Origin of the sequence: Kitasatospora sp. NPDC051170 (genome assembly GCF_044455705.1) — a bacterium.
In the GTDB taxonomy this organism is placed as follows: domain Bacteria; phylum Actinomycetota; class Actinomycetes; order Streptomycetales; family Streptomycetaceae; genus Kitasatospora.
In genome coordinates this window covers 56512-110151 of the sequence record NZ_JBITFA010000015.1, presented here as the reverse complement: position 1 = coordinate 110151, position 53640 = coordinate 56512, and the positions used below count along the sequence as shown (strand labels likewise).

Sequence of the window (53640 nt, the reverse complement as noted above, 5' to 3'; positions counted from 1 at the left end):
TGGGAAGTCGGACGGGCCGACTTTTCGCGCAGCGGTCCATTGGGGGTGGGATTGGGCGCAGGGATGACATGCAGGGGCGGGCCGGGCAGCCGGAGCGTTCCAGCAGGGCCAGAGTGCCTGGGGGCCGGAAAGCGGTCGTGCAGCCGATGTGGCGGTCCGTAGGATCACGGGAGCGGGAGCGCGCAATCCCGCAGGATGCGGCCCGTGGCAGAGCGGCCAATTGCAATCGATGCACCGGAGGAACCCCGTGTATCGATCGGTGGGGAGGAGCGGTCCTGCTCCGAGCCTGCCCGTGGGTTCGAATCCCACCGGCCCCCGCATCCGTCCTCCTTGTTGTGGTCGGGGTGATGCCACCTCGTGAGGGCGTCGGCGCGGTCCTTGGCCGATGCTTTGCCGGGACCGGTCAGGCCATCCTGGGCCCTACGCGCTGGCCAGGGTGCTGTTGGAGTGCGAGGAGTGCATGTCCGGCCGCTGGGCGCCGCCGGGGGACGACAGTCAGGGGCCCGGCTTCCTCACGATCGACATGCTCACTCGGCCGGCGACCATGGCCGAGGTCGAGGCATGCGGCTGGGGGCACCTGATCAATCGCGCGACCACACGAATGTGACCTCCGGGAAGCGTGCCGACGCGGCATCCAGCAGTGGTGCCGGCCGGTCGCCGAGGAAGTGGTCGAAGAAGGCGCGGACGTAGGCGCGGGAGATCCCGGTGGTGCGCTCGGCGGCAATGCCGCCGAAGAGCTGTTGGTACAGCTCTGTCGAGGTGTTCTGGGCGAAGTGGCCCGGGCCTGCCACATGCGGCCAGTCGGTGAAGCTCAGGTGGCCGGAGTCGAGTTGCCGCAGTTGCCGTCCCCAGCCGTGTTGGTGTTCGCGCCAGTGCTGCCAGGTCTCGTGGTCGGCGAATGAGGTGAGCATCAGGAACGGCCGGTCCAGGCCCACCTCCGGGACGGGTGAACCGAAGAGGCCGCCGTCGAGGTGGAGCCCGGCCGCGAAGCGTTCGTCCTGGCGGACGGCTTCGGCGGCCGCCGCGCCGCCCATGGAGTGGCCGAGCACGCCGATCCGGTCCGGGTCGGCACGGCGGCGGCTGGTCAGCTCGTCCGCCACGAAGCGCAGGTCGGCGACACGTGCCCGAGTCCTGCGACAGCCAACAGCGAACGACGCCTGAGCGTCCTCATCCACCCTTGGGCTAAAAGGAATTGGCGATGATTCACCCTAGGTGCTTCGAGTGCGATCCGACCAGGGCGCGATCCCGCCACCCCCGCCGTCACAGGGGTGTGCCACAGTCTGCGCATGCTCGAGATCGTGGTGAAGACGGAGAACTGGGAGCGGCACGAGCGCGTGTCCGCCGAGGAGCTGGCCGGGCTGGTGCGGCGGATCGGCGAGGACGGGGACCGGTTCCTGATCCTCCAGCGGATTCCCGACCTGCCGGACGTCTTCGCGCAGGTCTGGCACAAGGCGGGCGGCGACTACGAGCTGGAGCACCGAGACGGTTCCGCCGACCGGCACTACCAGGTGATGGTGGACGGGCCCGAGGCCGTGATCGCGGCGCTGACCGGCTGGGCCCGTCGACAGGAGGGCTGGGAGGGCGGCCTGGACTGGTCGCTGCTGGACATGGGCCCCGCCCGCGAGGTGCCGCCGCTCGAGCTGGAGGCCGGTGAGCGCGAGGAGCTGGAGCGGCACGTGCGCGAGGTGCTGGCCGCCGGTTACGTCTCCCGCGAGCAGCTGGCCGAGACCGCCGAGGAGTACCTGGTCACCGAGGACCGCCGGCCCGTCTCGCCCGACCAGGCGCAGGCGCTGACCGACCGGCTGTGGCTGGAGCGGGTTGCGGAGCAGGCGTCCTGGCGGGGCGAGACCGACCCCGAGCGGCTGACCCGCGCGTTCGACGCACTCCAGGAGGCGGGCATCACGGCCCGCGAGAACTTCACCTGCTGCCGCAGCTGCGGTCAGGCCGAGATCGGTGCCGAGGCCGAGGACGAGGGTGGCACTCGCGGCTTCGTCTACTTCCACTCCCAGTGCACGGACTCCGCCGCGGCCGGGCACGGGCTGATGCTGCTCTACGGCGGCTTCGACGGCTCGTCCGAGACCACCGCCTCCGTCGGCCGCGAGGTCGTGGCGGCCATCGAGGCCGTGGGTCTGCGCACCGACTGGGACGGCGATCCCGGCAAGGCCGTCACCGTCGCACCCCTGGACTGGCGCCGCCGCTTGGTCGGCTAACACGTGACTACGGATGTAGTGCCACTACGTGAGTAGTGGCACTACATCCGTAGTCACGAGGCTCGCGCGCACAGGAAGTCGGCCCCGCCGACTTCCTGTGCGCGCACCCGCCGAGCGTCAGCGGAAGGCCGGGGCGTGTTCCCTCGCCCAGGCGCGGAAGTCCAGCGGCGCGCGCCCCAGCACCTGGCGCACGGTGTCCGTCACCTGTTCGGGCTCGCGGGTGAACGACTCCCACGCCCGCAGCCGGGCGTCGACGAACGCCGCGTTGCCCCAGGCCGTGGTCAGCTGCTCGCGGGCTACCTCCGGGTCCAGCTCCTCCCAGCGGACCTCGACGCCCGCCTCCTCGCCGATGATCCGCACCAGCTCGGCGTGCTCCAGCGACTCCGGGCCGGTGACGAGGTACTTCGCGCCGTCGTGCCCGTCCTCGACGAGCGCCCGCACCGCGACCTCGGCGATGTCGCGCTCGTGGACCAGCGAGCGGCGCGCCCGCCCGTACGGCGTGGCCTTCTTCGGCCAGCCCGGAGACCACATGTCGACCGACGCTGCCGGTCGCCCCCACCACAAGTATTCGTCGCATGGGCCACTCCAACACCGTGCGCCCGCGTTCTATTCTCCGCGGGGATCAGCGTCCGGTTCCGGCCGGGCGGCGGGGCGGCGGGGCGCGTTCGCCGACACCCTGTTGAAGGTTGAACGTCACGTCTGAATACCGCCGGAACCCCGAGCCGTTCCCGTCCAGGATCGAGTCATGTCCAAGACGGGAACGAGGAGTTCGGTGGAGATGGCGATGAACGGCGCGGCGGCGCTCGACGGCAAGGTGGCGCTGGTGACCGGCGGCAGCCGGGGGATCGGGGCGGCGGTCGCGCTGCGGCTGGCCGAGGACGGCGCGGACGTGGTGCTGACGTACCAGGGCTCGGCCGAGGCGGCCGGCGAGGTGGCCGCCAAGATCACGGCGATGGGCCGCACCGGCTGGGCCGTACGCGCCGACAGCGCGGACCCGGAGGCGGTGCGTGGGGTCGTGGCGGGGGTCGTCGAGAGGTTCGGACGGCTGGACGTCCTGGTGAACAACGCGGGGGTGGGCGCCGTCGGGCCGGTCGAGGAGGTGGAACCGGACGAGGTCGACCGGGTGCTGGAGGTGAACGTCCGCGCGCCCTACCTCTACGCCCAGGCGGCGGCGCAGCACCTGGCCGAGGGCGGGCGGATCGTGAGCATCGGCAGCTGCCTCGCCCAGCGCGTGCCGTTCCCCGGGGCCGTGCTCTACGCGACCAGCAAGGCCGCGCTGATCGGCTTCACCAAGGGCCTGGCCCGGGAGTTGGGGCCGCGCGGGGTCACCGTCAACCTGGTGCACCCGGGGCCGATCGACACCGACATGAACCCGGCCGACGGCGAGTCCGCCGACTTCCAGCGCTCGCTCACCGCGGTCGGCCGCTACGGCACGGCGGCGGAGGTCGCGGACGCCGTGTCGTACCTGGTCGGTGAGAGCGCCCGGTACGTCACGGGCGCGGAGCTGGCGGTCGACGGGGGTGTCGCGGCGTAGGCGTCAGAGAAGCCAGCGCCCCGGGCTGCTGCGCGCCCGCGGCCGCCGAGCCGTGCAGCAGGGCGGACAGCTCGTGGGGCGGCGCCTTCTCCCTGGTCGGGGTGGCCGCCGTGACGCGGTCGAGCCGGAAGCCCCGGCCGGCCCGGCGCGTGCGGCACCAGGCGATGAGGTACCACTTGCCGTCCGCCGTCAGCAGCCCGGCCGGTTCCACGGCGCGCTCGCTCTCCTGTCCGGACGCGTCGACGTAGGACAGCAGCAGCACCGTGCCCTCGGTGAGCGCCCGCTCCACGGCCGTCCGTACGGACTCCGCCGTCCGCGCGGGCAGGGCGACGATCCGGGTGGCGAGCTGCTGGGCGGCCGTGGAGGCGGGGCCGGTCATCGAGGCGGCGATCTTCTGGGACGCCGTACGGACCGCGCCCGCGTACGGCGCCGAGGCGTCGGCGGCGGCGAGCGCGGCGACCAGCGCCGACGCCTCCTCGGCGGTGAACCGGATCGGCGGGAGGGTCATCGCCGGGTCGATCGCCCAGCCCCCGCCCCGCCCGGTGACGGCGCGCACCGGCACGCCGGCCTCCATCAGCGCCTGGAGGTCGCGCTGGACGGTGCGCGTGCTCACCTCGAAGCGCGCGGCGAGCGCGGCGACCGTCAGCGGTCGCGGCGCCGCCGCGCGCAGCTCCTCCACCAGGGCGTAGAGGCGAGGCGTACGGATCATGCGGCCGAACCTACCGTCACACGCCGGGCCTACGCGGCGGCCAGGTACTCCCGTTCCCGCTGCTGCTCGCGGTCCGTGACCGTCAGTGGGAACAGGGTGAACCCGTGCATCGCCCCGGCGACGACGCCGAGTCGGACGTCCGCCCCCGCCGCCCGCCACCGCTGCGCGAGGAAGAGCGAGTCGTCCAGCAGCGGGTCCTCCGTGCCGACGACGATCCGCGCGGGCGGCAGCCCCGTCAGGTCGGCGTACAGCGGCGACAGCTCCGGGTCGCGCCGCTGCTCCGGGCCGGTCCCCGGCGTGAGCAGCTCGTAACTCCCGCGCAGCGTGTCGGTGTTGCTGAGCAGCGGCCGGGCTCCGAAGGAGCGCTGGCTGGGCGTCATCGACAGGTCGTAGGGGCCGAATAGCAGGTGGGCGGCCCGGAACGCGCTGGTGATGCCGTGCCGGTCCCGCAGGCGCAGCAGGGTCAGGACGCTCAGGTGGGCGCCGGCCGACTCGCCGCCGATCATGAGCCGCCGCGTGCCGAACTCGGCCTCGGCGTGCTCGACCAGCCAGCGGGCGGCGGCCTCGCAGTCGTCCGGTCCGGCGGGGAAGGGGTGTTCGGGCGCCAGGCGGTACTCCACGCTGACCACGGCCAGCCGCGCCTCGGCGGCGATCCGCCACAGCCGCTCGTCCTGCCCGTCGGCCGAGCCGAACGCCCACCCGCCCCCGTGGATGTGCAGGTACACGCCTTCGACCCGCCCGACCCCCTCCGGTGCGAACACCCGCACCTTCACCCCGCAGGGCAGCACCCGGTCCCGCCCCTGCGCCAGCCGCACCGGCGGCGCGTCCCCGGCCAGCCGGTTGCGCCGCAGGTGCGCCAGCGTCTCGGGGTCCAACGTCCGTCCGCGGGCGGGGCGTTCGGCGGCCGCGGACTCGAAGCGGGCGTTGAAGGCGAGGGTTTCGGCGAGGCAGTCCTCATCGGTGATCGTCATGAGTCGATGCTGACGGCCCCGCGCGACATCCCTATGTCACCCTTTTCCTGTGGCCTGCGTCACGCTGCGTCACGCGAGTCGCTCAACCGCCCACCCGGACCACGTACTTGCCGACGGCCCGGCGCTCCTGCATGGCGTCGTGGGCGGCGGGGACGGCGTCGAGGCCGGGCAGTTCGGTGACGGGGACGGTCAGGCCGCCCGTCGCGAGGAGGTCGAGGACGCGGCGGATGGCGCGGCCGAGGCGCTCGGGGGCGGTGGCGGCGAGGAAGCGGTGGCTGAAGCCGGTGACGGTGAGGTTGCCCGTCATCAGGCGGCCGAGCGGCGGGAGGGCGTCGAGGCTGCCGCCGCCCGCGTTGCCGAAGAGGACGATGCGGCCGCCGGGGGCGGAGACGTCGAGGTCGAGGTCCAGGGCCTCGGTGCCGAGCGGGTCGAGCACCAGGTCGACGCCCCGGCCGCCGGTCGCGGCGCGGACGGACTCGGCGAGGGCCTCGTCGCGGGCGAAGGCGTGCTGGTAGCCGGAGTCGGTGACGGCGGCGGCCTTCGAGGGGCGGCCGACCGTGCCGATCAGGGTGCCGCCGCCGAGCAGCGGCACCAGCTGGCCGATCGCCTGGCCGATGCCGCCGCCGGCGGAGTGCACCAGGACGGTGTCGCCGGGGGTGAAGCGGCCGGCGTCGCCGAGCAGCAGCATCGCGGTGGCGAGGCCGAGCGGGACGGCGGCGGCCTCGCGCAGCGAGAGCCCCTCCGGGGCGGGCACGGTGAGCGCCGCCTCGGCGAGGGCCGTCCCGGCGAGGCCGCCGCCGACCGGGGCGGCGACCACGCGGTCCCCGACGGCCAGGCCCGTGACGCCCTCGCCGAGCTCGCGGACCGTACCGGAGACCTCCTTGCCCGGCCGGTACGGCCATTCCTGGACGTAGCCGCCGTCGCCGCGCCGGGCCATCACGTCGACGAAGTTGAGCCCGGCGTAGGCCACGTCGATCGCGACCTCGCCGGGGCCCGGGCGCGGCGCCTCCACCTCCTGGATCTGCGAGTTCTCGCTCCCGCCGGGTGCGGTCATCACCAGTGCGCGCATGTCGGATCCCCCTCCGTTACGATGTTCTACGAACATCGAAGCTGATGTGCTGACATTGATAGCACCGCGCTTCGACGGTTGTCGAACATCGCAGATCAGAAGGGTCGTGACATGCCCCGAAGTACCCGCCGCCGACCAGCGCTCACCCACCCCGCGACGGAGGACATCGACCTCTTCGACGTCCTGCACGCCCTCTCCGACCCCACCCGGATGACCATCGTGAGCGTTCTGCGCGCCGAGGCCGAGCGCCCCTGCGGCACCTTCCCGGTGGACGTCGCGCCGTCCACCCTCAGCCACCACTTCAAGGTGCTGCGGGAGTCGGGGCTGATCATCCAGCGCGAGGAGGCCAACCGGCGGATCTCCGCGCTGCGCACCGTCGACCTGGAGCACCGCTTCCCCGGGCTGCTCGACAGCGTCCTCGCCGCGTACGTCCGAGGTGTGGAGGAGCGGGCGGTCACGGCGTAGGGAGCAGGCTCGCCAGCGGGTTGACGAACTCCCTGGACGGCATGCAGGCCGGCCCGGGGGACTTCATCAGCCCGGACTCCAGCTCGCGGAAGGAGTTCTCCGGGGAGCTCTTGGCCAGCGGCAGGTAGATGAACAGCTTCTCGCCGGTCGGGATCGCCTCCGGGCGGGCGGTGAGGATCATCCTGTCCTTCACCATCTCCATGTGCCAGCCGTCGTCGCTGTCGTGCGTGGCGATCTTCGGCCCCTTGGCCTTGCAGCCGGGCTCGCCGGCGTACACCCGGGCGCGGATGCCGAACTTGTCGAGGTCGCGCTGGAGTTGGTCGGTGTCCACCGGCTTGTCGTTCTCCAGGATGGTCAGACGGACGGTGTCCGTGGTGCTCTCCAGGGTGTACGCGACGGTGGTGACGCTGCCCAGGGTGCGGGGCCCGTCGTTCTGGCCGCCGGCCTCGCCGTTGCCGCCGTTGCCACCGTTGCCACCGTTGCCGCCCACGAGGATGACCCCGGCGACGGCCGCCGCCAGGGCGACGGGCAGGGCGATGCCCAGGGTGAAGCGACGGCGGGCGGGGCGGCGGGAGGGGGTCTCGGTGATGCTGTCCATCAGGTGTTCCTTGAGGAGGAGTCGGCGGCTTGCGGAGAGTTCCGGGGCGGCCGGGGCCGGCAGCAGCCGGGCCAGTTCCTCCCGTACGGCCAGGTCCTTTAGGGCGGTCGGGGCCTCGGACCGGCGGTCGGGGGTGGCGTTCATCGGATCGTCTCCTCGTTCGGCCGAACCGCGAGGGTGCGGTCACCTGTCACCTGTCCGCCGCCCCCGGCGCGTTGCACCGCCGCACCCAACGGCGGCCGCGACGCCCGTACGGACCGCACCCCGGCCAGCTCCTGCGCCGTCAGCTCCCGCAGCCGGGCGCGGGCGCGAGAGAGCCGCGAGCGGATCGTCCCCACCGGGCGGCCCAGCGCCTCGGCGACGGCCGCGTGGTCCAGGCCCTCCCACACGCACAGCGCGAACACCTCACGGTCGGCCGGGCGCAGCCGCTCCAACGCGGCCTTGGCGGCGGCCAGTTCCTCCGCGTCGGCGATCCGCGAGGCCAGCTCGCCGGCGAAGTCCGGCACCTCCTCGCGCGGCGGCAACGCGGCCATGGCCCGGTGGTGACGGCGCGCGGCCCGACGGGTGTTGCGGATGACGTTCCCGGCGATGCCCAGCAGCCACGGCAGCAGGCTCTCGCCCTCCGGGTCGACCCGGGAGCGCAGCCGCCACGCCTCCAGGAAGGTCAGCGAGACCACGTCCTCGGCGGCGCTCCGGTCCCCGGTCATCCGCAGGGCGTGCCGGTGCACCGCCCGGGCGTGATCCTCGAAGAGTGCCCCGAAGGCGGCGGCGTCCCCGGCGCGGATGCGCGCGCGTATCGATGTCTCCACACCCCGTCCTGTCCGCCCCCGCCCGGCCGTTGCCGTGACCTGCGTCACTGTACGGGGGTGGGCGCAGGGGGAGCGGACGGGCGGGCCCGGGTCAGGAGGGCCGGACGGCCGAGGCGGCGCGGTGGCGCCGGTGGTACGAGACGGTGACCGCGGCCAGCAGCGGCCCCCACAGCACCGAGGGCAGGTAGAGCAGCCCGACCAGCAGGTGCCCGGTCGGGGTCATGTACGGGTGCTCCACGCTCCACCAGGCGGCGAACGGCGTCCACATCACCACCAGCCCCGCGGCGCCCAGCGAGGCGGCCAGCACCACCGCCCGCGGGTTCACCGGGCGCCCGCCGAGGAACGGCACCCAGCGCGGCGGCACCGTGCCCCAGGGGCGGACCAGTCCGAGGGTGAGCAGCGCCAGCGCCTCCGTCAGCACGCTCAGGGTCAGCGGCCACACGGCGCCCCAGCCGGAGAAGCCCACCGCGTGGTAGCCGGCGTCGGAGTACCCGCCGTGCCAGCCCGCGACCAGCCCGAGCCGCCACAGGCCCGCCGGCAGCGCGGTGACGGCGGCCAGGTGCGCGGCGCGCACGGCCCACCGGGGCGCGGCCGGCACGGCGGCCGGGTCGAGCACCGGGGTGCGGGCCGGGGTGCGTGCCGGGGCGGTGGCGGTGAGGGGCCGGATCGTCGTCATGTCCCCACGTTCCCGCGCGGTCCGGGCCCGCCGCGTCCGCCCGTGGACGGGCTTCGGCGCGGGCCTTCCCCCGCGCGGGGGAGGGGCTCTCCGACCCCCGCGCACACCCGCCCGCTACGCACCGGCCGTACGCCCCGGTCGTACACCCCTGCCGTACGCCCCTGCCGTCAGCGCAGCCGCGAGGAGGACAGGATCGACGCCAGGTGCGCCACCACCATCCCCCAGGTGATCACCGTGATCCCGGCGAGCGTCCACCGGGTGGCGTCCAGGTTGTGCAGCCCGGCGTCCACCACGGCCGCCGCCAGCAGCACCAGCGAAGCCTCGATGCCGTTGGTCACCCGGTGGATCTTGAAGATCGAGGCGAGCCTGCGGGCCGTCGCGATGCCCTGCGAGCGCGGCTGCGTCGACTCCTCGTCCGCCGGGGCCTGCCCGCTGCGCGCCCGGGCCACGTCCACCAGGTCCGTCGACGCCTTGAGCAGCACCACGCCCAGCGCGGCCGCCAGGCCCGCCGACACCCACAGGTCCGAGCCGCCGCGCGCCGCCCGTACGCCCGCGCCGATCATCAGCGCGGCGTCCGCGAGGTAGGCGCCCAGCCGGTCCACGTACACCCCGGCCATGCTGAACTGGCGCTTCCAGCGCGCCACTTCGCCGTCCACGCAGTCGAACAGCAGGAACAGCTGGAACAGCACCGCCGCCAGCACCGCGCCCGTCAGGCCCGGGATCAGCAGCGCCGCGCCGCCGCCGACGCCGCACACCACCATCACCCAGGTCAGGGTGTTGGGCGACACCGAGGTGCGCACCAGCTGACGGGTGGTCCGCAGCGAGATCGCCCGCATGTACAGCCGGCCCGCCCAGTGCTCACCGTTGCGGCTCTGCAGCTTGGCCTGCGGCTGGCACACCTCGCGCAGCTCGGCGAGCGCCGGAGCAGCCACCATCACGAACTTCCCTCCACCTGTCCCCCGTACCGAAACGATCACCGCGATCACCGTGATCACCACAGAGGCTACGGCCTCCGGAAGCCCGCCCCGACCACCGCCCGACCACCGCCAGGCCGCCGTCCGGCCACCGGTCCGCGCCCCCCGTCCGCGCCGCCCGTACGTCCGGCATCCGGGTGAAAACCGCTGGGCCGCCGGTACGGCCCGAAGCTAGGCTGCGCGGGTTCGCCGGACCCCGACCATCCTGCCCGGTCGACGTGGCCGGCAGCGGAACGAGGAGCATCCCCATCGTGCAGAGCCCCCAGCTGGCCCGACTCCTGGACGACCACCGGCCGCAGGGCCCCGTCGAGACCGCCGACCACGCCAGGGCCCTGCCCCTGGTGGGCGCCCCCGACGCCTGGGACCGCGCCACCGCGCTCCACTTCACCGCCTCCGCGCTGATCCTCCACCCGCCGACCCGCCGCGTCCTGCTGCGCTGGCACGTGCGCCAGCAGGCGTGGCTGCAGGTCGGCGGCCACGGCGACCCGGGGGAGACCCTGCCGCTGGACATCGCCCTGCGCGAGGGCCGCGAGGAGACGGGCCTCACCGACCTCACCCCCTGGCCCGACGCCGCGCTCGCCCACCTCGTCGTGGTCCCGGTGCCCGCCAACGCCGTCGAACCCGCCCACGAGCACGTCGACCTGCGCTTCCTCCTCGCCACCGACACCCCCGAGCAGGCCCGCCCCGAGAACCCGGACGCCCCGCTGGAGTGGCTCACCCTCGACGAGGCGCGGCTGCGCACCACCGAGGAGAACCTCCGCGCGACCCTCGACCGGGCCGCCCGCACGCTCGCCTGACCCACCACGACGCCCAAGGACTCCGATGCACACCGACCAGATCCTCATCTTCGACGCCGACGACACCCTCTGGGAGAACAACGTCCTCTTCGAGCGCGTCACCGACGGCTTCCTGGACTGGGTCACCACCCCCGCCGAGCGCGAGCGCGTCACCGCCCTGCTCGACCGGATCGAGGCCGACAACTCCGCCGCCCACGGCTACGGCACCCCCGTCTTCCGCCAGAGCCTCGTCGACTGCCTGCGCCACCTGTACGGCGCCGACCGCGAGGTGACCGCCGCCGACGTGGCCCGCATCGACGACCTGCTCACCCCGCTCACCGCCCGCGGCGCGATCGAGCTGATGCCCGGCGTCGCCGACACCCTGGACGCGCTCGCCGGCCGGCACCACCTGCTGCTGCTCACCAAGGGCGACCAGGACGAGCAGCAGGCCAAGGTCGACGCCTCCACCATCGACCACCACTTCCGGGGCGTCCACATCGTCGCCGAGAAGTCCGTCGACACCTACCTGCAGCTCACCGCCGAGCTCGGCCTCGACCCCGACCGGACGTGGATGATCGGCAACTCGCCCAAGTCCGACATCGCCCCCGCCCGCAAGGCCGGGCTGCGCACCGTCTTCATCCCGCACGAGCGCACCTGGGTGCTCGAGCACGCCGAGCTCGGCCCGGAGGAGGTGACGCTGCAGCTCGGGGCGTTCCCCGAACTGCTGCGCCACTTCTGACCGTTACCCCCGTCGTGCGTCAGACGGCGAGAGCGGCCGCCGGCACCGGGACGCCCCGGTACAGCCACGCCCGCTCCGCCGTCGACCACACGCTCGTCGTCAGCAGGTACAGCGCCGCCGCCACCGGCACCAGCAGCGCGAACACCACCGACCCGAACGACAGGTACGGCAGCACCCGCGCCCCCGGCTGCGGCGTCTCCTGCGCCGCGGCCGCCCGTCGCGCCCGGCGGTAGTTGACGAACCCGACCGCCGCCAGCCCCACCTCCAGCGCCACGAACACCGCCACCTGCCCGGCACCGTGCGCACCCCCGACGTGCAGCCCCAGCGGAACGCCGAACAGGGTGTGGTCCAGCAGGTCGTTCGGCGTGGTGAACAGCCGGTACATCACCGAGAAGAACGGAATCTGCACCAGCATCGGCAGACACCCCGCCACCGGCGACACCTGCTCCTGCCGGTACAGCTCCGCCAGCGCCTCCCGCAGCCGCTCCGGGCGCTCCTTGTGCTCCTTCTGCAACTCCGCGACCTTCGGCGCCAGCCTCCCCCGCGCCTTCTCCCCGCGCGCCGCCGCCCGCGCCAGCGGATGCAGCGCCAGCCGTACGGCGACGGTGAACAGGACGATCGCGAGCGCGGTCGGCAGGACGTGGGCGAGCGCGGCGACGGCCGCATGCGCGACGGCGACGGCCGGGTCGAGAACAGCGAGAACGGACATGGTGAAGCGAGCCCTCCGGGGTCTCAGGACATGAGTGGTCGACGGAGGACGGCCGCGAAGCCGACGACAGGACTACACGGCCGCCGGGACCACACCCGGAGCCCTCGGACGCCGCCTGCCCCTGGCATCCGGATCACGCTGCGGAAGGAACGCCGTACGGAACGCCCGCCGCCGCAGCACCCCGCTGCGCACCGCCGCCGGCGCCCGCACCCCCAGCACCCGGGCCCCGGCCACCACCACCGCAGCCGTCCCGGCCAGCAGCACCACCGCCGCCGCCGCAGCCACCGACGCCAACGCCCCGCCGTCACCCACCACATCCCCGGTCAACACCCGCAGCAGCCCGAGCACCATCGCCACGATCGCCATGCCCTCGCCCCCTCCGGTGTGTCGTCCAGGACCCTGACGGTTCTATCGCCCAGCACGACGATCCTGCGGCGGCAGGAGTTCCCGCCCAGCGGTCCTACGGCGCATCCATCGCGTACACCCACACCCGCGAGCCCCCGTCCGGCTCCGCCGCCACCCACACCGTCGCCGCCAGCCGCTTACTGTGCCCGGGCAGCGGCTCCGCCACGAACCCGCCCGTCCGCAGCGCCCCCGCCTGCCGCGGATCGGGCGCCCCCGCCTTGCGGAACCCCTCCGCCGCGACCTCACCGAGGCTCCCGCCGTCCGTCGGCACCACTGGCACCGCCGTCACCCGCAGGCCGGCCAGGAACCCCGCCTCCGCGCCGGACGGCAGCCGGAACGACAGCCACGCCTGATCGTCCTGGAACCCCCTCCGGTACGCCTGGCGCACCTCACCCGCCCCCTCCGGCACCCGCACCCGCGCGAACTCCTCGACCTGCGCCACCCCCGCCGTCGCCCAAGCCCCCGCCCGCCCACCGTCCCCCGCCGGATCCCCCACACCCCGCACCCACCACAGACCCCCAGCCACCCCCGCCACCAGCACCACAGCCACCACCACCCACCACCACCGCCGACCCCTCACTGCCCCTGCCCCCTCGTCTCGACCCGCGAGTCGTGCCGCCCGCCCCCGGTCCCGGGGCCCGCGACCGGAGCCCCGCCCTCCTCCAGCGGCACGGTGACCGGCCCGGTCCGGCCGGTGATGTCGTACTCCTTGGCAAGGCCCGTCCGGTGCAGGCCCGCCATGTCGGCGTCCGTGACGCTGGTGCCCGCGATGGGGGTGCTCTTGCCCGGGTCCCAGTTGTAGCGGTCCCAGACGTTGACCTGGTACTGGAGGGAGACCTGCGGCCGTCCGTCCGGCCCCGGGACGGCCGTCACCACCCCGGAGGTGAGGTAGGCGTGGCTGCCGACGGCCAGGTACCAGTTGCGGTCCTGGAACGTCCGGTGGGCGACCGGGCTCTCCACGGGGATCGAGACCGGTGCGCCACCCGACTTCTCGAAGGCGTCCAGCGCGGCCTGCCGCCACTGGGCCTTGTTGGCGGCGAGTTGGACGTTCGCGGCCTGCCTGAACGTCGCGTCGTCGTTGAGCATGCGGTCGACGTCCACGGAGAGCGGCGTTCCACTGCCCGCCAGGTAGTGCGTCATGTTGGCGGCTGCGTCCGAATTGCCGACGAACTCGCCTCCGGCGATCAGGGCGAGGGCCATCAACCGGGTGTTCTGCTCCGCCTGCCCCGGTTCTCTGACCTTCCACGGCCCCGCTCCCGCGTCGGCCGCCGACCACTCGTAGTCGGTCGGACCGAGGACGCCCGCCTTGACCAGCTTCGACGGATCGGACGCCAGCAGCCCGGCCCGTACGGCGGGGTCGAGAGCGGCCCACCACGCCTTCAGCTCCTTGGGGTCGGTCGGCATCCCGGCGGCCGCCTCCAGGTCGCTCCGGGCGTTGCGGACACCGTCGGCGTGCTTCGTCGGGTCGACCTCGTCGGGGTCGAGGGCGCGAAGGGCCTTGGCCACGGCGGCGTCGGCCTCGGTGGCCGCGGCCACGGCTGCGGTCATCACCTTGACGTGCCCTTGGACCTCGTCCCACTTCCGCCGGTGGTAGGCCACCGCCTCGGGGTCGTTGCGGTCGGCCGGTGACAGGCCCGGCAGGGTGACCGTGCCATCCGAGGCCACGGTCGCGTCCAGGCCCTCGGCGTCGCCGATCGCGCGGGTCAGCTTCTGCTTGGCGTCGGCGAACGCCTTGCCGGCCCGGTGGAGGGCGGCCGAGACGGCCAGGGCCTCGTAGTGGAAAGCCTCCAACTCGTCTGACAGGAAGCCGATTTCCCGCACGGCCTCGTTGGCCGCCGCACCCGACCACGGACGGGCGCCGGTCGGCTGGGCGTAGGGACCGCCGGTGCGGCCCGTCAGCGGGTTCAGCATGCCGGACCGGACCTGGGTGGCGAGGTGCTCCAGGTGGCCGGAGAGCCCGGTCCAGGTGTCGCCCGCGTGGCCGAGGGAGTCGAAGGAGGCACCGCGGAGCTGGGCGAAGGTCACCATGGTCACGGCCCCTGGAAGGTGGTGGCGGCCGAGGCGTCGGCTCCGTGGTAGCTGCGGGCGGTGGAGTCCAGACGGTCGGCGGCGAGGCCGAGCCGGTTGTCCAGGCTGTTCCAGCGGGTCTTCCACCAGGTGAGCGCCTGGGACAGGGCGGGGCCGCTCGCCCACCCGTCCGTCAGTGCCTGGACGGCGGCCGCCGTGTCCGGCTCGACCCGGCCGACCGAGGACTTCAGCTCGCCGCGCAGGCGGCGGGACTCCTCGGCGGCCCGGTGCAGCACGTCCGGCTGGACCAGGACGGACGGGCCCGCGTTTCCCGTGCTCACCCAGGGGCCGGTGGCCCGGGGCGGCGTGAACGGGTCGCTCGCGGGTGGAGCGTCCTGGCCGTAGAGCCAGGGGTTCTGGTCCTTCTCGGTGGTTTCGGGCACGCCTGAGGCCCCCCTCTGTGCATGTGGTTAGCCCTCGAACGTAGCAGGGGACGTTGCTCAGCGAGGCTTGTTCGCGCGGATGTGCGGGGTTGCCGGGGGTGTAGCCGGTGGTGCTACGCGGGGCTACCTTGGGGGGATGAAGACGATTACCCAGCGGGAGTTCCGGAACAACTCCGCCGCGGTGATGGATCAGGTGGAGGCGGGGGAGACCTTCCACATCACCAGGAACGGGGTGGAGGTCGCGGAGTTGCGGCCGGTTTCGGGGCGGCGGCGGTTGACGGCGGAGGAACTGGTGGCGCGGCACGTGAGGTTGCCGCGGGTGGACTACCAGGAGATGCGCAAGGAGGCGGAGGAGTACTTCGGGCCCGAGGAACTGGTCGGGGACGAGGGCGACGATCCGTTCGAGCGGGCGCGTGGCTGAGCGCCGACGGGCCTCCCGGCGCAGGCCGGCCGGGGTGCTGGACACGTGTGTCTACATCGATCTGGCGCTGCTGCGGCCCTCGGACCTGCCGGCCGTTCCGGAGCTGACCGCGATCACGTTCGCGGAGCTGCAGCAGGGCGTGTCGATGGCGCGGGACCCGGTCAGCCGGGCGGCGCGGATGGAGGTGCTGGGGGCGGCGATGGCCGACTTCGAGCCGCTGCCCTTCGACGCGGCGGCGGCCGCCCGTTACGGGACGCTGGTCACGCTGACGATCGCCGCCGGGCGCCAGCCGCGGCCGCGGCGGATCGACCTGATGATCGCCGCCGTCGCCTCCGCGCACGGGCTGCCGCTGTACACCCGCAACGTGGGGGACTTCCGGGGGCTGGCCTCGGCGGTGGAGGTCATCGGGGTGTGAGGCGGGATGTGAGGCGGGGTGTGAGGGCGGCCCGCCCGCTGCGCTCCACCGCGTCGGCCAGGGCCGACGCCTGCCGCAGGGCGGTGTCCCGGTGCCGGGTGCGCAGGAGGACGAGGTTGTTGTCCCCGCCCCTGCCCCGGTCATCGCCCACCGCGGCGCCGACGGCCCAGCGGGGGCGGCCGAGCAGGGCCAGGACGGCCCAGCGCAGTGCGAAGTCGAGGCCGATGAGCGCCGCGATCGGGATGAGCAGCAGGACGCCCTCGCCGGTCGCGTTGGTGCTCCGCAGCGGGGAGTAGTCGTTCAGCGGCTTGCGGGTGGCCCGGAACCGGCCGAGCCACACCACCGCGATCCGCACCTGCTCGCCGTCCGGCGCGCTGACGTCGACGTGGCCGATGAGCCCGGCGCGCCTGCCCTGCGCCCAGGCGGTGCGTTCCTGGGCGGCGAACTCGACCCGCTGCTGCTCGCGCTGCTCGACCTCCAGGACGGCCTGGCGCTCCCGGTGCTCCTCGGTCCAGGCCCGTTCGCGTTCCTTCTGCTGTGCGGACCAGGCCCGTTCGCGTTCCCGCTGCTCGTCGCGGTTCAGCGGCCGCCCTCCGGGTGTGCTCATCCGGTCATCGTAGGGGCGGTGATCAAGGACGGGTAAGGGGCCGGTCGGTCAGGTCAGCCGCCCGGTCAGGTCAGCCGGACGGTCAGGTCAGGTCAGGTCAGCCGGACGGTCGTCCCCGTGGCCGCCGAGGCGCGGGCGGCCTCCAGGACGGTCAGGGCGGCCACCGCGTCGTACGGGTCCACCGGGGGCGGGGTGCCGGGGGAGGCCAGGGCGGCGGCGATGCCGGCGTAGAAGGCCGGGTAGTCGCCCGGGTCGGTGGGCAGGGAGATCGCGGACTCGTCCGTGCCCAGGGTGCCGTAGCGCTCCGGCAGGTCGGCGCCCCACGGGCGGCCGTCGCCGGGGCGCAGGCCCGCGCGCAGGTCGGCCTCCTGCGGGTCCATGCCCGCCTTGACGTAGCCGGCGGCGTCGCCGAGCACCCGCAGCCGGGGGCCGGTCAGCGGGGTGAGGGCGCTGGTCCACAGGTGGGAGCGGGTGCCGGAGGCGTGGGTGAGGGCGAGGAAGGCGTCGTCGTCGACCACCGCGCCGTCGCGGCGCACGTCCACCTCCGCGTACACCGTCTCGACCGGTCCGAACAGCGTGAGCGCCTGGTCGACCAGGTGGCTGCCCAGGTCGTACAGCGTGCCCCCGGCCTCGGCCGGATCGGCCAGCTCCCGCCAGCCCGGCTTCGGCTTCGGACGGAAGCGCTCGAACCGGGACTCGAACCGGTGCACCCGGCCCAGCGCTCCGCCGCGCACCAGCCGGCTCGCCGTGAGGAAGTCCCCGTCCCAGCGCCGGTTCTGGAACACGGAGAGCAGCACCCCGCGGGAGTCCGCCAGCCGGCACAGCTCCAGCGCCTCGGCGGCCGTCCCGGCCAGCGGCTTGTCCACCACCGTGGCCAGCCCCGCCCGCAGCGCCGCCCTCGCCAGCGGCGCGTGCGTCCGGTTAGGCGAGGCGATGACCACCAGGTCCAGCCCCTCCGGATCCGCCAGCAGCCGCTCGGGCGTGTCCACCGCCCGGGCCCCGGGATGCTCGCGCGCCAACTGCTCCCGCCGCTCCGGATTGGCCGTGACCACGGCCTCCAGCCGCATCCCGGGCGTCGCCGCGATCAACGGCGCGTGGAACGCCGCCCCGGCCAGCCCGTACCCGATCAGCCCGACCCGCACCGCACCCGCCGTCCCATCGCTCATGCCGCCCACCCAACCACACCCCGTCCCTTTCCTCCCGATCCGGCCGCCCGGTGTTGGGGCGGGCGTCCGGGGGGCGATACGTCCTGTCCTCGTCGGAGTGCGCGGATTAGGCTGGGGCGCGTCAGGGCCCCTCGCAAGACGCTGCAACACTTCGGGAGACACGCACGTGGCAGACCGCAAGCCCATCGAGTCCTGGCTGACCGACATGGACGGGGTCCTCATCCACGAGGGCACGCCGATTCCGGGGGCGGAGGAGTTCCTGCGCAGGCTGCGGGAGTCCGGCAAGCCGTTCCTGGTGCTGACCAACAACTCCATCTACACCCCGCGCGACCTCAGCGCCCGGCTGGCCGGGATGGGGCTGGAGGTGCCGGAGGAGTGCATCTGGACCTCGGCCCTGGCGACCGCGAAGTTCCTCAAGGGGCAGCGCCCCAACGGGACGGCGTACGTGATCGGGGAGGCGGGCCTGACCACCGCCCTGTACCAGGCCGGGTACGTGCTGACGGACAACAACCCGGACTACGTCGTGCTGGGCGAGACCCGCACGTACTCGTTCGAGGCGCTGACCAAGGCGATCCGGCTGATCAACCAGGGCGCGCGGTTCATCTGCACCAACCCGGACGAGACGGGCCCCTCCACCGAGGGCGTGCTGCCGGCCACCGGGTCGGTCGCGGCGCTGATCACCAAGGCGACGGGCGTGGAGCCGTACTTCGTCGGCAAGCCCAACCCGCTGATGATGCGCGAGGCGCTGAACACGGCCGGGGCGCACTCGGAGAGCGCCGTGATGATCGGCGACCGGATGGACACCGACATCGTCGCGGGCATGGAGGCCGGGATGGAGACCATCCTGGTGCTCACCGGTCTGACGGCCGCCGAGGACGTCGAGCGGTTCCCGTACCGGCCGGGCCGGGTGGTCAAGTCGATCGCGGACCTCGTCGAGTTGGTCTAGTTTCTGCGGTGCTGTCGTGGGCCCCGTTCCGGCGATCGCCGGAACGGGGCCTTCGTACGCCGGGCGTGGTGCCACTACAGAAGTAGTGGCACTACGGATGTAGTCATGGGGCGGGCGGGGAGGAACGGGCGGATGAGTACGACAGGTGTAGTCGAGGCGGGCGGTTCGGAGGAGAAGCGGGTCACCTGGGCCGAGCTGTACTTCGACCTGGTCTTCGTCTTCGCGATCACCCAGGTCTCGGGGCTGCTGCACCACGACCACGGCCCCCTCGGGCTGGTGCAGGCGCTGGTGGTCTTCGTCCCGGTGTACTGGTGCTGGGTCGGCACCACCGTGCAGGCCAACATCCGCGACGTGGACAACCTGCGGGACCGCCTCGGCATCCTGCTCGTCGCCCTCGCGGGCCTGTTCATGGCCCTGGCCGTCCCCGGCGCCTGGGGCGGGAGGGGGCTGCTGCTGGGCCTGGGGTACTGGCTGGCCCGGGTGGTGCTGCTGCTCATGCTGATCCACATCCCGGGCGTCTGGCGCGGGCCGTACGGAGCCGGGGTGCTGGTCAGCGGCCCGCTGCTGGTGCTGGGCGGGCTGCTGCCGGACGGTCCGCGGCTGGCGCTGTGGGCGACGGCCGCGCTGTGCGACCTCTCGGTGCCGGTGGTGTTCCGGCGCAGGCTGGCCGCGGTGGCCTACCATCCCGCCCACATGCCGGAGCGGTTCGCGCTGCTCCTGCTGGTGGCACTGGGGGAGTCGATCGTCGGCATCGGCGGCACGGCGGCCGGCGCCCGGCTGGACGCGGCCGAACTCGCCGCCGTGGCCGCCGCGTTCACCATCTCGGCCGGGCTGTGGTGGCAGTACTTCGTCTACGCGGCGGACGCGATGCGCCACGCCGTCGAGATCGCCGACTCGCGGCGGGACGTGATCCGGCGAGTCTTCCAGTACGGGCACCTCGCGCTGATCGCCGGGGTGATCGGGGTGGCCGTCGGCTTCGGGGAGACGGTCGCCGACCCCTGGCGGGTGCTCGGCCCCGGCGCGGTGACGCTGCTGTACGGGGGCTGCGCGCTCTACCTGGCGACCTTCGGGTACACGCGCTGGATGATGTTCCGCACCGTCGCCACGACCCGGGTGGTCGCGGCGGTGCTGGTGCTGGCCCTGGCACCCGCGATGGTGCGCCTGCCGGCGCTGGTGGTGCTGGTGGCGCTGGCCGTGCTGATGGTGGCGCTCAACGTCGTGGAGCACCTGAAGGTCGAGCGCGCGGCCGCAACCGCCGTGCCCCCGGAGGAGAGTCATGAGACCGCGGAGCGGGCTGTCGGTGGGCCTGTGTAGCGTTCGGGGTGTTAGAGGGTGCGCGGCGCGGGAGCCGCAGTGTGGGAGGTAGATGTCGTGACGGACACGGTCCAGGAGAGCGCGGTCGACGCCGGTACGGGCGGCGGGCTGGAGCTGCCCGAGTCCTGGCGCGAGGTGCTGGGCGCCGAGACGGAGAAGCCGTACTTCGCCCAGCTGGCGGCCTTCGTGGCGGCCGAGCGCGCGGAGCACCAGGTGTTCCCGCCCAGCGGCCAGGAGTTCAGCGCCCTGGAGGCCACGCCGTACGAGAAGGTCCGGGTGCTCGTCCTCGGCCAGGACCCGTACCACGACGACGGCCAGGCCCACGGCATGAGCTTCTCGGTGCTGCCCGGCACCAGGACGCCGCCCTCGCTGCGCAACATCTTCAAGGAGCTGGACGCCGACCTCGGCATCCCCGCCCCCGACAACGGCTACCTGATGCACTGGGCCGAGCAGGGCGTGCTGCTGCTCAACGCGGTGCTCACCGTCCGCGCCCACGAGGCCAACTCGCACAAGGCCAAGGGCTGGGAGAAGTTCACCGACGCGGTGATCAAGGCGGTGAGCGCGCGCGAGGAGCCGGTGGTCTTCGTGCTGTGGGGCAACTACGCCAAGAAGAAGCTGCCGCTGATCGACACCGAGCGGCACGTGGTCGTGCAGGGCGCGCACCCGTCGCCGCTGTCCGCGAAGCTGTTCTTCGGCAGCCGGCCGTTCTCGCAGATCAACACGGCGCTGGACGGTTTCGGCGCCGAGGCCATCGACTGGCGGGTGCCGGACCTCAAGAAGGACTGACGCCAGGGCTGCAGAAGGACAGTCGGCTGGGCTGACAGCCGGACAGGGGCCGTGGGGGGGGGGGGGGGTTCGCCCCCCCCCCGCCCCCCCCCCGCCCCCCCCCCCGCCGGGGGGGGGGGGCCCCCGGGGGGGGGCGGGTGGCCCGCCCGGGGGCCGCCCCCGGGGGGGGGGGGGCGGGGGGGGGGGGGGGGGGCGGCGGGGGGGGGGGGGGGGGGGGGGGGGGGGCCCGCCCCCCCCCCCCACGGCCACCCGGCGTTCACCACCCGGGCCGGTCGCGCGGCTCCGGATGTGCTTAGCTTGTGCCCGGCCGGTGGGCAGCACCGGTTGGGGAGGGGCATCACGTGCGCCGGGTGGGGACATTGCGGTGGTCGGCGGGAGCGGTTCTCGCCGGGCTGCTGGTGGGCTGCAGCGACTCCGGCGGGGCCACGGGCGGCTCGGCCGTCCAGGCCGCACCCCCGGCGACGGCGACACCGAACTCACCCCCCGGAACCCTGCCTCAACTGCCCGGCCAGACCTTCTACGTCTCCGACCGGACCAACGCCGCCCGCCAACTGGTCGAGCTGCGCGCCCAGGGCCGTACGGCCGAGGCCGACGCCCTGGCCAGGATCGCCGCCCAGCCCTCCTCGCAGTGGCTCGGCGAGCAGGGCGCCCGGCGGATCGCCGAGGAGGTCGGCCGTCGCGCCACCGAGGCGAACCGGACGGCCGTCTTCGTCGCCTACAACATCCCGCACCGTGACTGCGGCCTCTACTCCGCGGGCGGCGCCGCCGACGCGGCCGCCTACCGGGCCTGGATCACCGAGGTCGCTCAGGCCCTCGGCGACCGCCGCGCCTGGGTGGTGCTGGAGCCGGACGCCGTCGCCCACACCCTGGACGGCTGCGGGGTCAAGGGCGACGTGGCCGCCGAGCGCTACGGCCTCCTGGCCTTCGCCGTCCAGGAGTTGAAGAAGCGTCCCAACGTCCGGGTCTACCTGGACGCCGGCAACCCCGGCTGGGTGCAGGACCCGGCCGAGCTGGCCGGGGCCCTGCGCAAGTCCGGTGTCGCGGCGGCGGACGGCTTCGCCGTCAACGTCTCCAACTTCTACGACACCGAGCGCGACGCCGCCTACGGGGCCAGGCTCTCCGCCGCCCTGGACGGCAAGCACTTCGTCGTCGACACCAGCCGCAACGGCAACGGCTCGGCGGGGGCCGAGGCCTGGTGCAACCCGCCCGGACGCGCCCTGGGCACCGCGCCGACCGCCGACACCGGCCGCCCCGGGATCGACGCCTACCTGTGGATCAAGAACCCGGGCGAGTCGGACGGCGAGTGCGGCCGGGGCGAGCCCCGGGCGGGCGAGTTCTGGCTGCCGTACGCCCTGGGGCTCGCCCGCGCCGGGCAGTGAACCGCGCCGGGCGGTGAACCTCGCCAGGCAGTGAACCTCGCCGGGCAGTGAACCGGACTACGAACCGCCGACCTCGATCCAGCGCGCCACCGAAGGCGTCCCGGCGCCGTCCGTCAGGAACAGCATGTACCAGCCCGGCGGCAGCAGGTCGGGATTCTTCGGCAGCGCGAGCGAGACGCCGTCCGGCCCGCGCCCGGTGATGTCCAGCGCCACCGAGCGCTGCTCGACGTCGGTGACGTGGGTGACCGAACTCGGCCGGATCAGCTTGGCGGTGGCCACCGCCTCCGGCCGGGAGGTCCCGACCTTCACCGTGCCGCCGAGCTTCGCCGCCGCCGGCGCGGCGCTCACCTCGGGGCGCCCGCTCCGGTACAGGTACGGCGGGGTCCAGATCTCGATGCGCTGCTCGAAGCCGCCCGGCTGGGTCTCCGCCTTGTCCGCGAACAGCGGGTTGGAGCCGAGCACCGCGACCCGTCCGTCCGGCAGCAGCAGCGCCTCGGAGTGGTAGTCGCGGCCCACGGTCGGCTCGGCGGCCCCGGTGAAGGTGTTGGAATCCGGGTGGTACACCTGGGCCTTGAGCAGGTCGCTGTCGCCCCGGCCCCGGTAGCCGCTGGAGCCGCCGGTGGTGAACACGGTGTCGTCCGGCAGGATCACGCTGTTGAGGTAGCGGGTGCCGCCGGCCGGGAGGTCCGGGCCGGGGGTGAACGCGGGCTCGGGCCTGCTCAGGTCGACGATGTCGGTGCGGGCGGTGGACCGCGGGGACTCGCCGACGCCCCCGCCGCCGAGCACCATCACCTTCTGCGCCTGCGCGGGCGGCAGCAGCACCGAGGCGGAGGTCTCGGTCAGGCCGGGGTCGCGCAGGCCCGGGACGGGCTGGAAGGCGTTGGTGGCCAGGTCCCACACGCCGGGGACGCGGCCCTTGTCGGCGGGGCCGTAGCCCGCGTTGGAGCCGGAGTAGAAGAGCTTGCCGCTCGCCGTCAGGAAGATCGACGGGTAGGTCGGGAAGTAGCGGTCGGGGCCCTTGGACCAGGACTTGGTCCTCGGGTCGTACACCTCGTTGTCGTTGCCGTTGAGGATCTCGCCGGTGTCGTCCAGGCCCGAGACGGTGACCACCCGGCCGTCGCCGAGCCCGGTGAGCGTCGGGTACCAGCGGGCGTGCGCCATGTCGGTGACCTGCTCGTACAGCTCGGTGTCCGGGTTGAACTCGAAGGCGGCCCGGATGCCCTGGTACTCCTGCTTGTCGAGGGTGATCTTCGCACTCTGCCCGTACAGGTTGTGGGCGTCGGCGCCGGTCAGGCCCTTGACGCGGTACTGGGCGGGCGCGGCGGCGACCCAGTCCCGGCCCTCGCCGAGGGCCTCGACGTAGACGTGCTGCTCCCCGGCGGTGACGACGGTCTGCTTGCCGGCGCCGGCCTTGGTCGCGGCGGGGACGGTCACCGGGGCGGTGGAGACGTACTCGCGCCCGTTCGGGCCGACGAACACGGTGCCCTTGTCGAAGGTCCGGGCGCGGTCGGGGCTCTCGTTGCGCACCCGCATCACGCCGCCGGCCTTCTTCACCGCGCCGTCCAGCTTCTCGTACCGGGCGGTGCCGCCGGCCACCAGCACCCGGCCGTCCGGGAGGGAGGCGTGGCCGCCGCAGAACATGTCGGCGGGGGTGGGGATCAGCTTGTACGTGTTGTTCGCCGGGTCCCAGAGCAGGCTCTTGAAGGTGCCCGCGTTGAACTGCTTCTCGTCGTTGCCGGAGCCGGCGATGATCAGCACCTTGCCGGTGTGCAGCAGCGTGGCGTGCACGGCGTTGACCCGGAACCTCGCGGGCAGCGTGAGGGTCTGCCAGTGCCCGAACTCGGCCTTGTACTCGGGGCGGTTGATCACGTACTGGTGGTACCGGTCGCCGGCGAAGCCGAGGACGGCGGGCGCGTTCATGCCGGCGACGGTCAGCGCGACGGTGCTGCCGAGGGCGAAGCGCCTGGTCCGCCCGGCCTTGTGGATCTTCACGTGGTGGAGTCCCCTCGGGAGACGAGCTCAGCGGACTGGTGGACGAACGGGCCCTCGACGAGCGGCCCCACGAGTGGCCCCTCGATCGGCGCCTCGACGAGCGGCCCCCGGGCGAGCTGGAGCGGCACGGTCGGGCTGTCCCGCTTCTCCAGGACGACCCTCGGCGCCCCCGGCCCTCCGGTGAAGGCGAGGTTCGCGGTGGGCCGGGTGCGCCGCCGCCGCACGGCGTCGGCGGCCAGCAGCAGCACCGGCAGGACGGTGAGCGCGAGCGCGATGCAGGCCCAGGTGCGCATGGCGACGTGGTCGTGGCCGGTGAAGAAGGAGGCGGTGACAGCCCCGCCGAACACCAGCGCCCAGAACAGGTGGTACCGGAAGGTGCCCGGCCGGTCGGTGCTGGCCGAGCGGCCCTTGGGCGTCACCACGAAGCGGCCGCGCCTGCGCACCAGGGCCTGGAGCAGCGAGGCCGCGTAGATCGGGCCGCACAGCGCGGACATCACCATGCCCGCCACCCCGGAGGAGCCGGCCGGCTCGTGCGGGCTGACGTTGTGCTTGCGGTTCCAGGTGTAGAGCAGGAGCTGGAGCGCGGCGGCGTCGCTGTAGAGCATCATCCAGATCTCCGAGGAGACGTGGACGCCGGAGGCGCCGAAGCCCAGGTAGAGCACGCTGGAGACGCCGCCGAGCAGCCAGGTGAGCGCGGCCATCGGGTAGAAGCACAGCATCAGCGTGTAGTTGAGCAGCCGGCCGGGCGAGAGCCGCCACATCACCCGCCAGTAGCGGGTGAGCAGGGTTTCGTAGGTGCCGCGGCTCCAGCGCAGCTGCTGGGAGAAGAAGTCGGTCCAGGAGGACGGGCCTTCGCCGATGGCGAGGACGTCCGGGGTGTAGACGGACTTCCAGCGCTCGCCCGTGCCGGGGTTGCGGCTGCGGTGGATCTCCAGGCCGGTGGCCATGTCCTCGGTGATGGAGTCGGACAGTCCGCCGATCCCCCGGAGCGCGGTGATCCGGACGGCGTTGTTGGTGCCGACGAACATCGGTGCGCCGTAACGGTTTCCGGCGCGCTGGATGAGGGCGTGGAAGAGGTACTGCTGGCTCTCGGAGAACTTGGTGACGGCGGATCCGGAGCTGCGGTAGTTCCCGTAGACCTGGGGGCCGACCACGAAGGCCACGTCGGGGTCGCGGAAGTAGCCGAGCATGCGCTCGCAGAGGTCGGGCAGCGGCACGTGGTCGGTGTCCACGGAGACCCAGAACTCGTAGTCCTCGCCGTGCGCCTGGAGCCAGGCGTTGTAGTTGCCGTGCTTGGTCCGTTCCCGGAAGCGGCCCTTGGGCGCGTTCCAGTGCGGGCGGTCGGCGCGGCTGAAGTGGCGTACGCCCAGTTCGGCGCAGAGGGAGCGCATCGCAGGATCGTTTCCCTCGTCCAACAGCCAGACGTCGTACGGTCCTTCGTGCCGGACCGAGCGGGCCGCGAGGAGCGTGGCCCGGACCATCTCCGGCGGCTCCTTGCCGGGCACGCAGGTGGTGAGGAAGGCGACCCGGGTGCCGCGCTCGGGCGTCACCGGGATCGGGTCGCGGGCCGCGAGCGTGGCGTGGACGTTGGAGACGACGTTGACCAGGCGGAACAGCTCGACCAGCGCGATGATGCCGATCATCACCTTGTCGCCCAGCAGGACGAGGGAGTCGGTCTCGTCGACGCGCTCGGGCCAGTGCTCCGGCAGCAGCAGCCAGACCAGCAGGACGGCCTCCACCACGGGCGCGGCCACCAGTAACAGGGCGGCGCGCAGGCGGTGCGGCTCGTGGCGCAGCAGGCTGCGGTAGCGGACGCGGTAGGGCGCGGCGGGGTCGGCGGGCCCGTCCGGCCCGGATAAGCGGGGCTCCGACCGGTAGACGCCACCGCCGAGGTCGTCGTACGCGTCGTACGAGTCGTACGCGTCCTGCTCGTCCTGCTCGTCCGGATCGTGGGCAGGGCCGGCAAGGCGGCTGAAGTGGCCGTAGTCGTACGGGGCTTCGGGCTCCGGCTCGATGGCCAGGGCCTCGTCGTACCCCTTGTCGCTGGTCCCGCTGGTCCCCTCGTGGGCCGTTCCGACGTCCCCTCGTCGTGAGAACGGCAAGGTCATGGTTGCTCCCCCCGTTGGCGGCTTCAACTCTCATGGAACACAAGAGCGATCGCAAGAAGCAGGAGGAGTGATCACCACTCAAGCGTGAAGATACTATGGTTCTTGGCCATGGTGGCGGGCTCGGGTGATACCGGCGCGAATCTGCCGAATGGCATATCGCCGAGCCCCACATTCCCCTGGCCCGCTATGTGGTTCGGACACATGTCGCGGCTTCCACCGCACACCTACGGTTCCGGCATTCCCGCCGAAAGACCTACCGGAGGTACCCCGCGTGAGCCCGCACCCCGAGGAGTTCACCGTCCCCGTCCCCGGCGGTGGCCTCACCGTCCTGCGCTGGCCGGCCGCCGAGCCGGGGGCCCCGGTGGTCGTGGCGGTGCACGGCATCACCGCCAACGGCCTGTCCTGGTTCGAGGTCGCCCGCCGCCTCGAAGGCCGGGCCACCCTGCTCGCGCCCGACCTGCGCGGCCGCGGCGCCAGCCGTACCGTCTCCGGCCCGTACGGCCTGGCCCGGCACGCCGACGACGTGGCGGCCCTCATCACCGCCCTGGGCGTCGGGCCTGTCACCGTGGTCGGTCACTCGATGGGCGCCTGGGTCACCGCCCTGACGGCCGTGCGGCACCCCCGACTCGTGCGCAGGGCCCTGCTGGTGGACGGCGCGCTGACCTTCCCGCTGCCCGAGGGGGTCGACGCGGACGACGCCCTCGCCGCCGTGCTCGGCCCGGCCCTGGCCCGGCTGTCGACCACCTTCCCCGACCGCGCCGCCTACCGGGAGTTCTGGCTCCGCCACCCGGCCTTCGGCGGCGCGTGGACGCGGGAGCTCGACGCCTACACCCAGCGCGATCTGGTCGGCGAGGAACCGGAGTTGCGCTCCTCCTGCGTGCCCGAGGCCGTCCGCACCGACGGCGCCCAGGTGCTGCTCGACCCGGAGGCGGCCGCCGCCGTCCACCACCTGCCCTGCCCGGCCGAACTCCTGTGGGCGGAACGCGGACTGCTCGACGAGCCGCAGGGCCTGTACGACGCCGGGCGGATCGCCCTCGCCGGCCTGGACACCACCCGGGTGCCCGCCTCGCCCGTGCCCGGCAGCAACCACTACTCGATCCTCTGGGGCGAGGCCGGCGCCGACCGGATCGTGCGCGGCCTGCTCGCCGGGTGACGTGCCAGGGCCCCGAACGGCAACCACCGTCCGGGGCCCACGGGAAACAGGGTCAGCCCGTCGCGCCCGGCGTGCCCGGGGCGGCCGACGCGCCCGCCGAACCGAGGAACGCCTCCCAGCCGCCCGACGGCGCCTGCCCGACGTTGAGCGAGCGGAGCTTGCGCAGCGTGGACTGGTCCTGCACCTCGAGCCACTCGACGAGCTGCTTGAAGGAGACCAGCCGCACGTCCGGCTTGCCCGCGATCTGCTTGAGGGCCTCCTCGACGGCGTCCATGTAGATGCCGCCGTTCCACTGCTCGAAGTGGTTGCCGACGAAGAACGGCGCCCGGTTGCTGTTGTACGCCCGCTCGAAGCCCGCGACGTACGCGCCGGCGGCCTCGGTGCGCCAGGCGCCGTACATGTTCGGGTCGCCCTTGGTGCTGCCCTTGGACTGGTTGGCCAGGATGTTGTAGTCCATCGAGAGCACCTGGTAGGCGTGCCCGGGGAACGGGATGGACTGCAGCGGGAAGTCCCAGACCTTGCCGTCCTGCACCTTCTGCGGCCATATCTGGAGGCCGCCGGGGGAGCTGGCGTCGTACTTCCAGCCCAGCTTGGCGATGGTCGGCAGCAGCGCCTTCTGCCCCTCGAGGCAGGGGGTGCGGCCGCCGATCAGCTCCTTCTTGTAGTCGAAGGGCAGCGGGTCGACGTCGGTGAAGCCGGTGTTGGTCTTCCACTGGGTGACGAAGCCGATGGCCTGGTCGATCTCGCTCTGCCAGTCCTCCGGGGTCCACATGTTGACCCCGTTCTTGTCCGGACGGGAGGAGCAGAAGTGCCCGTTGAAGTGCGTGCCGATCTCGTGCCCGGCCAGCCACGCCTGGCTGATGAGCTTGAGGGTGCTCTTGACCGCGCCGTCCGAGAGGTACGGGATGTCGGAGGCGCCGACCGAGTGCTTCGGCGGGTGGTACAGGTCCGACTTGCCCTTCGGCAGCGCGTAGATGCCGGAGAGGAAGAAGGTCATCGACGCCTTGTACTGCTCCGCGAGCTTGAGGAAGCGGGGGAACTGGTTGTCGTCGGTGCCGCCGGCGCCGTCCCAGGAGAAGACCACGAACTGCGGCGGGCGCTCGCCCGGCTTGAGCTTCTCGGGCTTGGGCTGGTTCGGCTGCGGGCCGGTGTCCGCGGTGGAGCCGTCGCCGATCGGGGCGCCCTTGGGCACGACGGTCTTCGTCGGGTCGCCGCCGCTGTTCTGCGGGGTGCCGGCGTCGCCGCCGGAACCGGGGGTGGAGCCCGTCGAACCCGATCCGCCGCTGGAACAGGCCGTGACCGCGCCGAGGGCGGCGGTCGCGGCGGTCGCACTGAGCACCGTCCTGCGCGAGATGCTGGTCATGGTCTCCCCTGGACGCCGACGCCGGTGGTGAGGGCGGCCCGGAGGCCGTACCGGTCAAATCGGGCAATTGATGAATTATCCGCCGTAAGCATGTCATGCGGCCGCAGTCGCGACCAAGGCCACTGGACCCCGACAACAGTCACCACGCACGGTGGGCCGGCCCGGCTGCGGGAACCGGCGCTCTGTTGCGGTCCTGTGACGCTTCGCTCGCCGGGCCGTCAGGGCAGTACCGTACCGCCGGTCGGGACGAATCGGTCAGAGTTCGTCAGCGCCCGGTGTCCTCCGTCGCCCTTCCGGGCAGCGCGGTTGCCCGGACGGGGCACGTGGGCAGTCGTCAGAGCGCGGCCAGGCGCCGGTTGCGGCGCACCACGCGCGCGATCGCCGTGCTGACGGCCGTGGCCGCCGCGCAGGACACGGCCAGGCTCAGCCAGGCCGTGTTGAACCAGTGGCTGTTCAGCCAGCCCAGCGTCACGATGTACGCGGCCCAGACCAGCGCCGCCAGCGCCGACCAGTGCAGGAACCGGTGATGGTGATGGGGCCCGTGGCCGATCGCCACGTCCAGCACCGTCCGCCCCGCCGGGACGAACCGCGCGATCACCACCATCGCCGCGGCCGCGCCGTGCGGCCGGTCGACCAGCGCCTGCTGCACCCGCGCCACGCTGGCCGCCAGCTTCGGCCGCCGGGCGAGCCGGCGCTGCAGGACGGGAGCCCCTCTTCGGGCCAGGTGGAGCAGCAGCACGTCGCCGAGGAACGAGGCCACCGCCACGCCGAGGCCGAGCATGATCGGGGCGCCCTCGACCTGGGCGGTCTTGAGCACCGCCAGGATGACCAGCGTCCCGCTGGGGATGAACGGGAGCAGGGCGTCCCCGAGGACCGCGCAGATCGCCAGGGCGCAGATCCACGAGGAACCGATCGCCGTCAGAAAGTCCAAGGCCCGTCCCTCCTTCTCGTCGCCCTCGTCACCCGGGGAGCGGATGGCTCCATGCTCAACGCTAGCGCTTCGACTTTTCATGGCATGAAGCACCCCGGAACCAGAGGCCCCCGGGAACACTCCGGGAACGGGAACACTTCGGGAACAGGGGGCCCGCCCCCGTGGTTGACCCCCGTCGGCGAACACGGGCCGGCGCCAGGCCGCCCCGAGGAGAGCCGAAGGGACGGACGGGCATGACCACCGAGGACCAGCAGGACCAGCAGGACCAGCAGGGGCAGCGGACCGCGCCGGAGCCCGGAGCGGCGATCAGAGGCACCGCCCGGGGGAGCGCCCCCGCTCCGCTCTCCATCCTGGACCTCGCCACCGTCGGGGTCGGCCACACCCCCTCCGAGGCCCTGGCCGCCACCACCGAGCTGGCCCGCAGGGCCGAGGGCTGGGGCTTCCACCGCTTCTGGGTGGCCGAGCACCACGGCATGCCGGGCGTGGCCAGCTCCAACCCGGCCGTCCTGCTCGCCCACCTCGGCGCGAACACCAGCACCATCCGGCTCGGCTCCGGCGGCGTCATGCTGCCCAACCACGCCCCGCTGACCATCGCCGAACAGTTCGGCCTGCTGGAGGCCCTCCACCCCGGCCGGATCGACCTCGGCCTCGGCCGCGCCCCCGGCACCGACCAGGCCACCGCCCGCGCCCTGCGCCGCGGCCTCGGCGGCGAGGGCGCGGACGACTTCCCGCAGCAGCTCGCCGAACTGACCCACTTCCTCGACGGCGACTTCCCCGACGGCCACCCGTACGCCCGGCTCACCGCCGTCCCCCGAAGCGAGGACCGCCCGCCGGTCTGGCTGCTCGGCTCCTCCGGCTTCAGCGCCCAGCTCGCCGGACGCCTGGGCCTGCCCTTCGCCTTCGCCCACCACTTCAGCGCCGCCAACACCCTGCCCGCGCTGGACCTCTACCGCTCCTCCTTCCGCCCCTCCGCGGTGCTCTCCGAGCCGTACGCGCTGATCGGCGTGACGGCCGTCGCGGCCGGGGACGAGGCCGAGGCCCGCCGCCTCGCCCGCTCCGCCGCCCTCGGCATGCTCCGGCTGCGCCGCGGCACCCCCGGCCCGATCCCGACCCCGCAGGAGGCCGAGGAGTACCCGTACAGCCCGGTGGAGGCGGACTTCGTCGACCACTGGTTCGAGAACGTGGTGCTGGGCTCGCCCGGCGAGGTCGCGGACGGCCTGGAGGCCCTGCGCAAGCGGACCGGGGTGGACGAGCTGATGGTCACCTCGCACATCCACGGCCACGAGGCCCGGCTGCGCTCCTACGGCCTGATCGCCGAGGCGTACGGGCTGACGACCGGGGGCTGAGCTAGCCCGCCGTCGGGGCGGGCCGGGCCTCGCGGAGTATGGCCGCGACCCGTTCCGCCTCGCCGGGGCGGGCGAAGTACCAGCCCTGGGCGGTGTCGCAGCCGGTCAGCCGCAGGCGTTCGGCCTGGGCGGCGCTCTCGATGCCCTCGGCGGTGACGGTCAGCCCGAGGGTGTGCGCCAGCTGCACCATCGCACCGACGATCTGCTCGTCCGCGTCGCTGCGGCGGGCGCCGTGCCGGGGCGGGTCGGTCAGGGGCGGGTCGGTCAGGGGCGCCGGGGCCGGGTCGCGGAAGCCCTTGATGAAGGTGCCGTCGAGCTTGAGCACGTGCACCGGCAGCCGGGAGAGGTAGGCCAGGTTGGAGTAGCCGGTGCCGAAGTCGTCGATGGCGATCCGCACGCCCATGTCGGCGAGCGCCTGGAGGGCCTGGGAGGGGCGCCCGCCGGGGCCGAGCAGAGCGCTCTCGGTGATCTCCAGCTGGAGCAGCCGGGCCGGCAGGCCCGTGGTCTCCAGCGCCCGGGCGACGTCGGCGACCACGTCGGAGTCCCAGATCTGCCGGGCCGCCAGGTTGACGCTCACGAAGGTCTCGGTGTCGGGGAACTCGCTGAGCCACTGCCGCGCCTGGCGGCAGGACTCCTCCAGCACCCACTTCCCGAGCGGCACGATCGCGCCGGACTCCTCGGCGAGCGGGATGAAGCGGTCGGGGGAGAGCGTCCCGTAGCGGGGGTGGCGCCAGCGGACCAGGGCCTCAGCGCCGTGCACGGTGCCGTCCGCGAGGCCGACCAGCGGCTGGTACTCGATGGTGAACTCGCCGCGCTCCAGGGCCGGGCGCAGCGCGGTGGCCAGGCGCTGGCGGGTGAGCTGGTGGGCGCCTCGGTCGGGGTCGTAGAGGGTCCAGCGGGCGCGGCCGTCGGCCTTGGACCAGTAGAGGGTGGCGTCGGCGTCCTTGACCAGGTCGGTCGGGGTGGTCTCGTGGACGGAGCGTTCGACGACGCCGACGCTGGCGGTGATCACCAGCCGGTGCCCGGCGACGTCGAAGGGACGTTCCAGCGCCTCCAGGATGCGGGCGGCGAGCCCGGTCAGCTGCTCGCTGCCCGCGCTGTCGGGGACCAGGACGGCGAACTCGTCGCCGCCCATCCGGGCGACGAGGTGGGAGCCGGGATGCGGGTGCGAGTCGGTGAGGCCGTGCCGGAGCCGGGTGGCGACGGCGATCAGCAGCTGGTCGCCGATGTGGTGGCCGAGGGTCTCGTTGATCGCGGCGAAGCCGTCGAGGTCGAGGTAGCAGACGCCGACGCGGCGCCCGTCCGGCTGGGTGGGGGAGGGGCCCTCGACGGTGAGGCAGGCGGCGTCGAGGCGCTCGAAGAAGAAGGTGCGGTTGGGCAGCCGGGTGAGCGGGTCGTGCAGGGCCTGGTACTCCAGGCGGTCGCCGAGGCGGCGCTGCTCGGTGATGTCCTCGACCAGGGCGAGGGTGTAGAGCGGCTCGCCGGCGCCGTCGCGGATCAGGGAGACGGTGACCTTGCTCCACACCGCGTGGCCGGCGCGGTGCTTGAGCTGCTTCTCCACGCGGAACCGTTCCCGCCCGCCGTGGACGAGTTCGGAGAAGAGCCGGTTCGGCAGGCCCTCCGGGTCGATGATCTCGTGGAGGTGGGTGCCGACGAGGTTGGCGACGCCGCGGCCGATCAGGGCGGCGAGGGCCGGGTTGACCTCGATGATGCGGTCGTCGGGGCCGATCAGGGCCATGCCGATGCCGGCGTTGCAGAAGGCGGTGCGGAACCGGTCGTCGCCCGTCGGGTCGGCTTCCGCGGGGCCGGGGCCGCTCAGCGGGGAGGAGCAGGTGGGGCAGAACCGCTGCTCGGGGCCGTCCAGGGTGCCGCAGGCCGTGCCCGAGGGGTGGACGGCGGCGGCGGGCGCCGGGACCGGCGCGCCGGGGTGGCGGTGGTGTGGCGACTCCTCGTGCCGCACGACCGGGTGGTGTGCGTCGGCCCCCTCGTTCTGGCCCGGCACGGCATGCTCCCGTCCGCTGCTGACGCTTGACGCTGGTCAGTCCGACCGGACGGAGACCCCGGCGGCCGGCTCCGCACTCTGTCGCGGTCCTCGCGGACGGTCCGGTGCGGGGCGCCCGTCGTGGGGCGCTGTTCGCGCGCAGAGCCGCGTGAAGAACAGGGCGCTGCGGCCGATCATAGGCCGCGACGGCAACGCGCGGTGACCGCCGCCAGGGTGATTCGCCTGCCTTGTGATCATGTGTCCCGATACGTGCGGACGCCCCCGGTGCACATCACATGACGTGCGCCGGGGGCGTGTGCGCCGAATCCGCGCCCCTGGGGCGCCGGTCGTGCGCCGGAACGAGCCGAAGCGGTCACCGTTTGCGCCCCGAACGGCCCGATTCGGCCAAGGATCTGACGCCGTGGAATCAAAACCGATCAGGAACGGTCGGGAGCGGACTCGTGGCGGTGTGCGCCACCTCCGTCCCGGGGTCTCTGGCCCGACGGGTCAGGCCCGGCGCGTCAGGCCAGGGAGGCCGACAGTGTGATGGTCGTGCCGGTCAGGGCCTGGCTCACCGGGCAGTTGGCCTTGGCGTCCTCGGCGGCCTTCACGAAGGAAGCCTCGTCGAGTCCGGGCACCCGGCCGACGACGGTCAGGTGGATGCCGGTGATGCCGGTGCCGGGCTGGAAGGTCACGTCGGCCTTGGTGTCGAGCTTGGTGGGCGGGTTGCCGGCCTTGGCCAGGCCGTTGGAGAGGGCCATCGAGAAGCAGGCGGAGTGCGCGGCGGCGATGAGCTCCTCCGGGCTGGTCTTGCCGTTCGGCTGCTCGGCGCGGGCCGGCCAGGAGACGGGGTACTCGCCGATGCCGGACGAGTCGAAGGTGACCAGCCCGTTGCCGTGGAGCAGGTCGCCTTCCCATTCGGTGTGCGCGGTGCGGGTGGTTGCCACGATCGGTGCCTCCATCACTGAGGGACTGCAGTCGTCACGTCCTGTCATGCACGGCCCAGCCTACGGGCAGCCGCCGCCCGGCGGGCGGTCCGAAGCCGTGTCCGGATCGTGGGACGGATCCGGTGACGCGGAGGCCCGGTCCGGGCACCCTGTTAGATTGGCGCCGGCCCGAGCCCGGCCGCCGTACGGTCGGGCGCCCACACCAGACACCGGGAGCCACCCCGATGACGGACCACTCCACGACCCCCGCCACCGGCACGTCCGGGGGGATCGACGACGAGGTGCGGGCGGAGCTGACCAGCCTGCGCGAGAGCATCGACAACATCGACGCCGCGGTGGTCCACATGCTCGCCGAGCGCTTCAAGGCGACCCAGCGGGTGGGCCGGCTCAAGGCCGAGCACAAGCTGCCGGCGGCCGACCCGAGCCGCGAGCGGGACCAGATCAAGCGGCTGCGGGAGCTGGCGGCCGGGGCGAAGCTGGACCCGGTCTTCGCCGAGAAGTTCCTGAACTTCATCATCGCCGAGGTGATCAGGCACCACGAGGCCATCGCCCGCGCCTGAGCCCCCGCCGGGGTACGGACCCGGGCCCGGAGTGTCGGGCCCGTAGTGTCGGGCCCGGGTAAATGCCCGATTTCGTGACGCTCCACGGTTGGCGTAGGTTGCAGTCTTCCCCGGCCGGAGAGTGGAGCAGCGACGATGGCGGTGAACCTGCCCGGGACGACCGGCGAGTCCGAGTCCGAGACCACCGCCCCCGGCGGGCGCGCGCAGGCGCGCCGCCGAGGCCGCGCCGGTGACCGCAAGGCCCGCCGGGCGGCGCGCAAGCCGCGTCCGTGGTGGATCGAGCTGCCGGTGATGGTGGTGGTCGGCCTGGCGGTCGCGCTGCTGATCAAGACCTGCCTGTTCCAGGTGTTCACCATCCCGTCCGGCTCGATGGAGAACACCCTGCGCGTGGGCGACCGGGTGGGCGTGAACAAGCTGGCCCCGCTGACCGGCTGGGAGCCGGAGCCGGGGCAGCCGGTGGTGTTCAAGGACCCGGGCGGCTGGCTGCCGCCGCAGCCGGCCGACTCCAACCCCGTCACGGGGGCCGCGACCTCGGTGCTGAGCTTCGTCGGGCTCGTGCCGCCGAAGGACGACAACTACCTGGTCAAGCGGGTCATCGCGACCGGCGGCCACACCGTGGAGTGCAAGGGCACCACGCTGGCGGTGGACGGGAAGAAGGTCGACGAGCCGTACCTGCACCCCGGGGACGACTCCTGCGCGGGCCTGGACTTCGGCCCGGTGACGGTGCCCGCCGGGTACGTCTGGGTCGAGGGCGACCACCGCAGCGACTCGGCCGACTCCCGCTACCACCGGCAGGGCCCGGGCGGCGGGGCCGTGCCGGTGGACAACGTGGTCGGACCGGTGTCAGCGGTCGTGTGGCCGCTCGGTCACTTCGACTGGTTCGGCTGGGTCGGTCGCTGACCGCCTCGGTCGGCGGTGACCTTCTCCCTCGGGGCCTGAGGCCCCTTCGACGGCACGGCCTCGGCCGGGGCCGCCTTGCTCGCCTGCGCGGCGAAGGCGCCGGCCAGGACCAGCAGGCCGCCGGCGATCTGCGGCGCGCCCAGGTGCTCGCCGAGCAGGACCCAGGCCAGGACGGTGGCGACCACCGCCTCCAGGTTGGCGACCACGCCCGCGACCGGCGGTGAGAGGTGGCCCACCGAGGTCACACCGGTCAGGTAGGCGAGCACGGTGGCGATCAGCACCATCCAGGCGGCCGGGATCAGCGCGGGCAGGCTGTGCCCGTTCATCACCACCGAGCCGCCGAGCACTCCCCAGTCGGCCTGCCAGGGCCGGGTGAACACGGTGAGCAGCACGGCGCCGACGAGCAGCCCGAAGGCGCTGACGGCCAGCGGGTCGACGGGCCGCTCGCCGCGGGCGCCGGCGTCGGCGAGCACGAAGTAGCCGACCTGGCAGCAGGCCGCGCCGAGGGCGAAGAGCACGCCGACGGCGTCGAAGCTCAGGCCGTTCCACACCTCGACCACGCAGGCCAGGCCCGTGACGGCGACGCCCGCGCCGATGGCCGCGCCCCGGCTGATGGGCTTGCGCTGCACGAACTTCACGTAGCCGATGAGCAGCGGCGGCCCGAGGTACTCGATGAGCAGGGCGACGCCGACCGGGATGCGGGAGATCGCCGCGAAGTAGCAGGCCTGGACGCCGGCCACCGCCAGTAGGCCGAAGCCGAGGAGCAGGCCCGGGCGGCGCAGGACGGCGTCCCGGTGCTTGTAGGCGATGGGCAGCAGTGCCACGGCGGCGCCGGTGACCCGCAGCCACACCACGTGCAGGGGGGAGAGTCCGGCCTCGATCAGGGGTTTGGCGGCGGTTCCGGAGCCTCCGAAGGCGAAGGCGGAGACCAGCGCGAGGCCGAGGCCGAGGGAGCGGCCGGAGGGGCGGGCGGGTGAGGCGGTTGAGGCGGTTGAGCTGTGCACCGACGCATTCTGACAGTCATACCGGCATATCGGTAAGGTGCCATTCCGTCATTCGGTCCTGCCTCGAACGCTCCGCAGTGGAGTGCTCACACCCGCCCGAACCCGCCCGCCGGGCTTACCCGCTTGCCCCGGCGCCCGAGTCCGCCCCGCCCGCCGCCCCGCCCGTGGCCGGGCTGGTCGGCTGCGTCGTCGGCTGGCTGGTCGGCGGGGTGGTCGGGGTCGGCCGGGGAGTGGGGCGGTTGGTCGGCCGGGCCGTCGGCTGGGTGGTGGGCTGAGCGGTCGGCTCGGTGGTCGGCCTGCCGCCGGAGCCGCCCGAGGTGGAGCCGTCGCCGGGGGTGGTGCCGCCGGTCGCCCCGCCGGGGGTGCCGGTGGAGGGGCTCGCGCTCGGGGTGGACGGGGTGGTCGGGGCGTCGGTGGGGCCCGCGTCCGCGGCGCCGTCGGCCGGGGTCGCGAAGTCGCTCACGGGCTGGCCCTTGAGCGCCGCCTTCATGTAGCCCGTCCAGATCTGCGCCGGGAACTGGCCGCCCGCCGCGCCGTCGATGCCGCCGACGCCGCTGAGCGAGACCTGGGCGCCGGTGGCCGGGTCCTGGCCGAACAGGGCGACGGAGGTGACCAGCTCGGGGGTGTAGCCGACGAACCAGACGGACTTCTGCTCGTCGGTGGTGCCGGTCTTGCCCGCCACCGGGCGGCCCAGCGCCTTCGCCCGCCAGCCGGTGCCGCCCGGGTCGCTCACCACGCCCTGGAGCATCGAGGTGACCTGGTTCGCGGTGTCCGCGCTGATCGCCTGGGTGGTCTTGTGCGCGGGCAGCGGCACGGCCTCGCCCTCGCGGTCCACGGCGGCGACCAGCCACGGGGTGATCTGCTTGCCGCCGTTGTCCAGCGTGGCGTACACGCCGGCCATGTCCAGCACGCTCGGGGTGGCCGTGCCCAGCGGGATCGAGGGGATGGCGTCCAGGCTCGGGGTGTTGGAGGGCAGGCCCAGCGCGATGCCGGTGTCCTTCACCTTCTGCAGCCCGGCGTCCTGCGCGAGCTGGGTGAAGGCCGAGTTGACCGACCAGTCGGTGGCCTGCTGGAGGCTGATCTGGCCGTAGCTCTTGTCGCCCTCGTTGGGCGCCGCGTACGGGGTGCCCTTGGCGCCGCGGACCTTGCGGCCGCTGGTGCCGTCGTAGATCGTCCGCGGGGTGATCGTGCGGCCGTCCTGGGTCCGGGCGTTGTTCTCGAAGGCCGCGGCCAGGGCGATCGGCTTGAAGGTCGAGCCGGCCTGGTAGTCACGCCTGGTCGCGTTGTCGACGTAGTGCTTGACGTAGTCGACGCCGCCGTACAGGGCGACGACCGCGCCGGTCCTCGGGTCGACGGAGACGGCGCCGGCCTGGGCGGCGGCGTCCTTCTTGCGCTTGTCCGGGTTCAGGTTGTCGTGCAGCTGCGCCTGGACGGAGTCCTGGAGGGCCTGCTGGCGGTTCGGGTCGATGCTCAGCTTGACGGTGTAGCCGCCCTTGGCGAGCTCGGTCTCGTTGATGATCCCGTTCGCGGTGAGGTACTGGGTGGCCGCGTCGACCAGGTAGCCGGCCTGGCCGGAGAGGCCGGGGTTGGGCTGCGGGTCCTTGACCTCGGGGAACACGGTCTTCGCGCGCTCGTCGGCCGGGAGCCAGTTCTCCTTGACCATGCCGTCCATCACGTAGTTCCAGCGGTTGACGGCGTTCTGCTTGCCCGCCGGGGTGGCGGTGGCGACGTCGTAGGCGCTGGGGGCGTTCAGGAGGGTGGCCAGGTAGGCGCCCTGGGCGGCGTTGAGGGCGGAGGCGTCGACGCCGAAGTACGCCTGGGAGGCGGCCTGGATGCCGTAGGCGCCGCGGCCGTAGTAGGAGGTGTTCAGGTAGCCGGCGAGGATCTCGTCCTTGCTCTCGGTGGCGTCCACCTTGATGGCGATGAACAGCTCCTTCACCTTGCGGGTGACGGACTGCTTCTGGTTCAGGTACGTGTTCTTCACGTACTGCTGGGTGATCGTGGAACCACCCTGCGTGCCCTCGCCCTTGGCGGTGTTGAGGGCCGCGCGGGCCAGGCCCTGGACGTTGATCGCGCCCTCGTTGTAGAAGTTGCGGTCCTCGGCGGCCAGGGCGGCGTGCTGGGCGGCGGGGGAGACCTTGTCCAGGCTCACGTTCTGCCGGTTGGTCTGGCCGGTGCGGGTGATCACCGAGCCGTCCGAGTAGAGCCAGGTGTTGCTCTGCGCGACGGCGGTGGCGTGCGCGTCCGGGACCTTCACCAGGGCGATGCCCAGGGCGAACAGCCCGACGCCGAGCAGGATCGCCGAGGCGAAGCCGAGCAGGGTCATCCGCCAGGTGGGGATCAGCCGGCGCCAGCCGGTGCGCTTGGGCCTCTTGCCGCCCGCTCCGCCTGTTCCGCCCGCGGTCGGGCGCCTGAGGCGCTTGATCGGCCTGAGTTTCATCAACGGCGTGCTCGACGGCGTGCGAGGGCCGCTCTGGGCGTTTCGGGACAAAGCGCGGCCTTTCCTGCGGGCGGACCTGGCCGGCCTGCACGGGCGGGGGGAGGGACGGTTGGGGACCTTTGTCCCGGTTCCGGTGTACTGCCCAGGACGTCCGAAAGGGGCCGGTCGACTCCGTCGAAAGGGGAATCGAGACCGACATCACACACAAATCGGACGTCGAAGGGCAAAAAATCAGGGAGCCTCTCGCTGATGCGAGAGGCTCCCCAAGTGTCTGTGCGCCGCCAGGGACTCGAACCCCGGACCCGCTGATTAAGAGTCAGCTGCTCTAACCAACTGAGCTAGCGGCGCCTGCTGACCCGGAGAACAATACACGCTCCGCGGGGGTGCTTCGAATCGCCGCCCGTCCGGACTGTCCGGACTGTCCGGAGCGGAGCGGTGTGGAGCGGTGTGGAAACGACGGAAGGCCCCTCGCTCTCGCGAAGGGCCTTCCGGCTGTCTGTGCGCCGCCAGGGACTCGAACCCCGGACCCGCTGATTAAGAGTCAGCTGCTCTAACCAACTGAGCTAGCGGCGCCTGCTGACATCGGAGACTTTACATGCCCTCCGACCGATCCGCCGAATCGTATTCGGACGGGCACGCGGAGTGAGGAGCTGGCGAGCAGCGCGGTGATCACGAGGCCGACGGGGCGGGCGCGGGGAGGCCGGTTCCGCCGCCCCCGTCGCCGTGCCACCGGCCTTGACCTTCCGCGTTGCCCGCAGGCCGCCCGTCTCGTGGGGCCCCGCAGGGCCCGCGTCCGCTTCCAACCGGGGACGAATCTAGCGGGGTGTCCGGGTCGGTCGCCGCGCAGCGCGCGGGGCGCGCCAGGAAACCCTCCGTGCTGTCACCCACTTCGCGCACGGGGGCGTCAACTACGGCTGACGGCAAGGGAGAAAAGGGATATTCGTGACCATCTGTGTCTGGAATGACCGGAATTGACCGAGCTCGGTTCGGCGCGCACCGGCACAGCGCGCCGGTGCGTGCGCCGGGCCCGCGCCGCTGCCAGGATGCGCGGGACGGCACGCCCGCACCCCCGCCCGTATGTCCCGCCCGCACCCCGCCCGCACCCCACCGCACCCCCGTGGAGCAGCACCGATGGCCAGCGACCCCGCCGCAGGAGCACCCCGCCCGCACCCCGTCGACCCGCGCCCGGTGCGCCGGATGGTCCCGCGCGACCGCCACGAGCCGCACCGGGTGGCGACCCCGCTGGAACTGTTCTTCGACCTCTGCTTCGTGGTCGCGGTCGGCCAGGCCGGGCGCGAGCTGGCCCACTCCCTGGCGGCCGGGCACTACGGGGAGGGCCTGCGCGGATTCGTGCTGGCGTTCTTCGCGATCTGGTGGGCCTGGATGAACTTCACCTGGTTCGCCTCCGCGTACGACGTCGACGACGTCCCGTACCGGGTCACCACGCTGGTGCAGATCGCCGGGGTGCTGATCCTGGCCGCCGGGGTGCCGAGGCTGTTCACCGCCCAGGACCTCGTGCTCGCGATCACCGGGTACGTGGTGATGCGCCTGGCGATGGTCACCCAGTGGCTGCGCGCGGCGACCGGGGAGCAGGGCGAGGCGCGCCGGGTCGCGCTGCGGTACGCGGCGGGGATCACCCTGTGCCAGGCCGGCTGGGTGGTGATGCTGGTGCTGCCCGACGCCGCCAGGCCGTACGTCATCCCGCTCGGGGTCGTGTGCGAGCTGGCCGTGCCGGTGCTCGCCGAGCTGCGGATGCAGACCTCCTGGCACCCGCACCACATCGCCGAGCGGTACGGGCTGTTCACGCTGATCGTCCTCGGCGAGACGGTGGCCGCGGCGACGGTGGCGGTGCAGTCGGCGGTGGACGAGCACGAGGAGCTGGGCCGGCTGGTGCCGGTGGCCGTCGGCGGGCTGCTGATCTGCTTCGCCGCCTGGTGGATCTACTTCGCGCGGTCCGTCCACACGCACCTGCGCTCCAACCGGCAGGCGTTCGCCTGGGGTTACGGCCACTACGTGGTGTTCGCCTCGGCGGCGGCGATCGGCACCGGGCTGGAGGTGGCGGTGGAGTCGGCCGTGCACAAGGCGGAGATCTCCGAGACGGCCGCCGCCGCGACCGTCACCGTGCCCACCGCGGTCTACCTGTTCACGGTCTGGTTCCTGCACTCCCGGCACACCAAGCGCGGGGCGCTCGCCCAGTCGATCGCGCCCGCCGGGGCCGTCCTGGTGCTGGCCTGTACGGCGCTGGGCACCTCGGGGGTGCTCGCGGCCGGGCTGGTCTGCGCGCTGATGATCGCGGTGGGCGTCACGGTGCACAGCCGGGAGGAGAGGGCCTAGGCCGGCCCTCAGGCGGGCTGCGCCCGTTCCAGCAGCACCGGTTCGTGCCGCGCCAGCCAGGCCAGGTAGGCCGGGTTGACCTTGGCCAGGTCCAGGTAGGCGGCGCGCAGGTCCCCGTACAGCGCGTCCAGGGCGGGCGGGCTGAGGACACGGGGCCGCCAGGTGAACAGCAGCCGCACGGCCAGCGGGTCCCCGAAGACGGGGCGCACGACGGTGCCGGGGCCGGGCAGGGAGGTGGGCTGGCAGGGGCGGACGGCCTCGCCGGAGGCGACCAGCTCGGCGGCGGTGGCGTTGTCCCGCACCTGGACGACGCGGGGGTTGAGGCCCGCCTCGCTGAAGACCCGGCGCATCGCCGCGTACTCGTGGTCGGCGGTCGGGTCCACCATCCAGGTGTCCTCGGCGAGGTCGGCGAGGTGGACCACCGGACGCCCGGCGGCCGGGTGCCCGGCGGAGAGCGCGACGAACTGCGGCTCGCGGGCCATCAGTACGCGGTGCTCGGCGTCCGGCGGCACCCGTAGTGGGAAGCCCTCGCTCTCGTACACGAAGGCCACGTCCAGCTGGTCGGCGGCGACCATCCGCACCAGCGCGCTGGCGGAGATGTCCACGTGGATGGTGGTGTCGGTGTCCGGCAGCCGGTCGTGCACCCGGCGCAGCCAGGCCGCGACCGCGCGACTGCCGACGCTGCCGATGCGCAGCCGGCGCTGGCGCCCGGGACCGGTGACCTCCCGGGCCTCCTGGCGGGCGGCGGCCACCAGGGCCGCCATCTCGGCGATCACCGGGCGGGCCCGGGAGAGCACGGAGTGGCCGAGCGCGGTGGGGCGGCTTCCGGTCTGCTCGCGGGTGAACAGCGTTCCGCCGATGGCCCGTTCGATGCGGTGCAGCTGGGTGGTGAGGGAGGGCTGGGTCATGCCGAGCTGGAGCGCGGCCTTGCGGAGGCTGCCGGTGTCGGCGATCGCGCACAGCACCCGGAGGTGTCTCACGTCGAGCTCCACGCCCGGAGCATAAACGCCGAACGCCTGTCTCGCCAAGGACATGACAGCCAATCAATCGCAGCGCGATTCGGCGCGCGGATTCCGGTACGCGGATTCAGGTACGCGGCGGATTCCCACCGGTATGCGGTCGCACTATCGCGGATTGGCATCATCCGCTCCGGGCCCCCACGGGTCGAAGCTCTGGGGCAACGAACCGTCCCGGCCGACTGCCGGGGCGGCCCCCACCGCGCGTCGCCACCGTGGCCCGGCCCCCAACCGGCCACGGCCGGCAGGCGCGCCGCGAACTACGGAGCCCCCAGGAATGAAGCGATCCGTGCTGTCCGCAACCCTCGGCCTGGCCCTCGCCACCGGCCTCGTCGCCCTGCCGGTCGTGGCCGCCTCCGCCGCGCCCGCCGTCCACGCCGCCCAGGGCGTGAGCGGCTACACCGCGCAGGCGAACTCCCGTACGACGTACGCCGGTTCGGCCGCCGAGGCGGCGAACAACGAGGCGTTCTTCAAGGCCGTGATGGCCTCCGCCAAGGCCCGGCAGGCCGCCAACCCGTGGCTGCAGACCGTCACCGTCACCTACGACACCTCCAACGCGCCCTCCTTCAGCAGCCAGATCTCCAACGCCGCGCAGATCTGGAACAGCTCGGTGAGCAACGTCCAGCTCCAGCAGTCCAGCGGGCAGGGCGACTTCTCGTACTACGAGGGCGACGACAGCCGCGGCTCGTACGCCAGCACGGACGGCCACGGACACGGGTACGTCTTCCTGGACTACTCGCAGAACCAGCAGTACGACTCGCTGCGCGTCACCGCGCACGAGACCGGCCACGTGCTGGGCCTGCCGGACCACTACGAGGGCCCGTGCAGCGAGCTGATGTCCGGCGGCGGCCCCGGCCCGTCCTGCACCAACCCGTACCCGGACGGCAACGAGCGCAGCCAGGTCGACGGCCTGTGGGCCAACGGCGTGGACAACTAAGGCTCCGGCAGAGGGAAGTGGGCGCGCGGCGGGCCGGCCGGCCGGAAACGGTCGGCCCGCCGCTCGGTTACTTCCCCGCCGGGGAGCCTAGCCGCCGCCCGAACGGAATGCCAGGGGCATGGTCGGGTCAAGGCTGATTAAAGACGACTCAAATCACCGGAGCGGCCGGGCCATTGGCCGGAGCTATCGCGGGTTGGCATCATCCGCTCGCGCGCCGGACTGCCCGAAGCTCTGGGGACACCCACCGTTCACCAGGCGCCACCCCACCGGCCGACCCCAACCGGCCGCGGCGCCACCGGAATCGGAGCCCCCACATGAAGCGTTCCCTGCTGTCCGCGACCCTCGGTCTGGCCCTCGCCGCCGGCCTCGCGGTCCTTCCCGCCACCGCCGCCTCGGCCGCGCCCGCCCCCACCGTCCAGGGGTACACCGCCTCGGCCAACTCGGCTACGGAATACGCCGGTTCGGCCACCGAGGCGGCGAACAACGAGGCGTTCTTCAAGGCCGTGATGGCCTCCGCCAAGGCCAAGCAGGCCGCCAACCCGGGCCTGGCCGTCGTCACCGTCACCTACGACGCAAGCTCGGCGCCCACCTTCCGCAACCAGATCGCCCAGTCCGCGCAGATCTGGAACAGCTCGGTGAGCAACGTCAAGCTCAGGTCCGGCTCCGGCGGCGACTTCAAGTACTACGAGGGCAACGACAGCCGCGGCTCCTACGCCAGCACCGACGGCCACGGGCGCGGCTACATCTTCCTCGACTACCAGCAGAACCGGCAGTACAACTCCGTCCGCGTCACCGCCCACGAGACCGGGCACGTGCTGGGCCTGCCGGACCACTACTCCGGCCCGTGCAGCGAGCTGATGTCCGGCGGCGGCCCCGGCACCAGCTGCACCAACCCGTACCCGAACAGCGCGGAGCGCAGCCGGGTGAACTCCCTGTGGGCCCGTGGTTAAGGGCCTCTCTTTCGGATCTTGCCGGGCGGTCGCCGCCGGGGCACGCACCTCGACGGCTTCTCGTCAGTCGCCAATGCTCCGCATGGACTCCCTCCTCGGCACCGCCGATGCACGCACCCCAACGCCGCCCGCTGACCCGACAACATCCGAAAGAGAGGCCCTAGCCACTTCCTCGTGACCGCAACGCCCCGGAGCCCCGCCGCTCCGGGGCGTTGTCGGCGGTGCGTGCGAACATGCGGGCGAGACCCGTCCGAAAGGTGCCGCCGCCATGCCCCGTCCCGTCCCCGAGCAGCTCGCCGACCTGCCGTACGCCGACCTCCTGCGCCCCCACGCCGGGCCGCTGCGCAGCGACGAGCGCTACGACACCGTGCACTTCGAGGGCGGTGAGCACACCGACGAGTCCGCCTCCGGCGCCTCCTTCCTGGAGTGCGCCTTCACCGGCGTCGCGCTCAGCGGCGTCAAGCTGCGCCAGGCCCGGTTCAACGAGGTCTGGGTACAGGCCGGCCGCTGGGTCGCCTGCGACCTGAGCGACAGCGAGTGGCAGGACGGCGCGATCGTCGGCGGGGTGCTGGCCGGGATCTCCGCGTACGGCTCGGCGCTGCGCCGGGTGGTGCTGCGCGGCTGCAAACTGGAAGCCGTCAACCTGCGTGCCGCCGTGCTGCGGGACGTGGTGTTCGAGGACTGCCTGCTGCGCGACGTGGACTTCGGCGAGGCCAAGCTGACCGAGGTGTCCTTCCCCGGTTCGACGCTGGAGGAGGTCCGGCTGCGCGGGGCCAGACTGAGCAAGGTCGACCTGCGCGGGGCCTCCCGGCTGGGCCTGGCCGACGGCCACGAGGGGCTGCGCGGGGCGGTCATCAGCTCACTCCAACTGATGGAGCTGGCGCCGCAGTTCGCCCACGCGCTCGGCATCGAGGTCAAGGACCGCTGACGCGGGACCCCCTCCCTTCCTCCGTTCCTCGTTCAGCCCGGCGTCGCTCGGTGACGGCCGGGCGAACAGTCCGCCAACCCTGCCGCGGGCATCTGGTGGGCCGCCGAGGCCGCGGTGGAGACTGCTGCGCGATCCAAGCCCCGACTTGTGTACACAACATCGCCAGCGAAGGGACGGACTGGGCTGATGGCCGAGTTGAGTCGTAGGAAGTTCGTCACGCTGTCCGGCGCCGCCGCGGCCGGCCTCGCGATCGCCGGCACCGGCGCCGCCGGGCCTGCCGGGGCCGCCACCGGCAATGTGGCCGCGCCCGCCTCCACCACCGCGCTGACCACGACCGGCACCATCACCGACGTGCAGCACGTGGTGATCCTCATGCAGGAGAACCGCAGCTTCGACCACTACTTCGGCATGCTGAAGGGCGTGCGCGGCTTCGCGGACCGCAGCGCCATCCAGATCGCCAACGGCTACAGCGTCTTCAACCAGCCCAACGGCCTGGGCCGCCAGTACCCGTGGCAGTTCAGCCAGACCAAGCCCGCCGGCGGCGCCGACCCCGAGCGCCTCGCCCAGTGCAACGGCGACCTCGCCCACGGCTGGAGCGACCAGCACAGGGCGTGGAACAGCGGCAAGATGGACTCCTGGGTCGCCGCCAAGGGCAACGTGCGCACCCTCGGCTTCCTCACCCGCCAGGACATCCCGTTCCACTACGCGCTCGCCGAGAACTGGACCATCTGCGACGCCTACCACTGCTCCGTGCTCAGCGCGACCGGCCCCAACCGCACCTACCACTGGTCCGGCCAGATCGACCCGGCCGGCACCGCGGGCGGCCCGGCGTACGACGGCGGCGACGAGAAGGGCCTGCGCTGGCAGACCTACGCCGAGGCCCTGGAGACGGCGGGCGTCAGCTGGAAGGTCTACCAGAACGCCTCCGACAACTACGGCGACAACGCGCTGGCCTACTTCAGCGCCTTCGCGGGCGCCCCCGCCGGCAGCGCCCTGGCGGTCAAGGGCATGGGCTCCGTGCCCGCCGTCACCGGCAGGACCCCCGACGACATCGTCGCCGCCATCAAGGCCGACGTCCTCGCCGGCACCCTGCCCAAGGTCTCCTGGATCGTCCCCGACCAGGGCTCCTCCGAGCACCCGTACGCCACCCCGGCCGACGGCGCGCACTTCGTCCACAACGTGATCGACGCGCTGAACGCGGACCCGAACGTCTTCAACTCCTCCGTCCTGTTCGTCAACTACGACGAGAACGACGGCTTCTTCGACCACGTCCCGCCGCCCGCGGCCCCGGCCGGCACCCCCGGCGAGTTCGTCAACGGCGCCAACATCGGGCTCGGCTTCCGCGTCCCGATGATCGCCGTCTCGCCCTGGACCCGCGGCGGCTGGGTCAACTCCGAGACGCACGACCACACTTCGGTGCTGCGCTTCCTGGAGACCTGGACCACCGCCCTCGGCACCCCCGCCCAGTGCGTCAACATCAGCGACTGGCGCCGGCGCGTCTGCGGCGACCTCACCGGCATGTTCGACTTCACCAGCCCGGTGTACGGCCTGCCGGCCCTGCCCGACACCTCCCAGACCATCGGCCTCTCCGCCTGCGGCCCGCTGCCCAACCCGGCGCCGGTCAACAACCAGCTCCCCGTCCAGGAGTCGGGCACCCGCCCGGCGCGCGCCGTGCCGTACCAGCCGAACGCCAACCTCGACCACCTGGAGTTCGGCTCGGCCGGGGTGATGAAGGTCTGGATCGGGATGGACAACGGCGGCGCCGCCGCCCAGAAGTCGGCGCACTTCGCCGCGTACGCCAACGCCTACCGCAGCGGCGGCCCCTGGCAGTACACCGTCGACCCCGGCGGCAGCACCAGCGACTTCTTCAACTGCGGCACCGGCTTCGGCGGCGGACCGTACGACCTCACGGTCGTCGGCCCCAACCGCTTCCTGCGCCGCTTCAAGGGCGACGCGACGAAGTCCGGCAAGAACGCCGCGGTGACGGCCTCGTACGCCGTGGAGCCGGGGACGGGCAAGCTCGCCGTCTACTTCAAGCTCGCCAACTCCGGCAGCACGGCGGTGACGTTCACCATCGCGTCGAACAACTACCGGACGGACGGCCCCTGGACGTACCAGGTGCCGGCCGGCGGCAGCGTCACCGACTACTTCAACGCGGTGGCGTACAACAACGGCTGGTACGACTTCACCGTGACGGTGAGCGGGGACAGCAGCTGGTCGCAGCGCTTCACCGGCCACCTGGAGACGGGCGCGGCCAGCATCACCGGCTGACGGCTCCGGCTCGGGCCCGGTCACTCGCCTCGGCGGGTGGCCGGGCCCTTAACTGTGCTCATGAACAATGAAGTTGAGACCGGTGAGGTTGAGCTCGGTGAAGTCGAGCTCGGTGAAGTCGAGATCGTCGTCGCCCACAGCGAGCGGGCCACCCTGCGCGTCGGCGATGTGTTCCTGAAGGTCGACGCCGACCGGGCCCGGGCCGACGCCGAGGCCGAGGCGATGGCGCTCGCGCCCGTCCCGACCCCCGAGGTGCTGTGGCGGCGCCCGCCCGTCCTCGCCCTCGCCGCCCTGCCCGGTACGGCGCTCGGCCGCTACGGTTCGCCGTCCCCCGCCTCACCCGCCGCCTGGGCCGCGGCCGGCGCCGCCGTACGGAGGCTGCACGAGGCGCCGCTGCCGCCCTGGCCCGGCCAGAGCGTCGAGGCACGGGCCGCGCGGCTCGACGCCGAGTGCGCGTGGCTGCTCGCCGGCGAGGTCCTGCCCGAGGAGCTGGTGACGGTCAACCGCCGGATCGCCGAGGCCGTCCTGCGCCCCTGGACCCCGGCGTTCACCCACGGTGACCTGCAGCCCGACCACGTCTTCGTCGACGGGGAGGAGGTCACGGGCGTGATCGACTGGTCGGAGGCAGCGCCGGGCGACGCGCACTACGACCTCGCCGTCCTCACCCTCGGTCACCCGGAGCACCTTCCCGACCTGCTCGCCGGCTACGGGTCGGAGGTCGATGTCGAGCTGATCCGCGCCTGGTGGTCCTACCGCAGCCTGATCGTCGTCCGCTGGCTGGCCGAGCACGGCTTCGACCCGGCCGCGCCCGGCTGCGAGATCGACGTTCTGCGCTCCCGCCTGCCCGGCTGAGCGCGCCGGGCTGGGGCCTGCGCCAAGTGGACCAAGGCTACGGCGCTCAATTGGACATCTACGGCGGTCCAGTTGGTGGCTAGGTTCAAAGCACACGCCGCGCCACGGGTAAGGCGCGGCCAACGGGAGGGAAACACCGATGCGCAAGCTCGTCATCGGGCTGGCCACCGCCGGTCTGGTCCTGGCCGGCACCGTCGCCACCGCCACCACCGCCAGTGCCGAGGCGTCTCGCTGCTCCGGCTGGAGCAACAGCGAGCCGCTGCTGAAGGCCGGCGCCAGCGGCGACGCCGTCAAGGCGCTCCAGTGCGAGCTGAACTACTCGCTCAACCCCAACGGGCGCACCCAGCTCACCATCGACGGGGTGTTCGGCCAGAACACCTACAACCGCGTCGTCGAGTTCCAGCAGTGTATGAAGAACCTCCAGGTCGACGGCGAGGTCGGCTCGCAGACCTGGGCGGCGCTGGACTACTGGACCGCCTACAACGGTTACCCCAACTGCTGAGGTAGCCGTCGGTGATCGAACCAGGGGCAGGGCATCAGCCAGATGCCCTGCCCCTTTCGGGGTGCAGCCTCACCAGGTCTTGCCGGCCTGCTCCCGGGTCGTGTGGTTGATCCGGTTGAACATGTTCGTCAGCCCGATCTCCAGGATGATCGCGCCCAGCTGCGCCTCGCTGAAGTGGTCCGCCGCAGCGTCCCAGACCGGGTCGGTCACCCCGGGGGCGTTGTCCTGGATGCGGGTCGCGGCCTCCGCCAGCGCGAACGCGGCCCGCTCCTCGTCCGTGAAGAACGGCGTCTCGCGCCAGGTGGCGACGGCGTGCAGTCGCTCGTCCGTCTCCCCGGCCTTCTTCGCGGACGCGATCGCCGAGTAGGCGCAGGGCGCACAGCTGTTGATCTGGCTGACGCGCAGGTGGATCATCGACAGCAGCCGCGGGTCGACGCCGCCCGAGTGAACTGCCTTGAGCAGCTGGCCGATCCCGGCGGACACCTCGGGGCTGGCGATGCTCTTCATACGCGGTTCCATGGGTCTGCTCCTCCGTCGGTTACGTGAACCCGCTCGGGTTCGTCATCACCCATGACGGAGCAGCCCCGAGGAAGGTAACAAGATGTTCGAGGACCCGACGGCCGAGGCGTTCGAGGCCCAGCGCGACCGGCTGCGCGCCGTCGCCTTCCGCATGCTCGGCTCGCACGCCGACGCCGAGGACGTCGTCCAGGAGGCGTGGCTGCGCCTCTCCCGCCAGGACGCGGACGCCATCGACAACCTCGCCGGCTGGCTGACCACCGTCGTCGGCCGGATCAGCCTCGACGTGCTGCGCTCGCGCCAGACCCGCCCCGAGGCGTCCCTCGACACCGGTCTGTCCGAACTGGTCGTGACCTTCGACGACGGCCCCGCACCGGAGGAGGACGCGGTGCTCGCCGACTCCGTCGGGCTGGCGCTGCTGGTCGTCCTCGAATCCCTGCGGCCCAACGAGCGGCTGGCGTTCGTGCTGCACGACCTGTTCGCGGTGCCCTTCGACGAGATCGGCACGATCCTCGGCAAGTCCACCGACGCCACCAAGATGCTCGCCAGCCGCGCCCGCAAGAAGGTGCGGGGCACCGAGGCACCGCCGACCGCCGTCTCCCGGGAGCAGCGCGAGGTCGTCCAGGCGTTCCTGGCAGCCGCCCGCGGCGGGGACTTCGAGGGCCTGCTGCGCGTGCTCGACCCCGACGTGAAGCTCACCGCCGAAACCCCCGCCGGCACCGTCGTCACCCTCGGTGCCACCAAGGTCGCCACCGGCGCCAAGCTGGGCGCCGCGGCCGCCGCCGTCGGCCGCGCCGCCATCGTCAACGGCCTGCCCGGCATCATCTCCTGGAACGAGGACGGCACCCCGCGCTCCGTCATCGCCTTCACCGTCACCGACGGTCGCATCACCGCCATCACCTCCGTCGTCGACCCGGCCAAGCTCGCCCTGGCCGACCTCCCCGACCCGGCCTGATGACGCTGCGCGCAGGAAGTCGGCCCGGCCGACTTCCTGCGCGCGGGCTAGCATGGACGAAGGGGGAAACACCTCATCCAGGGGTAGCGATGACCCAGGCAACAGCAACCGTTTCCACGGCCGACGAGGCCCGCGCCTTCCTCCAGACCAACGGCTCCGCAGGCCCCATCCTCGTCCTCGCCCCCGACGTCCTCCAGCAGATCCAGGACGCCGAAGCGGCAGGCGGATTCGAAGGCGGCATGTCCGGCCCGCAAGGCACCTCCCAGGAAGGCAACGCGGGCGCCAACAGCAGCAGCGCCACCGACCCCCCACCCCTCGACATCGACCTCGACGGCGCCGTCAGCAGCGAGGCGATCGCCCGCTTCGTCGACGGCGCAGTCACGGTCGCCCACACCGTCGCCGAAGCAGCCCACTGGGTCGCCGAACGCGGCATCACCCCGATCCTCATCGTCCCGACCGAGGAACTGAAGAAACTCGTCTTTGGCCCCACCCCCGACGAAGCCTGACGCCGGCTTCGGCCCACCGACCTGCGGGCGTAGGCGCGTTCGTCGGGGCGGTGGTGCTGCCGCGCTATGCACCTCCGCTCCGTGAGCTGGCTCATACGCGCCGCAGCGGGCATATCGGACGATTCTCCCAGGCGGGCTGGGTCAGGGCTGGTTCGGTGCACGGTCGTTGAGCTGGTAATCTTCTCTTCGTCGCGAGGGAATCAACCCCCTCGCCAGGCGTCAGCGGTGCTACCAGAGCACGTCCTACTTTCAGTAGGAAGAGTCCGTGCAACCCGGGCCTGGCGCTCCACACCCGGATGAGGTCCGGTGCCCCTCGGGGCACCGGACCTCATCCGCATTCCCGCGCCGAACACCCGCGCATCATCCGCTGCGTTGAGCAGCTCTACCGTCGTTCCCCACCGTCCACCCCCCACCCGCCTGTCGGCGGGTGCCCGCCCCCGGCCTCGCCTTGCGGCGCGACCCGGTCCGCAGCCGTCGGTCAGCTCCGGGTCTCTGCGGTCACCCAGTCCAGGTAGGCGGCCGAGCCGGTGGTCACCGTGACGCCGATGATCTCCGGCGTGTCGTAGGTGTGCAGTTCGGCGATGCGCGCGGCCAGTTGGTCGGCGAGATCCACCCGGGTCTTGAAGTCCACCCGCCACTCCGCGGAGTCCTGAACCTCGCCGTCCCACCAGTAGACGGACTGGATGGGGTAGACCTGCGCACACGCGGCAAGGCGGTCACGGACCACCGTCAACGCCAGCTCCCGTGCCCGGGTCTCGTCATCGTGCGTCGTGGTCACCACGAGGAACTCACGGTTCGTCATGCCGCGACGGTACCCGGCCTCGAGTCGACGAGTCGCAGGTCGGATCCGCTTGTTGTGCAGGTCCACCGCCGTTCCCCACCAGCCACCCCCACCCGCCTCCGGCGCGTGCCTAGCCTCCCGCGTGAAGACCTGGAGGATCCTTCGCGACTGTCGCCTCAAAGGCGATGGCGTCTACCACGCGATGCTCGGGATCGCCCGCCTGCACAACCTTGCCCGCACCCGCTAGCACCAGGTGGGACAGGGCTGATCAGCCGGACTTTGTCATCCCGCCGAGGGGAGTACGCCGTGCCGACACCTTGCGATGACTGATCCGCCAGCCGTCCGCAGTGCGCACGATGGTGTCGTCGTAGGAGACGGAACCGCAGGAGCCGTCCGCCTTGATGCCCAGACCCTTCGATCGGACCTGCACCCGGCCGTCTGCCGATGCCGTCACAACGATGTTGGTGACGTGATGCGCGACCGGGTTGGCGGCTCCCAGCGCGTATGCCGCTTCTCTGATGGCCGCGACCCCGGACAACGACTCCTGGCCGAAGTCGGTGAGGTCATAGACAACATCGGACGTGAACAGCTCCTCCAACCGGTCGAGGCTTCCGTCGTCAACAAGGTGACCATGCAACGAGACCAGTTCGGTGATGGCCAAGCGATCTTCAAGAGTGAGTGGCACACGCGTCCTCTCCGGCTTGGAGCAGAAGGGCCAAGCCGAGCATCGATCCGTCAGTAGCACGGCACCACACCGCTGAACACCGCAATGAGTTCGAGAAGCGTACAGCGAGAGAAGAGCGGTGCCCCCGCGATCCTCCCTTGCCGTCGTTCAGTCTTCCACCGACTTGTACACCCGCGCCCTGTCACCGTCGGTCGAGGCCCAGGTGCGGGGGCGTGAGCGAGTGACCGAGAATCAGAAGTGCTGACGATTGATCAAAGTCCTGCGCGAGTAACAGCGCTTCGTGGGCGACTTCGACGCGAAGCTTGTAGTCGCTCTGATTTGCCAGAGCTTCGCAGCATCGTCGAGAAGTCCGGCAGGTTCTGCACCGTCGGGCGTCTTCCCGATGATCGCCGCCATGCGGAGCGGGAGGCGGCCCACGTTCTCGTGGCGGATCAATGGGTGTTGTCGGCGTACAGGTGAACATGCCCAGTCCCGTACAGATGAACGTGCCCGGACGAAAGGGGTGAGTGATGCTCTCGTGCTGTAGGGATGCGGCGTCGGATACTGACTGCTGTGATCACCGAGCCCTCACTTTCACCCGTCAACGACCCAGCGGACTTTGCGTCCCGTCTGGCTGCGGCCGAGGACTGGACCAGCGCCGCTCTGGAAGCTCAGCAGGAGGGGCGGTGGGTACTGACCGGGACGGAGCGCCGGATCCTGGCCGACGTGGAGGCGGCCACCAATCCCCTGCACGGTGGCCACCTGCCACCGCACGACGACGAGTCGGTGTACGTGCGCCTCGGACGCATCAGGAATTGGGCCGGCGTGCTACGGCTCGCAGCACGAGCCGGGGGCTGGGAACTCCATCCTGTCGTGGGCAGGGAGCCCTCCTCCCTCACCCGACCCATCGGCATGGCCGACCTGCTTTCCGGCATCTACGCGCTCGCCGAACAGGGCGAGCGATGGCAGCAGCTGATGCTGGCAACCATCACCGACCTCAACGTCGCGGCTCGCAACCAACCACCACAGCAACGACAGGATCTCGACCAGGCGCTCGCCGAGCGTGAGCCATGGTTCGCGAAGGATCTGGCCACCGCGGAGGGGTTCTTCACCGGACCCGGCTCGCTGGAAGATTTGTCTCTCTTCTTCCTCTGAGCCACAACCCAAGGGGTTCTCCCCGCGCGTCGACGCCGAGCACGTTCCCCCGTACCGCCCTGAGCACATTGCTGAGTACCTCGACAGGTATGCGGGTCGATCCGTTCACCGGCCCGGAAGGCCCGCAACTCCTAGATCTCCTGCGGCACGTTGTAGGCGGGGAGGGTTTCGAGGCGCCATGCCTCTGTGGCGAAATCCCGGAACCTGGCTTGCCAGGCGTCACCATCCAGGCGCACGAACTACCTCCCGAAGCGCGGCTCTTGGGGATCTGGACGAGCCCATCGCCGCACGGCGAAGCATGGGCGTCGGATCTCCCTTCCCTGACCACGATCATCCCTGCTCGGTGTGATCGATGTTGGGTTGTCGCTTTGATTCCACCCTCCCAAGACCAGACACGGAGGCTGGCTCGGCCCGAACCTC

General features: G+C 72.5%; 53 protein-coding genes, 2 tRNA genes and 3 pseudogenes. 27 read left to right on the top strand and 31 right to left on the bottom strand.

What is annotated here, in order from left to right:
- Window positions 1–199 precede the first annotated feature (199 nt).
- Window positions 200–317: pseudogene (locus tag ACIBCA_RS28225) on the top strand.
- 264 nt (window positions 318–581) lie between these two features.
- On the opposite strand, the gene ACIBCA_RS28220 reads toward ACIBCA_RS28225, so the two are convergent.
- Window positions 582–1175 carry a prolyl oligopeptidase family serine peptidase gene (locus tag ACIBCA_RS28220; protein ID WP_396285824.1) on the bottom strand — a complete coding sequence of 198 codons (594 nt, stop codon included), beginning with the start codon at window positions 1173–1175 and terminating at the stop codon, window positions 582–584.
- Between the two features lie 111 nt (window positions 1176–1286).
- On the opposite strand from ACIBCA_RS28220, the gene ACIBCA_RS28215 reads away from it, so the two are divergent.
- Complete coding sequence (locus tag ACIBCA_RS28215; protein ID WP_396285823.1) at window positions 1287–2210, top strand: DUF6891 domain-containing protein; 924 nt, start codon at window positions 1287–1289, stop codon at window positions 2208–2210.
- A 117-nt stretch (window positions 2211–2327) separates the two neighbouring features.
- Here ACIBCA_RS28215 and ACIBCA_RS28210 read toward each other — a convergent pair whose 3' ends face one another.
- On the bottom strand, window positions 2328–2741 hold the full coding sequence (locus ACIBCA_RS28210) for a hypothetical protein (protein ID WP_396285822.1): 414 nt from the start codon (window positions 2739–2741) through the stop codon (window positions 2328–2330).
- A 214-nt stretch (window positions 2742–2955) separates the two neighbouring features.
- Between ACIBCA_RS28210 and ACIBCA_RS28205 the strand changes: the two genes are divergently transcribed.
- Window positions 2956–3744 (top strand): SDR family NAD(P)-dependent oxidoreductase, encoded by a 789-nt coding sequence (locus ACIBCA_RS28205; RefSeq protein WP_396285821.1) that lies wholly within the window; start codon window positions 2956–2958, stop codon window positions 3742–3744.
- On the opposite strand, the gene ACIBCA_RS28200 is transcribed toward ACIBCA_RS28205, so the two are convergent.
- From ACIBCA_RS28200 to ACIBCA_RS28190, 3 genes are all read right to left on the bottom strand, one after another.
- A complete protein-coding gene (locus tag ACIBCA_RS28200) occupies window positions 3701–4453 on the bottom strand; it encodes a helix-turn-helix transcriptional regulator (protein ID WP_396285820.1) in 753 nt (250 codons plus the stop codon). The genes ACIBCA_RS28205 and ACIBCA_RS28200 overlap by 44 nt on opposite strands.
- Window positions 4454–4482: 29 nt before the next feature.
- The gene (locus ACIBCA_RS28195; protein WP_396285819.1) at window positions 4483–5424 is read right to left on the bottom strand and encodes an alpha/beta hydrolase; all 942 of its coding nucleotides are present in this window, start codon (window positions 5422–5424) and stop codon (window positions 4483–4485) included.
- 82 nt (window positions 5425–5506) lie between these two features.
- A complete protein-coding gene (locus ACIBCA_RS28190) occupies window positions 5507–6493 on the bottom strand; it encodes a zinc-binding alcohol dehydrogenase family protein (protein WP_396285818.1) in 987 nt (328 codons plus the stop codon).
- Window positions 6494–6604: 111 nt separating this feature from the next.
- Between ACIBCA_RS28190 and ACIBCA_RS28185 the strand changes: the two genes are divergently transcribed.
- Window positions 6605–6958 (top strand): ArsR/SmtB family transcription factor, encoded by a 354-nt coding sequence (locus ACIBCA_RS28185; RefSeq protein WP_396285817.1) that lies wholly within the window; start codon window positions 6605–6607, stop codon window positions 6956–6958.
- On the opposite strand, the gene ACIBCA_RS28180 is transcribed toward ACIBCA_RS28185, so the two are convergent.
- The 4 genes from ACIBCA_RS28180 to ACIBCA_RS28165 all read right to left on the bottom strand — a co-directional run bounded on the left by ACIBCA_RS28180 (window position 6948) and on the right by ACIBCA_RS28165 (window position 9976).
- Window positions 6948–7700, bottom strand: coding sequence for a hypothetical protein (locus ACIBCA_RS28180; protein WP_396285816.1), 753 nt, complete (start codon window positions 7698–7700; stop codon window positions 6948–6950). The two genes, ACIBCA_RS28185 and ACIBCA_RS28180, sit on opposite strands and share 11 nt — an antisense overlap.
- On the bottom strand, window positions 7697–8365 hold the full coding sequence (locus ACIBCA_RS28175) for an RNA polymerase sigma factor (protein ID WP_396285815.1): 669 nt from the start codon (window positions 8363–8365) through the stop codon (window positions 7697–7699). The genes ACIBCA_RS28180 and ACIBCA_RS28175 overlap by 4 nt, the downstream gene beginning before the upstream one ends.
- Window positions 8366–8456: 91 nt before the next feature.
- Window positions 8457–9041, bottom strand: coding sequence for a hypothetical protein (locus tag ACIBCA_RS28170; RefSeq protein ID WP_396285814.1), 585 nt, complete (start codon window positions 9039–9041; stop codon window positions 8457–8459).
- A 167-nt stretch (window positions 9042–9208) separates the two neighbouring features.
- Window positions 9209–9976: a CDP-alcohol phosphatidyltransferase family protein gene (locus tag ACIBCA_RS28165; protein WP_396285813.1), complete on the bottom strand. Its 768-nt coding sequence runs from the start codon at window positions 9974–9976 to the stop codon at window positions 9209–9211.
- A 290-nt stretch (window positions 9977–10266) separates the two neighbouring features.
- On the opposite strand from ACIBCA_RS28165, the gene ACIBCA_RS28160 reads away from it, so the two are divergent.
- Together ACIBCA_RS28160 and ACIBCA_RS28155 are read left to right on the top strand one after the other, a co-directional pair.
- Entirely contained in the window at window positions 10267–10812 is a 546-nt protein-coding gene (locus tag ACIBCA_RS28160; protein WP_396285812.1) for an NUDIX hydrolase, read from the top strand.
- Between the two features lie 25 nt (window positions 10813–10837).
- Window positions 10838–11530, top strand: a complete 693-nt coding sequence (locus ACIBCA_RS28155) for an HAD family hydrolase (protein WP_396285811.1) — start codon at window positions 10838–10840, stop codon at window positions 11528–11530.
- A gap of 19 nt (window positions 11531–11549) precedes the next feature.
- On the opposite strand, the gene ACIBCA_RS28150 is transcribed toward ACIBCA_RS28155, so the two are convergent.
- The 5 genes from ACIBCA_RS28150 to ACIBCA_RS28130 form a co-directional block, all read right to left on the bottom strand.
- Window positions 11550–12239 carry a YidC/Oxa1 family membrane protein insertase gene (locus ACIBCA_RS28150; RefSeq protein ID WP_396285810.1) on the bottom strand — a complete coding sequence of 230 codons (690 nt, stop codon included), beginning with the start codon at window positions 12237–12239 and terminating at the stop codon, window positions 11550–11552.
- A gap of 72 nt (window positions 12240–12311) precedes the next feature.
- Window positions 12312–12605, bottom strand: a complete 294-nt coding sequence (locus ACIBCA_RS28145; protein ID WP_396285809.1) for a DUF6412 domain-containing protein — start codon at window positions 12603–12605, stop codon at window positions 12312–12314.
- Between the two features lie 94 nt (window positions 12606–12699).
- Window positions 12700–13200, bottom strand: coding sequence for a hypothetical protein (locus ACIBCA_RS28140; RefSeq protein ID WP_396285808.1), 501 nt, complete (start codon window positions 13198–13200; stop codon window positions 12700–12702).
- A 20-nt stretch (window positions 13201–13220) separates the two neighbouring features.
- On the bottom strand, window positions 13221–14678 hold the full coding sequence (locus ACIBCA_RS28135) for a hypothetical protein (RefSeq protein ID WP_396285807.1): 1458 nt from the start codon (window positions 14676–14678) through the stop codon (window positions 13221–13223).
- A complete protein-coding gene (locus ACIBCA_RS28130; protein ID WP_396285806.1) occupies window positions 14675–15094 on the bottom strand; it encodes a WXG100 family type VII secretion target in 420 nt (139 codons plus the stop codon). The genes ACIBCA_RS28135 and ACIBCA_RS28130 overlap by 4 nt, the downstream gene beginning before the upstream one ends.
- A gap of 136 nt (window positions 15095–15230) precedes the next feature.
- Between ACIBCA_RS28130 and ACIBCA_RS28125 the strand changes: the two genes are divergently transcribed.
- Both ACIBCA_RS28125 and ACIBCA_RS28120 read left to right on the top strand, forming a co-directional pair.
- Window positions 15231–15515 (top strand): type II toxin-antitoxin system Phd/YefM family antitoxin, encoded by a 285-nt coding sequence (locus tag ACIBCA_RS28125; RefSeq protein ID WP_396285805.1) that lies wholly within the window; start codon window positions 15231–15233, stop codon window positions 15513–15515.
- Window positions 15508–15930, top strand: coding sequence for a type II toxin-antitoxin system VapC family toxin (locus tag ACIBCA_RS28120; protein WP_396285804.1), 423 nt, complete (start codon window positions 15508–15510; stop codon window positions 15928–15930). The genes ACIBCA_RS28125 and ACIBCA_RS28120 overlap by 8 nt, the downstream gene beginning before the upstream one ends.
- On the opposite strand, the gene ACIBCA_RS28115 is transcribed toward ACIBCA_RS28120, so the two are convergent.
- Both ACIBCA_RS28115 and ACIBCA_RS28110 read right to left on the bottom strand, forming a co-directional pair.
- Window positions 15917–16537 (bottom strand): hypothetical protein, encoded by a 621-nt coding sequence (locus tag ACIBCA_RS28115; RefSeq protein WP_396285803.1) that lies wholly within the window; start codon window positions 16535–16537, stop codon window positions 15917–15919. The genes ACIBCA_RS28120 and ACIBCA_RS28115 overlap by 14 nt on opposite strands.
- 92 nt (window positions 16538–16629) lie before the next feature.
- Entirely contained in the window at window positions 16630–17703 is a 1074-nt protein-coding gene (locus ACIBCA_RS28110) for a Gfo/Idh/MocA family oxidoreductase (RefSeq protein ID WP_396285802.1), read from the bottom strand.
- Between the two features lie 166 nt (window positions 17704–17869).
- Here ACIBCA_RS28110 and ACIBCA_RS28105 point away from each other — a divergent pair, with 166 nt between their 5' ends.
- The 4 genes from ACIBCA_RS28105 (at window position 17870) to ACIBCA_RS28090 (ending at window position 22128) form a co-directional block, all read left to right on the top strand.
- Window positions 17870–18649: an HAD-IIA family hydrolase gene (locus ACIBCA_RS28105; protein ID WP_396285801.1), complete on the top strand. Its 780-nt coding sequence runs from the start codon at window positions 17870–17872 to the stop codon at window positions 18647–18649.
- Window positions 18650–18781: 132 nt separating this feature from the next.
- Complete coding sequence (locus tag ACIBCA_RS28100) at window positions 18782–19963, top strand: low temperature requirement protein A (RefSeq protein ID WP_396285800.1); 1182 nt, start codon at window positions 18782–18784, stop codon at window positions 19961–19963.
- Between the two features lie 57 nt (window positions 19964–20020).
- Window positions 20021–20749 carry a uracil-DNA glycosylase gene (locus tag ACIBCA_RS28095; RefSeq protein WP_396285799.1) on the top strand — a complete coding sequence of 243 codons (729 nt, stop codon included), beginning with the start codon at window positions 20021–20023 and terminating at the stop codon, window positions 20747–20749.
- Between the two features lie 350 nt (window positions 20750–21099).
- Complete coding sequence (locus tag ACIBCA_RS28090) at window positions 21100–22128, top strand: glycoside hydrolase family 6 protein (RefSeq protein WP_396285798.1); 1029 nt, start codon at window positions 21100–21102, stop codon at window positions 22126–22128.
- 57 nt (window positions 22129–22185) lie between these two features.
- Here ACIBCA_RS28090 and ACIBCA_RS28085 read toward each other — a convergent pair whose 3' ends face one another.
- Window positions 22186–24120, bottom strand: a complete 1935-nt coding sequence (locus ACIBCA_RS28085) for a galactose oxidase-like domain-containing protein (protein WP_396285797.1) — start codon at window positions 24118–24120, stop codon at window positions 22186–22188.
- Window positions 24117–26228, bottom strand: a complete 2112-nt coding sequence (locus tag ACIBCA_RS28080; protein WP_396285796.1) for a glycosyltransferase family 2 protein — start codon at window positions 26226–26228, stop codon at window positions 24117–24119. The genes ACIBCA_RS28085 and ACIBCA_RS28080 overlap by 4 nt, the downstream gene beginning before the upstream one ends.
- A 271-nt stretch (window positions 26229–26499) precedes the next feature.
- Between ACIBCA_RS28080 and ACIBCA_RS28075 the strand changes: the two genes are divergently transcribed.
- Window positions 26500–27381, top strand: a complete 882-nt coding sequence (locus ACIBCA_RS28075) for an alpha/beta fold hydrolase (RefSeq protein WP_396285795.1) — start codon at window positions 26500–26502, stop codon at window positions 27379–27381.
- A 52-nt stretch (window positions 27382–27433) separates the two neighbouring features.
- Here the strand turns inward: ACIBCA_RS28075 and ACIBCA_RS28070 are convergent, their stop codons facing one another.
- Both ACIBCA_RS28070 and ACIBCA_RS28065 read right to left on the bottom strand, forming a co-directional pair.
- Window positions 27434–28744, bottom strand: a complete 1311-nt coding sequence (locus ACIBCA_RS28070) for a hypothetical protein (RefSeq protein WP_396285794.1) — start codon at window positions 28742–28744, stop codon at window positions 27434–27436.
- Between the two features lie 334 nt (window positions 28745–29078).
- The gene (locus ACIBCA_RS28065; RefSeq protein ID WP_396285793.1) at window positions 29079–29675 is read right to left on the bottom strand and encodes a DedA family protein; all 597 of its coding nucleotides are present in this window, start codon (window positions 29673–29675) and stop codon (window positions 29079–29081) included.
- 233 nt (window positions 29676–29908) lie between these two features.
- On the opposite strand from ACIBCA_RS28065, the gene ACIBCA_RS28060 reads away from it, so the two are divergent.
- On the top strand, window positions 29909–31021 hold the full coding sequence (locus ACIBCA_RS28060) for an LLM class flavin-dependent oxidoreductase (RefSeq protein WP_396285792.1): 1113 nt from the start codon (window positions 29909–29911) through the stop codon (window positions 31019–31021).
- Window position 31022: 1 nt separating this feature from the next.
- Here ACIBCA_RS28060 and ACIBCA_RS28055 read toward each other — a convergent pair whose 3' ends face one another.
- Window positions 31023–33023: a putative bifunctional diguanylate cyclase/phosphodiesterase gene (locus ACIBCA_RS28055; RefSeq protein ID WP_396285791.1), complete on the bottom strand. Its 2001-nt coding sequence runs from the start codon at window positions 33021–33023 to the stop codon at window positions 31023–31025.
- 500 nt (window positions 33024–33523) lie between these two features.
- A complete protein-coding gene (locus tag ACIBCA_RS28050; protein WP_396285790.1) occupies window positions 33524–33949 on the bottom strand; it encodes an OsmC family protein in 426 nt (141 codons plus the stop codon).
- Window positions 33950–34173: 224 nt separating this feature from the next.
- Here ACIBCA_RS28050 and ACIBCA_RS28045 point away from each other — a divergent pair, with 224 nt between their 5' ends.
- Together ACIBCA_RS28045 and lepB are read left to right on the top strand one after the other, a co-directional pair.
- Complete coding sequence (locus ACIBCA_RS28045; protein WP_031069932.1) at window positions 34174–34509, top strand: chorismate mutase; 336 nt, start codon at window positions 34174–34176, stop codon at window positions 34507–34509.
- Window positions 34510–34644: 135 nt separating this feature from the next.
- Entirely contained in the window at window positions 34645–35409 is a 765-nt protein-coding gene (gene lepB / locus ACIBCA_RS28040) for a signal peptidase I (protein WP_396285789.1), read from the top strand.
- Here lepB and ACIBCA_RS28035 read toward each other — a convergent pair.
- The 4 genes from ACIBCA_RS28035 to ACIBCA_RS28020 all read right to left on the bottom strand — a co-directional run bounded on the left by ACIBCA_RS28035 (window position 35376) and on the right by ACIBCA_RS28020 (window position 39426).
- Window positions 35376–36413, bottom strand: coding sequence for an EamA family transporter (locus ACIBCA_RS28035; protein WP_396285788.1), 1038 nt, complete (start codon window positions 36411–36413; stop codon window positions 35376–35378). The genes lepB and ACIBCA_RS28035 overlap by 34 nt on opposite strands.
- Window positions 36414–36528: 115 nt before the next feature.
- Window positions 36529–38853, bottom strand: coding sequence for a transglycosylase domain-containing protein (locus tag ACIBCA_RS28030; RefSeq protein ID WP_396285787.1), 2325 nt, complete (start codon window positions 38851–38853; stop codon window positions 36529–36531).
- Window positions 38854–39127: 274 nt separating this feature from the next.
- Window positions 39128–39201, bottom strand: a tRNA-Lys gene (locus ACIBCA_RS28025).
- A 151-nt stretch (window positions 39202–39352) separates the two neighbouring features.
- Window positions 39353–39426: transfer RNA gene (locus tag ACIBCA_RS28020), tRNA-Lys, on the bottom strand.
- 558 nt (window positions 39427–39984) lie between these two features.
- Here ACIBCA_RS28020 and ACIBCA_RS28015 point away from each other — a divergent pair.
- Complete coding sequence (locus tag ACIBCA_RS28015) at window positions 39985–41187, top strand: low temperature requirement protein A (RefSeq protein ID WP_396285786.1); 1203 nt, start codon at window positions 39985–39987, stop codon at window positions 41185–41187.
- 8 nt (window positions 41188–41195) lie between these two features.
- Here ACIBCA_RS28015 and ACIBCA_RS28010 read toward each other — a convergent pair whose 3' ends face one another.
- Complete coding sequence (locus ACIBCA_RS28010; RefSeq protein ID WP_396285785.1) at window positions 41196–42179, bottom strand: LysR family transcriptional regulator; 984 nt, start codon at window positions 42177–42179, stop codon at window positions 41196–41198.
- 301 nt (window positions 42180–42480) lie between these two features.
- Between ACIBCA_RS28010 and snpA (ACIBCA_RS28005) the strand changes: the two genes are divergently transcribed.
- The 6 genes from snpA (ACIBCA_RS28005) to ACIBCA_RS27980 all read left to right on the top strand — a co-directional run bounded on the left by snpA (ACIBCA_RS28005) (window position 42481) and on the right by ACIBCA_RS27980 (window position 48643).
- The gene (gene snpA, locus ACIBCA_RS28005) at window positions 42481–43140 is read left to right on the top strand and encodes a snapalysin (protein ID WP_396285784.1); all 660 of its coding nucleotides are present in this window, start codon (window positions 42481–42483) and stop codon (window positions 43138–43140) included.
- Window positions 43141–43454: 314 nt separating this feature from the next.
- Entirely contained in the window at window positions 43455–44090 is a 636-nt protein-coding gene (gene snpA / locus ACIBCA_RS28000) for a snapalysin (protein WP_396285783.1), read from the top strand.
- 268 nt (window positions 44091–44358) lie between these two features.
- Window positions 44359–45018, top strand: coding sequence for a pentapeptide repeat-containing protein (locus tag ACIBCA_RS27995; RefSeq protein ID WP_396285782.1), 660 nt, complete (start codon window positions 44359–44361; stop codon window positions 45016–45018).
- A gap of 186 nt (window positions 45019–45204) precedes the next feature.
- Window positions 45205–47289: a phosphocholine-specific phospholipase C gene (locus tag ACIBCA_RS27990; protein WP_396285781.1), complete on the top strand. Its 2085-nt coding sequence runs from the start codon at window positions 45205–45207 to the stop codon at window positions 47287–47289.
- A gap of 60 nt (window positions 47290–47349) precedes the next feature.
- The gene (locus ACIBCA_RS27985; RefSeq protein ID WP_396285780.1) at window positions 47350–48141 is read left to right on the top strand and encodes a phosphotransferase family protein; all 792 of its coding nucleotides are present in this window, start codon (window positions 47350–47352) and stop codon (window positions 48139–48141) included.
- Window positions 48142–48280: 139 nt separating this feature from the next.
- Window positions 48281–48643: a peptidoglycan-binding protein gene (locus tag ACIBCA_RS27980; RefSeq protein WP_396285779.1), complete on the top strand. Its 363-nt coding sequence runs from the start codon at window positions 48281–48283 to the stop codon at window positions 48641–48643.
- A 69-nt stretch (window positions 48644–48712) separates the two neighbouring features.
- Here the strand turns inward: ACIBCA_RS27980 and ACIBCA_RS27975 are convergent, their stop codons facing one another.
- Window positions 48713–49162 carry a carboxymuconolactone decarboxylase family protein gene (locus tag ACIBCA_RS27975; protein WP_396285778.1) on the bottom strand — a complete coding sequence of 150 codons (450 nt, stop codon included), beginning with the start codon at window positions 49160–49162 and terminating at the stop codon, window positions 48713–48715.
- 82 nt (window positions 49163–49244) lie between these two features.
- On the opposite strand from ACIBCA_RS27975, the gene ACIBCA_RS27970 reads away from it, so the two are divergent.
- A complete protein-coding gene (locus ACIBCA_RS27970; protein ID WP_396285777.1) occupies window positions 49245–50114 on the top strand; it encodes a sigma-70 family RNA polymerase sigma factor in 870 nt (289 codons plus the stop codon).
- 89 nt (window positions 50115–50203) lie between these two features.
- The gene (locus ACIBCA_RS27965; protein ID WP_396285776.1) at window positions 50204–50620 is read left to right on the top strand and encodes a hypothetical protein; all 417 of its coding nucleotides are present in this window, start codon (window positions 50204–50206) and stop codon (window positions 50618–50620) included.
- A gap of 478 nt (window positions 50621–51098) precedes the next feature.
- Here the strand turns inward: ACIBCA_RS27965 and cutA are convergent, their stop codons facing one another.
- Window positions 51099–51422, bottom strand: coding sequence for a divalent-cation tolerance protein CutA (gene cutA / locus ACIBCA_RS27960; RefSeq protein ID WP_396285775.1), 324 nt, complete (start codon window positions 51420–51422; stop codon window positions 51099–51101).
- 115 nt (window positions 51423–51537) lie between these two features.
- Between cutA and ACIBCA_RS27955 the strand changes: the two are divergent.
- Window positions 51538–51648: pseudogene (locus tag ACIBCA_RS27955) on the top strand (IS5/IS1182 family transposase); the annotation flags it as partial.
- Between the two features lie 21 nt (window positions 51649–51669).
- Here the strand turns inward: ACIBCA_RS27955 and ACIBCA_RS27950 are convergent.
- Window positions 51670–52062: a nuclear transport factor 2 family protein gene (locus ACIBCA_RS27950; protein WP_396285774.1), complete on the bottom strand. Its 393-nt coding sequence runs from the start codon at window positions 52060–52062 to the stop codon at window positions 51670–51672.
- Between the two features lie 576 nt (window positions 52063–52638).
- Here ACIBCA_RS27950 and ACIBCA_RS27945 point away from each other — a divergent pair.
- Entirely contained in the window at window positions 52639–53220 is a 582-nt protein-coding gene (locus ACIBCA_RS27945; protein ID WP_396285773.1) for a hypothetical protein, read from the top strand.
- Window positions 53221–53354: 134 nt separating this feature from the next.
- On the opposite strand, the pseudogene ACIBCA_RS27940 reads toward ACIBCA_RS27945, so the two are convergent.
- Window positions 53355–53456, bottom strand: a pseudogene (locus ACIBCA_RS27940) (DUF6879 family protein); the annotation flags it as partial.
- Between the last annotated feature and the right edge of the window lie 184 nt (window positions 53457–53640).

Excerpts from the sequence above, each read along its gene's own strand:
- ACIBCA_RS28215 (WP_396285823.1), top strand. The coding sequence starts at position 1,287 with ATGCTCGAGATCGTGGTGAAGACGGAGAACTGGGAGCGGCACGAGCGC.
- ACIBCA_RS28210 (WP_396285822.1), bottom strand. The coding sequence starts at position 2,741 with ATGTGGTCTCCGGGCTGGCCGAAGAAGGCCACGCCGTACGGGCGGGCG.
- ACIBCA_RS28205 (WP_396285821.1), top strand. The coding sequence starts at position 2,956 with ATGTCCAAGACGGGAACGAGGAGTTCGGTGGAGATGGCGATGAACGGC.
- ACIBCA_RS28200 (WP_396285820.1), bottom strand. The coding sequence starts at position 4,453 with ATGATCCGTACGCCTCGCCTCTACGCCCTGGTGGAGGAGCTGCGCGCG.
- ACIBCA_RS28195 (WP_396285819.1), bottom strand. The coding sequence starts at position 5,424 with ATGACGATCACCGATGAGGACTGCCTCGCCGAAACCCTCGCCTTCAAC.
- ACIBCA_RS28190 (WP_396285818.1), bottom strand. The coding sequence starts at position 6,493 with ATGCGCGCACTGGTGATGACCGCACCCGGCGGGAGCGAGAACTCGCAG.
- ACIBCA_RS28185 (WP_396285817.1), top strand. The coding sequence starts at position 6,605 with ATGCCCCGAAGTACCCGCCGCCGACCAGCGCTCACCCACCCCGCGACG.
- ACIBCA_RS28180 (WP_396285816.1), bottom strand. The coding sequence starts at position 7,700 with ATGAACGCCACCCCCGACCGCCGGTCCGAGGCCCCGACCGCCCTAAAG.
- ACIBCA_RS28170 (WP_396285814.1), bottom strand. The coding sequence starts at position 9,041 with ATGACGACGATCCGGCCCCTCACCGCCACCGCCCCGGCACGCACCCCG.
- ACIBCA_RS28165 (WP_396285813.1), bottom strand. The coding sequence starts at position 9,976 with ATGGTGGCTGCTCCGGCGCTCGCCGAGCTGCGCGAGGTGTGCCAGCCG.
- ACIBCA_RS28155 (WP_396285811.1), top strand. The coding sequence starts at position 10,838 with ATGCACACCGACCAGATCCTCATCTTCGACGCCGACGACACCCTCTGG.
- ACIBCA_RS28150 (WP_396285810.1), bottom strand. The coding sequence starts at position 12,239 with ATGTCCGTTCTCGCTGTTCTCGACCCGGCCGTCGCCGTCGCGCATGCG.
- ACIBCA_RS28145 (WP_396285809.1), bottom strand. The coding sequence starts at position 12,605 with ATGGCGATCGTGGCGATGGTGCTCGGGCTGCTGCGGGTGTTGACCGGG.
- ACIBCA_RS28125 (WP_396285805.1), top strand. The coding sequence starts at position 15,231 with ATGAAGACGATTACCCAGCGGGAGTTCCGGAACAACTCCGCCGCGGTG.
- ACIBCA_RS28115 (WP_396285803.1), bottom strand. The coding sequence starts at position 16,537 with ATGAGCACACCCGGAGGGCGGCCGCTGAACCGCGACGAGCAGCGGGAA.
- ACIBCA_RS28110 (WP_396285802.1), bottom strand. The coding sequence starts at position 17,703 with ATGAGCGATGGGACGGCGGGTGCGGTGCGGGTCGGGCTGATCGGGTAC.
- ACIBCA_RS28100 (WP_396285800.1), top strand. The coding sequence starts at position 18,782 with ATGAGTACGACAGGTGTAGTCGAGGCGGGCGGTTCGGAGGAGAAGCGG.
- ACIBCA_RS28080 (WP_396285796.1), bottom strand. The coding sequence starts at position 26,228 with ATGACCTTGCCGTTCTCACGACGAGGGGACGTCGGAACGGCCCACGAG.
- ACIBCA_RS28070 (WP_396285794.1), bottom strand. The coding sequence starts at position 28,744 with ATGACCAGCATCTCGCGCAGGACGGTGCTCAGTGCGACCGCCGCGACC.
- ACIBCA_RS28060 (WP_396285792.1), top strand. The coding sequence starts at position 29,909 with ATGACCACCGAGGACCAGCAGGACCAGCAGGACCAGCAGGGGCAGCGG.
- ACIBCA_RS28045 (WP_031069932.1), top strand. The coding sequence starts at position 34,174 with ATGACGGACCACTCCACGACCCCCGCCACCGGCACGTCCGGGGGGATC.
- lepB (WP_396285789.1), top strand. The coding sequence starts at position 34,645 with ATGGCGGTGAACCTGCCCGGGACGACCGGCGAGTCCGAGTCCGAGACC.
- ACIBCA_RS28030 (WP_396285787.1), bottom strand. The coding sequence starts at position 38,853 with ATGAAACTCAGGCCGATCAAGCGCCTCAGGCGCCCGACCGCGGGCGGA.
- ACIBCA_RS28015 (WP_396285786.1), top strand. The coding sequence starts at position 39,985 with ATGGCCAGCGACCCCGCCGCAGGAGCACCCCGCCCGCACCCCGTCGAC.
- snpA (WP_396285784.1), top strand. The coding sequence starts at position 42,481 with ATGAAGCGATCCGTGCTGTCCGCAACCCTCGGCCTGGCCCTCGCCACC.
- snpA (WP_396285783.1), top strand. The coding sequence starts at position 43,455 with ATGAAGCGTTCCCTGCTGTCCGCGACCCTCGGTCTGGCCCTCGCCGCC.
- ACIBCA_RS27995 (WP_396285782.1), top strand. The coding sequence starts at position 44,359 with ATGCCCCGTCCCGTCCCCGAGCAGCTCGCCGACCTGCCGTACGCCGAC.
- ACIBCA_RS27990 (WP_396285781.1), top strand. The coding sequence starts at position 45,205 with ATGGCCGAGTTGAGTCGTAGGAAGTTCGTCACGCTGTCCGGCGCCGCC.
- ACIBCA_RS27985 (WP_396285780.1), top strand. The coding sequence starts at position 47,350 with ATGAACAATGAAGTTGAGACCGGTGAGGTTGAGCTCGGTGAAGTCGAG.
- ACIBCA_RS27980 (WP_396285779.1), top strand. The coding sequence starts at position 48,281 with ATGCGCAAGCTCGTCATCGGGCTGGCCACCGCCGGTCTGGTCCTGGCC.
- ACIBCA_RS27975 (WP_396285778.1), bottom strand. The coding sequence starts at position 49,162 with ATGGAACCGCGTATGAAGAGCATCGCCAGCCCCGAGGTGTCCGCCGGG.
- ACIBCA_RS27970 (WP_396285777.1), top strand. The coding sequence starts at position 49,245 with ATGTTCGAGGACCCGACGGCCGAGGCGTTCGAGGCCCAGCGCGACCGG.
- ACIBCA_RS27965 (WP_396285776.1), top strand. The coding sequence starts at position 50,204 with ATGACCCAGGCAACAGCAACCGTTTCCACGGCCGACGAGGCCCGCGCC.
- cutA (WP_396285775.1), bottom strand. The coding sequence starts at position 51,422 with ATGACGAACCGTGAGTTCCTCGTGGTGACCACGACGCACGATGACGAG.